The 41,551-nt window shown below is 69.0% G+C and carries 44 protein-coding genes, 1 tRNA gene and 1 pseudogene; 19 read left to right on the top strand and 27 right to left on the bottom strand.

The annotated features are described in order from the left end of the window. The 5 genes from MKK84_RS25465 to MKK84_RS25445 form a co-directional block, all read right to left on the bottom strand. A partial coding sequence (locus tag MKK84_RS25465; protein WP_243924818.1) for an MCP four helix bundle domain-containing protein occupies positions 1–672 on the bottom strand: 672 nt, incomplete at its 3' end. A 95-nt stretch (positions 673–767) separates the two neighbouring features. Further along, on the bottom strand, positions 768–1,772 hold the full coding sequence (locus MKK84_RS25460; protein WP_243924817.1) for a magnesium transporter CorA family protein: 1,005 nt from the start codon (positions 1,770–1,772) through the stop codon (positions 768–770). A 268-nt stretch (positions 1,773–2,040) separates the two neighbouring features. Next, positions 2,041–2,313 (bottom strand): hypothetical protein, encoded by a 273-nt coding sequence (locus tag MKK84_RS25455; RefSeq protein ID WP_243924816.1) that lies wholly within the window; start codon positions 2,311–2,313, stop codon positions 2,041–2,043. Between the two features lie 53 nt (positions 2,314–2,366). Beyond that, positions 2,367–3,614, bottom strand: a complete 1,248-nt coding sequence (locus MKK84_RS25450) for a class I SAM-dependent RNA methyltransferase (RefSeq protein ID WP_243924815.1) — start codon at positions 3,612–3,614, stop codon at positions 2,367–2,369. Continuing rightward, a complete protein-coding gene (locus MKK84_RS25445; protein ID WP_243924814.1) occupies positions 3,611–4,375 on the bottom strand; it encodes a TlyA family RNA methyltransferase in 765 nt (254 codons plus the stop codon). Before MKK84_RS25445 ends, MKK84_RS25450 begins: the two co-directional genes overlap by 4 nt. Before the next feature lie 108 nt (positions 4,376–4,483). Here MKK84_RS25445 and MKK84_RS25440 point away from each other — a divergent pair, with 108 nt between their 5' ends. After that, positions 4,484–5,023, top strand: a complete 540-nt coding sequence (locus tag MKK84_RS25440) for a superoxide dismutase family protein (protein ID WP_243924813.1) — start codon at positions 4,484–4,486, stop codon at positions 5,021–5,023. Between the two features lie 67 nt (positions 5,024–5,090). On the opposite strand, the gene MKK84_RS25435 is transcribed toward MKK84_RS25440, so the two are convergent. The 6 genes from MKK84_RS25435 to MKK84_RS25410 form a co-directional block, all read right to left on the bottom strand. Further along, on the bottom strand, positions 5,091–5,543 hold the full coding sequence (locus tag MKK84_RS25435; protein WP_243924812.1) for an acyl-CoA thioesterase: 453 nt from the start codon (positions 5,541–5,543) through the stop codon (positions 5,091–5,093). 26 nt (positions 5,544–5,569) lie between these two features. After that, positions 5,570–5,707, bottom strand: coding sequence for a hypothetical protein (locus tag MKK84_RS25430; RefSeq protein WP_243924811.1), 138 nt, complete (start codon positions 5,705–5,707; stop codon positions 5,570–5,572). Positions 5,708–5,852: 145 nt separating this feature from the next. Continuing rightward, positions 5,853–6,119, bottom strand: coding sequence for a hypothetical protein (locus tag MKK84_RS25425; RefSeq protein WP_243924822.1), 267 nt, complete (start codon positions 6,117–6,119; stop codon positions 5,853–5,855). A gap of 177 nt (positions 6,120–6,296) precedes the next feature. Next, the gene (locus MKK84_RS25420) at positions 6,297–6,482 is read right to left on the bottom strand and encodes a YegP family protein (RefSeq protein ID WP_243924810.1); all 186 of its coding nucleotides are present in this window, start codon (positions 6,480–6,482) and stop codon (positions 6,297–6,299) included. A 135-nt stretch (positions 6,483–6,617) separates the two neighbouring features. Next, the gene (locus MKK84_RS25415; RefSeq protein WP_243924809.1) at positions 6,618–7,091 is read right to left on the bottom strand and encodes an SRPBCC family protein; all 474 of its coding nucleotides are present in this window, start codon (positions 7,089–7,091) and stop codon (positions 6,618–6,620) included. 277 nt (positions 7,092–7,368) lie between these two features. Further along, positions 7,369–8,898 (bottom strand): DEAD/DEAH box helicase, encoded by a 1,530-nt coding sequence (locus tag MKK84_RS25410; protein WP_243924808.1) that lies wholly within the window; start codon positions 8,896–8,898, stop codon positions 7,369–7,371. 488 nt (positions 8,899–9,386) lie between these two features. Between MKK84_RS25410 and MKK84_RS25405 the strand changes: the two genes are divergently transcribed. Continuing rightward, positions 9,387–9,932 carry a ComEA family DNA-binding protein gene (locus MKK84_RS25405; protein ID WP_243924807.1) on the top strand — a complete coding sequence of 182 codons (546 nt, stop codon included), beginning with the start codon at positions 9,387–9,389 and terminating at the stop codon, positions 9,930–9,932. A 98-nt stretch (positions 9,933–10,030) separates the two neighbouring features. Next, a complete protein-coding gene (locus MKK84_RS25400; protein WP_243924806.1) occupies positions 10,031–10,303 on the top strand; it encodes a hypothetical protein in 273 nt (90 codons plus the stop codon). Between the two features lie 255 nt (positions 10,304–10,558). Here MKK84_RS25400 and MKK84_RS25395 read toward each other — a convergent pair. After that, positions 10,559–10,643: transfer RNA gene (locus tag MKK84_RS25395), tRNA-Leu, on the bottom strand. Positions 10,644–10,766: 123 nt separating this feature from the next. Then, the gene (locus MKK84_RS25390; protein ID WP_243924821.1) at positions 10,767–11,072 is read right to left on the bottom strand and encodes a FliM/FliN family flagellar motor switch protein; all 306 of its coding nucleotides are present in this window, start codon (positions 11,070–11,072) and stop codon (positions 10,767–10,769) included. Between the two features lie 89 nt (positions 11,073–11,161). On the opposite strand from MKK84_RS25390, the gene lipB reads away from it, so the two are divergent. Beyond that, complete coding sequence (gene lipB / locus MKK84_RS25385; protein WP_409566545.1) at positions 11,162–11,905, top strand: lipoyl(octanoyl) transferase LipB; 744 nt, start codon at positions 11,162–11,164, stop codon at positions 11,903–11,905. Between the two features lie 155 nt (positions 11,906–12,060). Here the strand turns inward: lipB and MKK84_RS25380 are convergent, their stop codons facing one another. Continuing rightward, complete coding sequence (locus tag MKK84_RS25380) at positions 12,061–14,217, bottom strand: carbohydrate porin (protein WP_243924804.1); 2,157 nt, start codon at positions 14,215–14,217, stop codon at positions 12,061–12,063. 366 nt (positions 14,218–14,583) lie between these two features. Between MKK84_RS25380 and MKK84_RS25375 the strand changes: the two genes are divergently transcribed. Genes MKK84_RS25375 through MKK84_RS25360 form a run of 4 tightly spaced genes read left to right on the top strand, consistent with a single transcriptional unit; the run spans position 14,584 to position 17,809 of the window. Then, positions 14,584–15,147 carry an iron transporter gene (locus MKK84_RS25375; protein ID WP_243924803.1) on the top strand — a complete coding sequence of 188 codons (564 nt, stop codon included), beginning with the start codon at positions 14,584–14,586 and terminating at the stop codon, positions 15,145–15,147. Between the two features lie 16 nt (positions 15,148–15,163). Continuing rightward, complete coding sequence (locus tag MKK84_RS25370; protein WP_243924802.1) at positions 15,164–15,505, top strand: cupredoxin domain-containing protein; 342 nt, start codon at positions 15,164–15,166, stop codon at positions 15,503–15,505. Beyond that, on the top strand, positions 15,502–16,935 hold the full coding sequence (locus MKK84_RS25365) for a 4Fe-4S binding protein (protein WP_243924801.1): 1,434 nt from the start codon (positions 15,502–15,504) through the stop codon (positions 16,933–16,935). The genes MKK84_RS25370 and MKK84_RS25365 overlap by 4 nt, the downstream gene beginning before the upstream one ends. A 49-nt stretch (positions 16,936–16,984) precedes the next feature. Next, on the top strand, positions 16,985–17,809 hold the full coding sequence (locus MKK84_RS25360) for an FTR1 family protein (protein WP_243924800.1): 825 nt from the start codon (positions 16,985–16,987) through the stop codon (positions 17,807–17,809). A 109-nt stretch (positions 17,810–17,918) separates the two neighbouring features. Here the strand turns inward: MKK84_RS25360 and MKK84_RS25355 are convergent, their stop codons facing one another. After that, the gene (locus MKK84_RS25355; protein WP_243924799.1) at positions 17,919–18,395 is read right to left on the bottom strand and encodes a hypothetical protein; all 477 of its coding nucleotides are present in this window, start codon (positions 18,393–18,395) and stop codon (positions 17,919–17,921) included. 63 nt (positions 18,396–18,458) lie between these two features. Continuing rightward, positions 18,459–19,307: a 3-mercaptopyruvate sulfurtransferase gene (gene sseA, locus MKK84_RS25350; protein WP_243924798.1), complete on the bottom strand. Its 849-nt coding sequence runs from the start codon at positions 19,305–19,307 to the stop codon at positions 18,459–18,461. 387 nt (positions 19,308–19,694) lie between these two features. On the opposite strand from sseA, the gene MKK84_RS25345 reads away from it, so the two are divergent. After that, positions 19,695–19,928 carry a GcrA family cell cycle regulator gene (locus MKK84_RS25345; protein ID WP_243924797.1) on the top strand — a complete coding sequence of 78 codons (234 nt, stop codon included), beginning with the start codon at positions 19,695–19,697 and terminating at the stop codon, positions 19,926–19,928. A 33-nt stretch (positions 19,929–19,961) separates the two neighbouring features. Here MKK84_RS25345 and MKK84_RS25340 read toward each other — a convergent pair whose 3' ends face one another. From MKK84_RS25340 to cpaB, 7 genes are all read right to left on the bottom strand, one after another. Next, entirely contained in the window at positions 19,962–20,939 is a 978-nt protein-coding gene (locus MKK84_RS25340; protein ID WP_243924796.1) for a type II secretion system F family protein, read from the bottom strand. Positions 20,940–20,985: 46 nt separating this feature from the next. Further along, the gene (locus tag MKK84_RS25335; RefSeq protein WP_243924795.1) at positions 20,986–21,978 is read right to left on the bottom strand and encodes a type II secretion system F family protein; all 993 of its coding nucleotides are present in this window, start codon (positions 21,976–21,978) and stop codon (positions 20,986–20,988) included. A gap of 3 nt (positions 21,979–21,981) precedes the next feature. Continuing rightward, positions 21,982–23,427 (bottom strand): CpaF family protein, encoded by a 1,446-nt coding sequence (locus tag MKK84_RS25330; protein WP_243924794.1) that lies wholly within the window; start codon positions 23,425–23,427, stop codon positions 21,982–21,984. Positions 23,428–23,457: 30 nt separating this feature from the next. After that, complete coding sequence (locus tag MKK84_RS25325) at positions 23,458–24,735, bottom strand: CpaE family protein (RefSeq protein WP_243924793.1); 1,278 nt, start codon at positions 24,733–24,735, stop codon at positions 23,458–23,460. Positions 24,736–24,803: 68 nt separating this feature from the next. Beyond that, a complete protein-coding gene (locus MKK84_RS25320; protein WP_243924792.1) occupies positions 24,804–25,727 on the bottom strand; it encodes a CpaD family pilus assembly protein in 924 nt (307 codons plus the stop codon). Between the two features lie 43 nt (positions 25,728–25,770). Further along, entirely contained in the window at positions 25,771–27,327 is a 1,557-nt protein-coding gene (locus MKK84_RS25315) for a type II and III secretion system protein family protein (protein ID WP_243924820.1), read from the bottom strand. Between the two features lie 5 nt (positions 27,328–27,332). Then, positions 27,333–28,145, bottom strand: a complete 813-nt coding sequence (gene cpaB / locus MKK84_RS25310; RefSeq protein ID WP_243924791.1) for a Flp pilus assembly protein CpaB — start codon at positions 28,143–28,145, stop codon at positions 27,333–27,335. A 270-nt stretch (positions 28,146–28,415) separates the two neighbouring features. On the opposite strand from cpaB, the gene MKK84_RS25305 reads away from it, so the two are divergent. Further along, positions 28,416–29,660, top strand: coding sequence for an ABC transporter substrate-binding protein (locus MKK84_RS25305; protein WP_243924790.1), 1,245 nt, complete (start codon positions 28,416–28,418; stop codon positions 29,658–29,660). Positions 29,661–29,670: 10 nt separating this feature from the next. Here MKK84_RS25305 and MKK84_RS25300 read toward each other — a convergent pair. The 4 genes and pseudogenes from MKK84_RS25300 to MKK84_RS25285 all read right to left on the bottom strand — a co-directional run bounded on the left by MKK84_RS25300 (position 29,671) and on the right by MKK84_RS25285 (position 32,444). Further along, positions 29,671–29,951 (bottom strand): annotated as a pseudogene (locus MKK84_RS25300) (type II toxin-antitoxin system YafQ family toxin). Then, entirely contained in the window at positions 29,938–30,201 is a 264-nt protein-coding gene (locus MKK84_RS25295; protein WP_243924789.1) for a type II toxin-antitoxin system RelB/DinJ family antitoxin, read from the bottom strand. The pseudogene MKK84_RS25300 and the gene MKK84_RS25295 overlap by 14 nt, the downstream one beginning before the upstream one ends. 82 nt (positions 30,202–30,283) lie before the next feature. Further along, positions 30,284–31,447 (bottom strand): iron-containing alcohol dehydrogenase, encoded by a 1,164-nt coding sequence (locus MKK84_RS25290; protein ID WP_243924788.1) that lies wholly within the window; start codon positions 31,445–31,447, stop codon positions 30,284–30,286. Between the two features lie 52 nt (positions 31,448–31,499). Then, the gene (locus MKK84_RS25285; RefSeq protein ID WP_243924787.1) at positions 31,500–32,444 is read right to left on the bottom strand and encodes a LysR family transcriptional regulator; all 945 of its coding nucleotides are present in this window, start codon (positions 32,442–32,444) and stop codon (positions 31,500–31,502) included. A gap of 112 nt (positions 32,445–32,556) precedes the next feature. Between MKK84_RS25285 and MKK84_RS25280 the strand changes: the two genes are divergently transcribed. The 9 genes from MKK84_RS25280 to MKK84_RS25240 form a co-directional block, all read left to right on the top strand. Beyond that, positions 32,557–34,053, top strand: coding sequence for a CoA-acylating methylmalonate-semialdehyde dehydrogenase (locus tag MKK84_RS25280; protein WP_243924786.1), 1,497 nt, complete (start codon positions 32,557–32,559; stop codon positions 34,051–34,053). Positions 34,054–34,235: 182 nt separating this feature from the next. Beyond that, positions 34,236–35,381, top strand: coding sequence for an isobutyryl-CoA dehydrogenase (locus MKK84_RS25275; protein ID WP_243924785.1), 1,146 nt, complete (start codon positions 34,236–34,238; stop codon positions 35,379–35,381). Continuing rightward, on the top strand, positions 35,378–36,439 hold the full coding sequence (locus tag MKK84_RS25270; RefSeq protein WP_243924784.1) for an enoyl-CoA hydratase/isomerase family protein: 1,062 nt from the start codon (positions 35,378–35,380) through the stop codon (positions 36,437–36,439). Before MKK84_RS25275 ends, MKK84_RS25270 begins: the two co-directional genes overlap by 4 nt. A gap of 180 nt (positions 36,440–36,619) precedes the next feature. Beyond that, entirely contained in the window at positions 36,620–37,513 is an 894-nt protein-coding gene (gene mmsB / locus MKK84_RS25265) for a 3-hydroxyisobutyrate dehydrogenase (protein ID WP_243924783.1), read from the top strand. Further along, positions 37,510–38,289: an enoyl-CoA hydratase gene (locus tag MKK84_RS25260; protein WP_243924782.1), complete on the top strand. Its 780-nt coding sequence runs from the start codon at positions 37,510–37,512 to the stop codon at positions 38,287–38,289. The genes mmsB and MKK84_RS25260 overlap by 4 nt, the downstream gene beginning before the upstream one ends. A gap of 14 nt (positions 38,290–38,303) precedes the next feature. After that, positions 38,304–38,741: a hypothetical protein gene (locus MKK84_RS25255; RefSeq protein WP_243924781.1), complete on the top strand. Its 438-nt coding sequence runs from the start codon at positions 38,304–38,306 to the stop codon at positions 38,739–38,741. 44 nt (positions 38,742–38,785) lie between these two features. Continuing rightward, positions 38,786–40,519, top strand: coding sequence for an AMP-binding protein (locus tag MKK84_RS25250; RefSeq protein ID WP_243924780.1), 1,734 nt, complete (start codon positions 38,786–38,788; stop codon positions 40,517–40,519). Between the two features lie 72 nt (positions 40,520–40,591). After that, positions 40,592–40,828, top strand: a complete 237-nt coding sequence (locus tag MKK84_RS25245) for a hypothetical protein (protein WP_243924779.1) — start codon at positions 40,592–40,594, stop codon at positions 40,826–40,828. Between the two features lie 187 nt (positions 40,829–41,015). Continuing rightward, positions 41,016–41,551 (top strand): transglutaminase-like cysteine peptidase (locus MKK84_RS25240; RefSeq protein WP_409566544.1); only part of this gene is annotated, 536 nt, incomplete at its 3' end.

The raw sequence follows: 41,551 nt of genomic DNA, 5'->3' as shown, positions 1-41,551 counted from the left end.
CATCGCACCGGTCATGCGCGCGATCGGCCGGGCGATTCCGAAGATCGCGAACAGCAATGCGGCGGCGGCGACCGCGAGGCCGACCACGGTGGCCACCACGGCGACGAGCTTGGCGCGGGTCGCTTCCCGGGCGGTCTCGGCGACGTTGGCCTCCGTCTGCGCGCGGGCGGAGGCGATCGCTTCCGTGAGGCTCGCCACGGCCTCGTCGTTGCGCGCCCCGGTGGCGGGATCCAGCACGAGCGCGAGGGCTCCGGGCTGGTCGCCCGCGATCATCAGCTCGACCACTTGCAGCTGGACGTTCTGGTAGGCGTTCCAGGCCGTGGTGAAGCGCTCGTAGATCGCCCGGTCGCGCGGTGCCGTGAGTCGGTCCTGGAAGGCTTGGCGCAGGCCCGAGAGCGACCCGAGCGTATCGGTGAGGGCGGTCTGGTTCTTGTCCAGGGCTGTCGCGTCGGGGGACGCCACCGCGAGCCTGTAGAGACTCAGCCGCGCGTCCCGGACGGCCGTCCCGATCGCCTCGGCCTGGTTCTGGGTCGGCAGCGCCTGCTGTGAGACCGCCGTCGCGTTCTGTTCGATCTCGGACAGGAACACGACACTGGCGACGCCCTGGCCGGCCGCGGCGAGCGCCAGCAGGGCGATCGCGCCGGAGAGAACCGTCTTGAGGGAGATACGCATGGAAATTTCCGTCTTCGCGGCGGTGCCGCGCCTTCAGGTTGCGTATTCTCCGATAAAAATCTTAATCCTTTTCCGTTTTGAGACCGGAATTATCTCTACAGCCACTTCTTCCAGCGGAAGAAAAAGTACGGAAATACCGCGGCCACGACCATCATGATCAGGGCCATCGGGTATCCGAACGACAAATCCAGTTCCGGAATGGACTTGAAATTCATGCCGTAGATCGACGCGATCAGCGTCGGCGGCATGAAGACGACCGCCATGACCGAGAACAGCTTGATGATGTTGTTCTGCTCAAGGTTGACGAGACCAAGGGTCGCGTCGAGCAAAAACTGAATTTTGTTGTTCAGGAAGGTCGCGTGCTCCTCCAGGGATTGAAGATCCCGCAGGGTCGAGCGGACATCCTCCCGCAGGTCGCGCGGGGCTTTGTTGGTTCGGTACGTCGCCGAGAGCGCGAGCAGGATGCGCTCCATCGAGACGAGGCTCTCGCGTTGCTTCGAGATCAGGTCGCCGTGCCGGCCCAGCGCGCGCAACGTGTCCTGAAGGGCGGTGTTGCGGGCGGAAGGATCGTCCTGCACCTCGAAGATCTTGCCCGAGAGGCGGTCGATCCGCTCGCCCTGCAGCTGGAGCACGTCGGCGGCCCGGTCGATCACCGCCTCGATCAGGCCCGCCAGGATGGTCTCGCCGGAAGGCGCGGAGGCGCTGCCGTTGCCCATCGTGCGGCCAGCGCGCTGCGTGTACATCCGGAACGCCTGCGGCTCCTCGTGGCGCACCGTCACGAGGCGGTTGCCCCGCAGGATGAAGGTGATGCCGGCGAGCCCCGGTTCCTCGGAATCGCTCACCTTCGAGAGCACCCGCCCGGTCATGTAGCGGGCGCCCTCCTCGACATAGAGCAGCTCGGACGGCTCGATGTCCTTCATCTCCTCGCGGGTCGGCACCTCAATGCCCGCGAAGGCCTCGACCTTCATCTCCTCCTCGCGGCTCGGCCGGATCAGATCGAGCCAGACGGTATCCTCGGGAATCGGATCCTGGAGGTCGATGATGCGGCGTTCAAGCAGCGCGGATCCGGCGCCGACGGCGGGCTGGTGGATGAAGATCACGAACAGGTCTCGGGTGCAGGACGATCACGGGACAGCGCTGGGTTTTATCCGCATCCGGCACAGCGACTCCCGGCGCAAGCTGCGCTGGGGGTGTGACGGTGTTTTCTGACGCTTCCGTGACATCGCGGTCAGGCTTGCCGCGCACCGGTCGGTCTCCGGTGCAGAGCCCCCGTCAGCCGTCCGCGGGGTGCACCTGGCGAACGGACGTGCGCCGGTGGTCAGGCGCCGCGTCATCCGCCGCCGAATCTAACCGACGCTGGCGACCGGCCTAATTGCAGCCGTCGCAGATGCTGTTGTCGATCTTGTCGGTCAGGGCGCGCTCGCGCCGTTGCTCCTGGCGGGACGGAACCTCGCCGGGGCCCATGGAGGTGCCCGGCGGCTTGGTGACGCCGTAACGATTGGTGTTCGGCGCCGTGATCGTCGAGGCGGGGCCACCGCCTGTGCCGGTCTCGTCGGGGGCGACGGTCTGTGCGGCCAGCGAGCCCGGCAGGGCGAGGCTCAGGGCGGCGAGCGCCAGCGGGCGCAGGGATCCTCTGGGCATGGAAAATCTCCAATCGCCGAGAGAACGTGAGAATCCCCTGCAGGTTGCGTCGCTCATCGCCGTTGCGCCGCGCGTCGGAACACGCCGACCATCTCGACATGCCCCGCATGGCGGAACTGGTCGACCGGCGTGACCGATTCCAGCTGGTAACCGCCGGCCACCAGCGTGGCGGCGTCGCGGGCGAAAGTGCCGGCGTCGCAGGCGATGCCGATCACCAGCGGCACTTTCGCGGCGGCGAGCTGGCGGGCCTGGGCCTCCGCGCCGGCCCGGGGCGGATCGAACACCACGGCGTCGAAGGCGCCGAGTTCGAGGGGCAGCAGCGGGCGGCGGAACAGGTCGCGCCGCTCGGTGGTGATCTGGCGCAGGCCCGTCGCGGCCCGGAAGGCTCGGTCGAGACCGGCCAGCGCCGCCGCGTCGGATTCCACGGCATGGACCGCAGCGCGCCCGGCCATCGCCAGGCTGAGCGGCCCGCAGCCCGAGAACAGATCTGCGACCTTGCGGATACGGGACCCAAGGGCCGCAAGGGTCAGCTCGACGAGGACAGCCTGTCCCGCGGCAGTCGCCTGAAGGAACCCGCCGGGCGAGGGGTAGAGGCGCGTGCCGCCGTCGGTCACCGAGACCGGTTCGGCCTCCATCAGACGTTCGCCGTGGAGCGACAGCCGGGCGAGGCCGAGTTCGCCCGCGACCCGCACCAGGGCGGCCCCGACGCCGGCGCTCACCGGTCCGTGGCCACGCAGGTCGACGTCGAGACCCTGGTCGGTGGCGGTGACGGCCACGTCGAGCGGCTTGCGGCCATGGCCGAGGGGAGCGGCGAGGCGGCGCGCCACGTCGGGCGCCGGGTGCAGCGCCGGCACCGTAATCGGGCAATGGTCGATCGGCACCAGTTCGTGGCTGCGCGCCGCCATCAGGCCCGCCTCGGCGCGACCCTCGACCGCCCGGACATGGAGCGTGAGCCTCCGCCGTCCGGTGCCGTGAGCGTCGATGGCGGGCTCGGGCGCAACGCCGAGACCGGCCTGCGAAAGGGCCTGGGCGACGAGGCCCCGCTTCCACGCGAGTTCGGCCGGCCGCGCGAGGTGCTGGGTGCGGCAACCGCCGCAGCGCATCACGTAGGGGCAGAAGGGCTCGACGCGGTCGGCCGAGGGCTGCTCGACGCCGAGCAGTTCGGCGCGGCGCCCCTCGCGCTGGATCGCGACGCGCTCGCCGGGCAGCGCATAGGAGACGAGGGTCCCGTCCTCCGCGATGCCGTCGCCGCGGGCGCCGAGATCGCGGATCGTGATGGTCTCGCTTATCGTTTCACTCACGCCAACCTCGCGCCGATCAGGAACTCGGCATTGCCGTCGCCGCCGGTCACCGGCGAGGCGATCAGGCCCAGGATCGCGGCGCCGAGCCGCTCCAATTCGCCGCGCACGGCCGCGCAGACCTCCGCGTGGATAGCGGGATCGCGCACCAGGCCGCCCCGGCCGATCCGGTCGCGGCCGGCCTCGAATTGCGGCTTGATCAGCGCGACGAGTCCCGAGCCCGGCGCCAGGAGGGCTGGTAGCACCGGTAGCACGAGGCGCAGGCCGATGAAGCTGACATCGACGCTCGCGAGGTCCGGTCGCGGCGCCAGCGCGGCGGGATCCAGGCTGCGGATATCGGTGCCCTCGCGGTTCACCACCCGGGGATCGGCCAGGAGTCGCGGATGGAGCTGTCCCCGGCCGACATCGACCGCATGGACGTAGCGCGCGCCCCGGGTGAGCAGCACATCGGTAAAGCCGCCGGTCGAAGCGCCGACATCGAGGGCGACGCGCCCCGCCGGATCGAGGCCGAACGCGTCCAGGGCCGCGGCCAGCTTGAGGCCCCCGCGCGAGGCGTAAGGGTGCTCGGGGCTAGACTCGATCCGGGCCCCGGGTTCGATCGCCTCCGAGGCACGCGCGAGCGGCCGGCCGTCGACGCGCACCAGCCCGGCGCGGATCGCGGCCTGCGCCCGGGCCCGGCTCTCGAAGTGGCCGTGCTCCACCAGGAACAGGTCGGCACGGCGCGCCGCCGTAGTGCGCTCCGGTATGGTCCGGTCTGAGGTCATCAAGGCTTCGTGCGGTCCCGGCAGATCTGCGGCATAGGTGCCCCGCTCGGCCCTGTCGCTGGCGAGCGCGCTCCCTAACTAGACCGGGCCTGACAGGAGAGCCACCGCATGATTCGTACCCTGCCGCTGCTCGCAGCGCTCGCGACCGTCGCCGCGGGCGCAGCCCACGCCCAGGAACCGCCGAAGGAGGCCGCCAAGGCCGCCGAGACCTTCTCGGCGCCGATCAAGAACGCCAAGGGCGACACGATCGGTTCTCTGGCGATCCGCGACGGTGCCAATGCCCTGGTGCTGCGCGTCGCCCTTCAGGCCGGCGCCCTGTCGCCCGGCTGGCACGGCCTGCACTTCCACGCGGTCGGCGATTGCTCCGATCCGAAGTTCATGAACTCCAAGGCGCATGTGAACCACGACCAGAGCAAGCACGGCCTGCTGAACCCGGACGGGCCGGACGAGGGCGACCTGCCGAACCTCTACGTGGCGCAGGACGGCTCGGCCAACGCCGAGGTCTGGAGCGAGACGCCGCTCAACGGCGAGGGCGGCCTGAAGGACGGAGACGGCTCGGCGCTGATCATCCACGCCAACGAGGACGACCACACCACCCAGCCGATCGGCGGCGCCGGCGACCGGGTCGCCTGCGCGGTGATCAAGTAGCCGTCTACATCCTGAGCGGGTCGCAGGTTTTCATCGCAAAGCCGGCGGCCACTGTTGCGAAACCCGCTCAGGTAGCTGCGTGGGGCGAGGGGACTTCCGGCGGGATCGGCCGGGGTCGGCCCGCCTCGTCGACAGCCACGAAGGTGAGGGTGGCCTGCGTCACCCGCTCGCGGACCTGGGTGCAGAAGCGCCGCGCCCAGGCCTCGACCTCGATCTTCATCGAGGTCCGGCCGACATGGGAAACCCGGGTGTAGACGCACAGCACGTCGCCGACCCGGACCGGCCGGATGAAGGTCATGGCATCGAGCGCCACGGTCACGACCCGGCCCTGCGCCCGGTCGACCCCCGCGATACCGCCGGCCTGATCCATCTGCGACAGGACCCAGCCGCCGAAGATGTCGCCGTTGGCGTTGGTGTCGGCCGGCATGGCGATGGTGCGGACTGTCAGGTCGCCCTTCGGCAGATCGATCTCCGGAGGCGGCGCCACGCTCGCGGCCGATGAGATCCCGACGTGCTCCATGCCGACCACCCGTCCGTCGCGCGCCGTCAGGAGAGAAGGCCGGCGAGCTTGAGCCCCGCCGCCAGCAGGATGGCGGCCGCGCTCAGGATGCATTCGAGTGGGATCGATTGCCAGAGGTCCGGTGACGCCGCGGCAGGCTCGGCGCTTTGTGCAACATCGTTCATCGGGCATCCTCCCGGGCGGCCGATCTGTCGTCGACGATCCCGTCTTCGGCATCATACCGCATGGTAACTTCATGCGCAGCCCGACTCACGGCATGAAAAACCCGGCGGCTCGGGGAGCCGCCGGGTCGGTCAGGCCGGAATCAGCTTAGTAGTAGAACCGGCGGCGGTAGTAGGGGCGGCGATAGAAGGGCCGCGGGCCGTAGAACCGGCGACGGTAGTAGGGGCGGCGGTAGAAGGGCCGCGGACCGTAGAAGCGACGACGATAGTAGTACTGGGCCTTCTCGGCCACCGCCGGCGCGGCATTGGCCGGCAGGGCGAGCCCCGGGCCGATCGGCGCGGCGGACGCGCCCTCCGGCGCTGCGGCCGCGAAGCCCAGCACCAGCAGGGCCGCGAGCAGGAATTTCCTCAGCACGGTCTCGACTCCCATTGTGTGATTGCGTCTCCGACGACGAACCGCACGGGAAGCGAGAACCCACCGCCCGGTCCGAAACGCTGCAACGCGTGGGCGAGGTGAAGCGTTGCAGCGTAACCACTGCTGAGTTTTCGACAGGGTTGATCCCGGGTTGAGAAAGGCCTGGGACGCGCGGCGTCAGGCGATCTTCGTGGTCATGTCCTCGATGCGCGCCTCGGCGCTTTGCCGCACGAGGGCGATGCCGTGCTCGCAATCCTCGCGACGGACGTAGCCCTCACCGGACTCGGCAATCACCTCGCCGTTGCGCGCCCGCAGGCGCCAGCGCCACTCGCCCTTCACATCCCGATAGAGTTCGAACCGCATGGTGCAGGCTCCCTGACAATCCGCCCGCTGAAATGGGTTGCCGCGTCAGGAAGGGAAGGCGCCCACCCGAGGGCGGGCGCCGGACGTCACACGCGGGAGAACGGCGCCGTTCTCCCGCATTAGCTCGGAGCCTGCTTACTTCGCCTTGGTGGCGATGCCCTTCAGGCCGGCCTCGTAGACGCCGGCGATGGCCTCCTTGGCCTTGTCGTCCGGAGCGCCCTTGGCCTTGAACGTGCCCGTCCACGTCACCTTGGAGCCGCTGCCGGCCTTCGCCACCATGATGGTCGAGTGGTAGTCGGTCACGGGCAGCGGGCCTTCCAGGATCGTGTAGGTGTAGTCCATCTTCTTGTCGCTGCGGGACTCTTCCTCCTCGACGATCGTCCCGCCGCCCTTCAGACTGAGCGTCCGGACATCCTTGCCGCCCTTCTTGGACAGGGCGCATTTCTCGATCACCGGATGCCAATCGCCGATCCCGCAGAAGCCGCCGATCGTCTTCCACACCGCCTCGGGCGCAGCGGCGACATCGACCGACTTCGTGACTTCCAGGGCAAGAGCCGGCGACAGCGACGCCACGACGAGGGCGGCGGCCGGGACAAGAATCCTTAGCATGAGGCGTTTTCTCCGATGATTGGATTGCTGGCTCTAGGGCCGGCTCGCTCAGTTAGCGCGCGTTCGTGCGGCTACGAGATCGACGTCTGACGGCTCACGAAGGTGTGAGCACGCGAAAAACCGCCCGGGACGGATCCGTCCCGGGCGGCTGTGCTGTCTCACCGCGTGCCATGCCCGATTGCGTTGCGATCAGGCACGGCTCCAACGCTCTGGTGTAGAGCGCTCTCCGCTGAGCCAATATCCAGTTCGGCGGAAAGCGTTCGAAGTCGTGGCCTGTTTAGGAGCGGGGCGCCCGCTCCAGCCAGCCGATGTTGCGGCCCTCGCTACCGCCGCCGCCGCCGCTGCGCGGCCGGGCATCGGCCCGCTGGGGCCGGCTATCGCGGCTCGGACGGCTCTGGTTCGGGCGCTGCTCGCCCTGCGGCCGGGCCTCGCGGCCCTGCGGAGCCTGGCCACGGCCCTCCTGCGGCCGGCCCTCTTGAGGCCGTCCCTGCCGGGGTGCGGCACCCTGACCGCCGAAGCCGCGTCCGCCTTCGGGGCGCCCCTGCTGAGGACGACCCTGCTGCTGCCGGGGCCGCTGCTGGCCCGGGCGGCCACCACCCGGACGCTGCTGCTGCCGCTCGGGCCGGCGCTCTTCCTCGCGGGCGATCTCGGCCGCTTCCTGGCGGGACGGCGGAGTGAAGCCCTCGGGGAAGCCCGCCACCGGCACCTTCTGGCGCGTGATCCGCTCGATGTCGCGCAGGTAGGCCTTCTCCTCGTCGTTGCAGAACGAGATGGCGAGCCCGTCCGCGCCGGCGCGGGCGGTCCGCCCGATCCGGTGAACGTAGCTCTCCGGCACGTTCGGCAGATCGAAGTTGATGACGTGGCTCACGCCCTCGACATCGATACCGCGGGCCGCGATGTCGGTGGCCACCAGCACCCGGCAATCGCCGTCGCGGAAGGCCTGGAGCGCCCGCTCGCGCTGGGGCTGGCTCTTGTTGCCGTGGATCGCGGCGGCCGCGATGCCGACCTTGTCGAGGCCGCGCACGACGCGGTCCGCCCCGTGCTTGGTGCGGGTGAAAACGAGGACGCGCTCGATCGCCGGATCGCGCAGGATGTGGCCCAGCAGCGCCTGCTTGGCGCCGGTGTGGACGAAGATCACCTGCTGATCGACCCGTTCGGCCGTGGTGGCGACCGGCGTCACCGCGACCTGGACCGGATCGGTGAGGTACTGGCTCGCCAGCCCCGCGATGTTCTTCGGCATGGTGGCCGAGAAGAACAGGCTCTGGCGCTTCTGCGGCAGCATCTTCACGATGCGCTTGAGGGCGTGGATGAAGCCGAGATCGAGCATCTGGTCGGCCTCGTCGAGGACGAGGATCTCGACACCCTCCAGCGTCAGCGAGCGGCGCTCGATCAGGTCGATCAGGCGGCCCGGCGTGGCGACGAGGATGTCGACGCCCGGCGCCAGCGCGCGCTCCTGGCGGCTGATGGTGACGCCGCCGAACACCACCGTGTTGGTGAACGACAGGTGCCGGCCGTAATCGGAGAACGATTCGGCGATCTGGTTGGCGAGCTCGCGGGTCGGCGAGAGCACCAGCACCCGGCAGCCGCGGCGCGGGGCCCGGCGATCCGAGAGCGCGAGGCGGTGCAGGATCGGCAGCGCGAAGGCCGCGGTCTTGCCGGTGCCGGTCTGGGCGATGCCGCAGAGGTCGCGGCCCGTCATGGCCGGCGGGATCGCCTGGGCCTGGATCGGGGTCGGCACGACGTAGCCGGCTTCGCTGAGCGCCCGCAGCACGGGCTGGGCGAGGCCAAAATCGGTGAATTGGGTCAAGGATGTATCCGATGCAGCAGGTCCGGCCGGGCGCCGCGCGTTTCGCGCGAGAAATGCCGTGTTGAGGCCGGTCCGTTGGCAGGGGGCAGCCCGCGTGATGGGGCGGCCCGGGTGCATGCACGTTATGAAGAGGGGGGCCGGATCACGCCGCGATGGCGCAGGATCCGTCACGCAACCCCCTCAAGCGGGCCATGGCGGCCGCTGACGCTGCAACGCCGATATGCAGGTGTGCGGCTGCGAAGTCAACGTCGTGCGGCCTGAGCCGCCGCATGGCACCGCCCCCTCCTGTGCAAGGCTCGACAGGTCGCCGTCTTGCGCAATCCGGCCCCGGGGACAGCGTTGGCTCGCCGGAGGACGGTTCAACGCGGCTCCATCGAACCTTGAATTGCCCCGCGCGATCCGTGAGGAAGCGCGGATGGTATCGCGGGCCCGGGGATAAGCATCGGGCCAGCCGAAGAGGGGGACGAATGATCCGATCTGTTCTGTCCGTGAGCGCCGGTCTGGCGGTGATCGCAATCGTCTTGGCAGCCCTGTGGATCGGGTATGGCCCACGCCCTCAGGGCGGGCCGGACAAGCGGACCTCCACGGTGATTCCCCTGTCGCAACAGCAGCGAACCACCCTGGACGCCAAGGGGCAGTCCATCCGGACCATCGTGCCGGGATCGTCGGCCGGTCCCGGGATGGCGGCGACGGCGCCCCCGGCATCATCCCCGTCCGCTGCTGCTCCGGCGAACCCGTCGCCCGGTCCCTCGGCCGATCTCGGCTCTCCCCCGCGGCAATCCGACGGTGCGTCCACAACAGGTTTGCGAACGGAGCCGGCCCCGGGAGAGGCTCAGGCCCCCTCCGTATCGCCGGGTGGGAGCGTCGATCTCAACACGGCGTCGGTGGAGCAATTGAATGCGCTCGGGGCCGGTATGATCGGCCGGAGGATCATCGAGTTCCGTCCCTACGCCTCCCCCGATGAGCTCCTGACGCGCCGGGTCCTGAAACGCGCCGATTACGACACGATCAAAAACGCGATCACCGCCCGATAGCCCGCGAACGGACTGACGAAGTGAACAGGCGTCCATTGCGGACGTTGGTGCACGGATCACGCACAAGACGTGATCGTGGAACGCTCGAGGAGTCTGCCATGCGAAAGACCGCACTGATCGCGGCTGTTGGCCTGTTGTCGATGGGGACCGCCAGTTTCGCCGCCGAAAATGCCGGTGGTGCTGGCACGCCCGGAACAACGCCCCGCATGCAGGGCTCGCCCAATGCCGCGGGCTTCGGCAAGGCGGAGACCACAGGGACAGCCGGCGCCACCACGCCGGACACCACCGCCACCCAGGACGGCAAGATGAAGGGCCCGCCGAACGCGTCGGGGTTCCAGCACGGCACGACCGGCCAGCCATCGGGCCGCTGAGCGTCTGCGGGCGGGGGTCGATTGTCGGCTGCCGCCTCGCAGCGCCGCACTTTCCCACGGCATGACGCCGTGGGTGGGCATCGAACGTCGGGATCGGACTGAATATCACCTGCGGACCGCCGACCGGTCCCGGTAGCCAGGGCCAGTCTGGTCGACTGCAAATCTGTTGGTGATCGTGCGGGACCGCTCCTGGGGCTCTGGTCGCCCCGGTCACGTCGTTCTGCACCAATCCTGTCTCTTCAAGAGAGAGAAGAATGGTGCGGCCAAGAGGACTCGAACCTCCACCCCTCGCGGGACTAGCACCTCAAGCTAGCGCGTCTACCAATTCCGCCATGGCCGCATCGGACGCGACGATCCGTGTCCGCTCGCTCGACAAAAGCGGCCCGCGGGAAATCCCGGAGGCCGATCTGGTGCCGGCGGCGCAGCGGATAACAGATCGATCCGCCGCCGACAAGCGCTTCGCTCACGCGGACTCGTACCCGCTGTCCAGAAACGAGGCCGCACCGTCACCGATGCTGGCGCCCGGCTCCACGATCGAGGCCGCCTTGCGGATCAACTCCGTCACCTCGACGGAGATGCGGTCACCGGTCACCACGATCTGCCCGCGGGCGACCGGATGGTCGTTGGCCAGGATCTCGACCATGTCGCTGTCGCTGGCGTCCAGCTCGATCACGGCGCCGCGGCCCATGCGCAGCAGCATGTGCAGCGGCATGCGGGTGCGGCCGAGCACCACCGTCAGATCGACCTTCAGCGTCTCGAAGACCGCCACTGCCCGCCATCCCGTCTCGCGGCCAAGACCTTGCAATCGCCGGCCGCGGATGTTGAAGGCTTCGACCATCGACGCAGGATGGTGAACCATTGGTAAACGCGCCCCGCCTCATGGTGAGTCCCCATGCCTTCCCGAAGCGGCCCGGCTCCGATCCGGTCGCGGGGCCGGTGACGTGGCGGGTGAGCGACGCGCCCGTGGCGTACGAGGCCGCCGTGGCCTGGATGGAGGCGCGGGTCGAGGCGATCGCCCGCGGTACGGCACCCGAATGTGTCTGGCTGCTGGAGCATCCGCCGCTCTACACGGCCGGAACGTCGGCCCGGCCGGAGGATCTGGTGACGCCCGACCGGTTCCCGGTCCACGCCACGGGGCGGGGCGGGCAGTACACCTATCACGGCCCCGGCCAGCGCGTGGCCTACGTGATGCTCGATCTCGACCGCCGCAGCCGCGATCTGCGCGCCTACGTGGCGAGCCTGGAGGCGTGGCTGATCGAGACGCTCGCGGCTTTCAACGTCCGTGCCGAGCGCCGGGAGGACCGGGTCGGCGTCTGGGTGCGCCGCCCCGAGAAGGGGCCGGAGGTCGAGGACAAGATCGCGGCGATCGGCATCCGGGTGCGCCGCTGGGTGAGTTTTCACGGGATCAGCCTGAACGTCGAGCCGGACCTCGCGCATTTCGACGGGATCGTGCCCTGCGGGGTGCGCCTGCATGGCGTGACGAGCCTCGTCGATCTCGGTCTGCCGGTGAGCATGGCCGAGGTGGACATGCAGCTCCGGGCGGCGTTCGAGGATATTTTTGGGGTGACGGCGATGGAGTCCGTAAACGCCGGCGATCCGTGAGCGCGTTCTGGCCGAGGCAAGCCTCAGGCGTCTGCGCGTCGGATCGCAGGGCGCTGCCCTGCACCCGCGAAAGGTCTCGACCTTTCGAAACCATGACGTTCGCAACACCCGCGCGGACGTTCGCCCAACACCATCCGAACAGGCGTCGTGCGCTGTCAGAAATCCGCGTGCAGCCGCGAGGCGAAGAAGTGGGCCGGGCCGCGGTCGCGGTTGTAGCCGGGATTGTCGATGAACTGGTAGTCGAAGGTCAGGGTCACGAACTTGGTCAGGTTCAGGGCGTAATAGGTCTCCAGAGCCCGCTCGGTGCCGTAGTTGAGCCGGCCGTCGCCGATCAGCAGCCCGTAGAAGCCGCCCGCGAAGGCCGCCCGGTGGGAGGGCGAGAGCCCGTTCATCGCCGCGCCGATCCCGACGGTGTCGTCCGGCCGGTCCCAGGCCTTGCCCTTCAGCGACAGGCCACCGGAGAAGCTCTGGTCGACATCGGTGAACGAGATGTTCTCCGTGCGGCCGTCGTTCAGGCTGGCGCGGGCGAACAGGCCGAGTTCCGGCGTCAGCGCCTGTTCCAGGTTGACGTAGCCGCCGGTCTTGCGCCAGGGGCGCCGGGTTGCCCCCGCCGCGTCGTTGATGTCGTCGAACGCGCCGAGTTGCGTCAGCGTCACCACCTCCCGGTTGTTGGCCGAGTTGCCGACATTCGAGAAGAACCCGAGGCGCAGCTTGCCCGGCTGGTCCAGCCCCGGCAGGACGTAGCGCTGCTCGAACTCGGCGTTGAGCCCCGCCCGGCGGAACACCCGCGGATCGAGCACGTCGCTCGACGGCTCCTTGGGCACCTGCGTGTAGGCGGCGCGGATCGCAAATTCCGGCCGGTTGTACTCGGCATAGACACCCTGCGTGAAGCCGGGGAGGTTCGCCGGGAAGTCCCAGGCCGAGGAGCCCCAGATCGACCAGTTGAAGAAGTCCACCCGCGGATCGTGCGCGTAGATGTTGCCGTCGAAGAAGTCGCCCAGCGCGAACTTGCCGGCGATCAGCGTGATCCGCTCGGCATCGTAGCGGGTGGCAACCTGGTTCGGCCCGTCCGGCACCTCTACGGTCTCACCGCCGAGGTTGATCGTCTGCTTCACGTAGTAGCGGTTCGAGCGCAGCTTCGGGAACGGGGCGCCGGCCTTCTGCGCCTCGCCGTTGACGAAGCCGGCCACGCCCAGCGTCCGCGACAGGCCGAACCCCTGGCTGAACTCGGGATTGTAATAGACTTCCGTGGTGTCGGTGAGCTTGAGCCCGAGGAAGATCGTGGCCGTGGTGGTCTGCCGGGTCTGATTCGGGATCTGGCTCTGCGCGCCCTCATACGGCGAGCGGAAGTTCGGCACGCCCTGCGCAATCAGCGTCGTCTGCCCGTGCAAGGAAAAGCGGCCGGTATCGCCATTGTCGGGATCGTGCGGTGCCGTCTCGTCCGGATCCGGCGGGACCCGCAGCCCGTCCGGGAACCACATCAGGCGGGCGAACATCTGGTGCGAAGTGAAGCTGGCCCGGGTCGAGACCGGTCCGCCCAGATCGCCGGGGACTGTGCCCAAGCCGAAGCGCCGGCTACCGCCGAGATCGACGTAGCGATAGTCGATCCCCAGGGCGAGGTGGTCGGTGATGGCGTATTGCACGCCCGCTCCGAGCGTGAACCCGACATAGCCGAGTTCGCGCCGCGCCGTATTCTGGCTGCCCGTATCGAGATCCGGATAGGTCGCGAGGAAGCGCGCGTTCGCGCCGGCGAGGCCGAAGGACCCGTAGACGAGATAGCGCTCGAAGCTGTAGCCGAGCCGCGCCCGCAGGGTGCCGTAGAGTTCGGTCTTGGCGCGCACGATGTTGAACGCGGGGTCCACATCCGCGTAGCCGAAGCCCGCGAGGGTCGAGGGGACCGGCCGCTTCAGGTTCGCCGCGTCGATATTGGCCTCGACGCCGTATACCCAGGGGCCCGCCTGCCAGTTCCAGCCGCCGAACAGCCCGCCCACCGCCGTGGTGGCGTTGCGCCCCTGGTCGCTGCGGCCCGTCGAGTCGCCGCTCTTGAAGGCCGGGACCGGCCGCCCCCCGATCGTCGTCGGGCCGAACGTGTAGGCCCCGTAGGAGCCGCCGGCACTGCCCTCCAGTCCGACATAGCCGCCCGACCAGTCGGTGTAGGCGGATACCTCCCCAGCCGGACGCTGCGCCCCGAGGTCGGCCGCGCCGGCAGGCGCGATGACTGCAGGCGTCAGCAGGAGAACGGCCGCCTGGGTCAGCGCCGAGATTCGAGCACGGAATTTCGCTTGAGCCAGGGGCGCGGGACGGATTCTCATGCGACTCACAGCAACAATATAGCTTTTGCTAAAACCCGCTTCGCTTCCGCGCAAGCCGTGGCGGGCCGGGGCGTCGCACGCGGTGTCGCAGGTGCGGCATCGCTGCATCCGCTCCTCGGCCATGGTTTCGGCCTTTAGCGTGGCAGTTGCATGACGTTCCCGAGATCGCTGCACCGGTCAAGATCCGGTCGGCAACAGGCGGGAGAAAAGTCTTGGTTGCGACAGATTACAATCGGACAAGTGGGCGACTGAGACAGGGAAATACAGCGCCAGCATCCCAATAGGCTTTCAGATTAGAATTGTTATTATTTGATAGTGGGGTGATGCCTGTTTGAAGTTCTGGCGCGAGGGTCTATGTGCAAAACCATGCGTGCCTCAACCGCCCCGACGATTCTCCGCGGCCTCGCCATGGTCGCCGCCCTCGCGATCGCGGGATCGGCCGCGGCCAAGGAGGTGCCGATCGGCCCGCATGTGACCCGCAACGGCCTGGAAGTCGCTGCCGTCTATTTGCAGCCGATCGAGATGGAGCCTGCCGGGATGATGCGCGCGGCCGCGCAATCGGACCTCCATCTCGAGACCGACATTCGCGCCGCCAAGGACAACCGCAACGGCTTCGCCGAAGGCGACTGGGTGCCGGCCCTCGACGTGCATTTCGAGGCGGTAAAGCTCGACGGCGACAAGCCGACCGACCAGAAGGTGTCGGGGATGCTGATGCCGATGGTCGCCAATGACGGGCCGCATTACGGCGACAACGTCAAGCTGTTCGGCCCCGGCCGCTATCGCCTGAAGGTCACCGTCGCGCCCCCCGGCAAGGACAGCCATTTCGGCCGCCACGTCGACAAGGAGACGGGGGTCGGCCCGTGGTTCGAGCCGTTCGACGTCGTGCAGGACTTCACCTTCGCCGGCGTCGGCAAGAAGGGCGCCTATTAAGTTTCCGGAGGTGTTCGTGTCCCGCCCGCTGCGCGCTGCCGCACTCGTTGCCCTGCTCCTCGCTGCTTCCGCGGCCGCGTCCGTGCGCGCGGACGACATGCCGGTGATCAAGGTGGAGATGCGCGACGGCGTGATCCTCCCGGCGGTGATCGAGGTGCCGGCCAACACCCGCTTCAAGCTGGAGATCTCGAATACCGGCCAGTCGCCCGTCGAGTTCGAGAGCGCGGAGCTCAAGCGCGAGAAGGCGCTGGCGGCGGGTTCGACCTCGGCGATCGTGTTCCGCACCCTCGATCCGGGCACCTATCAGGTGTTCGACGATTTCCATCCCGACGCCAAGGCGACCCTGGTCGCCAAATGAGCGCGTCGACGACAGCGCCTGCGGCCCTGTCCGCCGTCTCTCGTCCCGCACGCCGCGCCTGGATCGACGCACGGCTCGCGCAACTCGGCGACGGCATGCGCCGCTACGGCTGGGTGCTCCGGGCCGTGCAGTGGCTGATCATCGCCGTCTACGCGGTGCTGGTGATCGTGCCCGCCCTGTTGCCGCTGCCCGACAACGCCGCCCATATCTGGACCAACCTGACGCTGGCCGCGCAGTTCGCCTTCTGGGGGATCTGGTGGCCGTTCGTGCTGCTCAGCATGGTGCTGGTCGGTCGGGCGTGGTGCGGGGTGCTCTGCCCTGAGGGGGCGCTGAGCGAGTTCGCCAGCCGTTGGAGCCGCGGCTATGCCGTGCCGCGCTGGATCACGTGGCAGGGCTGGCCGTTCCTGGCGTTTGCCGGCACCACGGTCTACGGCCAGATGACCAGCGTGTACGGCTATCCGAAGCCGGTCCTGGCGGTGCTCGGCGGCTCGACCCTGGCGGCGATCGTCATCGGGCTGCTCTACGGGCGCAACAAGCGGGTCTGGTGCCGCTATCTGTGCCCGGTCAACGGCGTGTTCGCGGTGCTGTCGAAGCTCGCCCCGATCAGCTTCCAGGTCGACCGCGCCGCCTGGGCGGCCTCGCCCAAGCCCGCCCGGGGTGCCGAGGCGTTCAACTGCGCGCCGCTCGTGCCGGTGAAGACGATGCGCGGCTCCGGGGCCTGCCACATGTGCGGGCGATGCAGCAATCATCGCGGGGCGGTGCGCCTCGCCCTGCGCTCGCCCAATCATGAGATCGTGCACGTCGCCGGCACCGAGCCGGATTTCAACCAGACCGTGCTGATCCTGTTCGGCATGCTGGCCCTGGCGGTGGGGGCGTTCCAGTGGTCGGCGAGCCCCTGGTACGTCGAGGCCAAGCAATGGGCCGCCACCTGGCTCATCGAGCGTGGGGTGACGTGGCCGCTGGAGATGTCGGCGCCCTGGTTCGTGCTGACCAACTACCCCGACCGCAGCGACGTCATGACACTTCTCGATGGCGGGCTGCTGCTGGCCTATATCGGCGCGGCGACGGTGATCCTCGGGCTTGTCCTGTCGGGGATCGTCGCGCTGGCGACCATCTCCCTCGGGGGCTGGTCGCTCCGGCGCTTTCACCACCTGACGCAGACGCTCATCCCGGTGGCGGGCTGCGGGGTCTTCCTGGGGCTCTCGGCGCTTACCGTCACGTTCCTGCGGGGCGACGGCATCGTGATCCCCTACGTGTCGGAGATCCGCGCCGGGATGCTCGGCGGGGCGAGCCTGTGGAGCGTCTGGCTCGCCTGGCGGGTCGCCGGCCTCGACGCCCACGGTCTCCGACGGGCTGCGGCCACCACCTGCATCCTCGGTGCGGCCATCCTGTCGGTGGTCAACTGGGTGCTGATGTTCTGGATCTGGTAGCGCGGTCCGCGCGCCCTCTCGCAACACCTCGCAACCTCTGGAGACCGCCATGATCGGCGCCTTCGTCATCGCCTTCCGCGAAGTCATCGAGGCGGGCCTCATCATCTCGATCGTGCTGGCGGCGACCCGCGGCATCCCCGGCCGGATGCGCTGGGTGCTGCTGGGCATCGCGGGCGGATTGGCCGGGGCCGGCCTCGTAGCCCTGTTCGCGGAAAAGATCTCCGACGCGTTCGAGGGCAGCGGGCAGGACATCCTGAACGCCGCGGTGCTGATCGTCGCGGTGCTGCTGCTGGTCTGGCACAACACCTGGATGAGCAAGCACGGCAAGGAACTGGCGGGCGAATTGCGCGCGGCCGGTGCGGCGGTGCGCTCGGGCGAGCGCGAGGCCGCTGCCCTCTCCATCGTGATCGGCGCCGCGATCCTGCGCGAGGGTGCCGAACTGGTGCTGTTCCTCTATGGCCTCGTGGCCTCGGGCACCTCGGGGGCGGATATCCAGTTCGGCGCCGTGGCCGGCATCGGGGCGGGGGCGCTGCTCTCGGCGGTGACGTATTTCGGGCTCGCGTCGATCCCCAGCCGCTATGTGTTCTCGGTGACCAGCGTGCTGATCATCTTCCTGGCCGCGGGGCTTGCCGCGCAGGCTGCCCAGTTCCTGGCCAATGCCGGCGTGGTGGATGTCCTCGGCCACACCCTCTGGAACAGCTCGGGCGTGATCGCGGAGACGTCCTGGCCGGGCCGCATCCTGCACGCCCTCGTGGGCTACACCGATCGGCCGACTGTGCTGCAGGGGCTGGTCTACGTGGCGACCATCGCGGTCATGGTTGGGCTGATGCAATGGAGCGCCGCCGACAAGCGCCGCGCCATGCGGCCTGCCTGAATGCGGGTCGGCCCGGAGGCCGACCCGCGCCCGGATCTCGCACGCCCGGATCTCGCACGCCCGGACAGCCCCGCCGCTTCCGGCGGAGAAGTCCGGTTTTTCCGGTTCGTCAGGCCGGCACGGCCCATTTCGCGACGTCGGCCGGCTTCTGCTTGTAGATCGTCCCGGCGAAATCGACGTGCAACTCCGTGGCAACGTCGTCGCCGCGGTGGGCCAGAAGCTCGAAGTGCTTCGGCTTCTTGCGCGGAGCCCCCGTGACCGACCAGCCATCGGCCGCCGCCGCCGCGAGGGCCGTGGCGGGATCGGCCGGCACGTCCGGCCGTGCCGCACCCGGCGGGTGGTTGGGCTTCTTGTGCTGGATCAGCACCGGCTCCCGGCCCTCGGCGGCAATCCGCGTGACCTTGATCTCCGAGGGGCGGCGCTCCCCCTCCAAGGTGACGCGCAGACCGGTCGCGAGCGGGAACGCGTCAGCGCCCTTGGGACCGAGATCGGCCAAGTGCGTGGCGCCGTCCGCTTCGAAGGTGAAGCGGTGTGCAAAGACGTGCTGGATGGTGCCCGACAGGGCGGTGGTGTCGTGATGCGGCATGATCTTCTCCGTAGAGCGCCCAGCCGAGGCGCTTTCGATATATCGGATTGGATCGGCCGTCCGTCAAGGAGCCCCGGTCGCCACCGCCCGGTTCGTGTCTGCGCCCCATTCCGACCACGAGCCGTCGTAGAGGCCGCGAGCGGGCCGGCCCATCGTTTCCAGGGCCAGCGCGATGATCGCCGCGGTCACCCCGGAGCCGCAGGTGGTCACGATCGGCCGGTCCGGATCGACGCCATTCTCCGCGAAGACGGCAGTCAGTTCCTCCGGGCTCTTCATCCGGCCGTCGCGCTGGAGCGCCGCATAGTGCAGGTTGCAGGCGCCCGGCATGTGACCGGGACGGACCCCGGGGCGCGGCTCCGGCTCCTCGCCGCGGAACCGGGTGCCCGAGCGGGCATCGACCACCTGAGCCGCGCCGCTCGCCAGGGCGCGGGCGACGTCGTCCGCATCCGCCACCGCGCCGTGATCGAGCCGGGCCGTGAAGTGCCGGCGTTCGCGCGGGTGCGGCTCGCCCTCCTCGGTGGGGTAGCCCGCCGCCACCCAGGCCGGGAGCCCGCCATCGAGCACGAGGGCATCGCGCACCCCGAAGGCCTTGAGCATCCACCAGACCCGCGGCGCCGAGAACAGGCCCATCCCGTCGTAGACCACGATCTGCTGGCCGTCGCCGACGCCGAGCGCCCGCATCCGTGCGGCGAAGACCTCCGGGCGGGGCAGCATGTGGGGCAGGCTCGACTCGGTGTCGCTCATCGCGTCGAGGTCGAAGCGCCGGGCGCCGGGGATATGGGCCTCGCGGAACCCGGCCTCGGGATCTCGGCCTGCGGCCGGAAGATACCAGGAGGCATCGAGGATCACGAGGTCGGGGGCGGTGAGGCGGTCGTGCAGCCAATCGGGTGACACGAGGGGCGCTTGGGCCATGGGCAAGTCCGGCTCTGGTCGCGGGAACCCGAACCAAACCACAGGTCGGTCCGGCTTGCACACCCGGACGGGATGCGATTGCGAGCGTTCAGGACGTTTCGTCAGCCCGGCGAATGTCAATCGAACAGGCGATATGCCCGCCAGCTACGCATCCGGCACCGTGCTCCGATGCAGTGCGTGCACGTTGGTCTTGTTTTAAATTGCCTTAACCCCAGTTACGACAACACGATGACGCCGATCGCGCCGGTCGGCATCGGGCGAGTCGATTCGGACGCCATCCCCACGGATGCGCCCGGGGTCGCTGCCCGAGGGAGAGGCGTCCGACCCTTCCAGCTGCCGGGGCCCCTGGTCCCATCGAGCAGGATCATCATTGAGCCGATCGACACCATGAATCAACTCGTTCGCATGTCCCAGATCGGCGACGCCGAGACCGTCAAGGAGCCGTCGGCCGATCTGCGCGTGCCCTTCGCGCAGTCCGGGGCCTTCGTGTGCAAGTACATCATCGGCGAGCCGAACGACCGGGCGGTCTGCTGCGGCGCACCGGTGTCTGACGGCAAGAGCTGGTGTGCCTATCACCGCCGGATCGTGTTCGAGCCGACCCGTCCGGGCCGTATCCGCTAAACTCTGCTCTGAGCGGGGCGTCGCCCCCGCGCGTCACTGGGTCCGCATGATCTGGATGACGGCGGGGGTGATGATGACGACGAACAGCACCGGCAGGAAGAACAGGATCATCGGCACCGTAAGCTTGGGCGGCAGCCCGGCCGCCTTCTTCTCGGCTTCGGTCATCCGGTTGTCGCGGCTCTCCTGGGCGAGCACCCGCAGCGCCTGCCCGATCGGTGTGCCGTAGCGCTCGGCCTGGATCAGGGCGGTCGCCACGGCCTTCACGGGATCGAGGCCGGTGCGCAGAACCAAGTTCTCGTAGGCCTGACGCCGGTCCGGCAGGAACGACATCTCCGCGGTCATCAGCGCGAGTTCCTCGGCCAGCACCACCGACGAGGTGGCGATCTCGGTGCTCACCCGCCGGAAGGCATGCTCGATCGCCATGCCGGATTCCACACAGATCAGGGTGAGGTCGAGGGCATCCGGCCAAGCCTTGCGGATCTCGGTCTGGCGCTTCTTGGCGGCGTTGACGAGGAACAGTTCCGGCGCCTTGATGCCGGCATAGGCGGCGCCGATCACCAGTCCCAGCCGGACAAGGTACGAGGCGTCGATCGCCTCCAGCACGAACAGGTAGAACAGCGCGCCGATCACCGTGGCAACCGGCACGACGAGGCGGAAGAACAGGAACGCGGTCTCCGCCCCCTGGCCGCGATAGCCCGCCTGCATCAGCATGCGTTTGGCCGTGTCGGTGGCGAGCCAGCGTTGCAGTTGATACCGCTCGACGATCGACTTCATGTAGGCCTTGGGCTCGACGCGCAGCGTGCCCCGCATCGAGACCTGTGCGCCCTTGGCGCGCTCGCGCCGCCGGATCTTCTCGCGCTCGTCGCCCACGAGCTTCATCCGCTTCTCGAGCTTGTCGGTCTCGAAGAATGGCTGCGCCACCGCGAAGGCGGTCGCCGCCGCCGCGATGGCAGTCAGGAGCGTCCCCATGAACCGGGGATCGAATAGCTTCGCGGCGATGTCGTCGATCATGGGATCGGATCCGGGAAAAGCGCGCGGCAGGCGTGAGGGTCCGCCATCAGAACTCGAAGGCGATCATCTTCTTGATGGTGAAGACGCCGATCGACATCCAGATCGCGGCCCCCACCAGCGCGATCTTGCCGATATCGGTCGTCCAGAGCAGCGAGATGTAGTCGGGGCTCGTCAGGGAGGTGATACCCCCCACCCCGAAGGGCAGGCAGGCGATGATCGAGGCCGAGGCCTTGGCCTCCATGCTCATCGCCTGGATCTTGCCGCGCATCTTGGCCCGGTCGCGCAGCACCGTGGAGAGGTTGTTCAGCGCCTCCGACAGGTTGCCGCCCGATTGCTGCTGGATGTTGATCACGATCACGAAGAAGTTGACCTCCGGCGTCGGCACCCGCTCGAACATGCGCATCACGGCGTCGCCGAGGGACAGGCCGAGTGCCTGGGTCTCAACGACGGTCCTGAACTCGCTGCGGACCGGCTCCTCGGCTTCGCGGGAGACCATGCGGAAGCAATCCCCGACCGGGATGCCGGTGCGGATGCCGCGCACAACCACGTCGACGGCGTTGGGCAATTCCTTGTTGAACTTGGCGATGCGCTTGAGCCGCAGGCGGCGCAGCAGCCAGGCCGGCAGGCCGAAGCCCCCGGCGAAGGCTGCACCGACCCCCGCAATGGGGCTTTCGGTCAGCACGAAGAGCAGCAGCCCGCAGATACCGGCGCTGATGGCCGACAGCATGTAGAAGGTCTGCTTGGTCCAATCGAGGCCGGCGCGGGCGAGCTTCAGCTCCACGCTGGCCTTGGAGGCACCCTTGGCCTTGGCCTCGATTTCGCTCAGCGTCTTGGCGACCTGCTCGCGTCGGTTGACCGCCACGCCCCGCAACGCCGCCCCGGTCGGCGAGACGCCGAGCGCTTTCAGGCGCTTATTCGCCCGGCGCTCGCCGTCGAACAGGGGCAGGATCGCCACGTAGGCGACCGCCGCCGCGGCGATGCCGATGAGGCCCGCGACGATCGGAAGGTTCGAAGAGCCGATGGCGGCAAGATTCGGCATGCCTCAACTCCGATCAACAACCTCGGCGGCGTCCAGCGCCTCGCCGAGCCGACGCTCCAGGCCGTAGTAGCGGGCGCGCTCCCAGAATTTCGGCCGGCCGATCCCGGTGGAGCGATGGCGTCCGACCAGCCGGCCGTTCGCGTCCTCGCCGACGATGTCGTAGAGGAAGACGTCCTGGGTGGTGATGACGTCGCCCTCCATGCCGAGCACCTCGGTGATGTGGGTGATCCGCCGGGAGCCGTCGCGCAGGCGCATGGCCTGGATCACCACGTCGATCGAGCCGCAGATCATCTCGCGCAGCGTCTTCGAGGGCAGGGTGAAACCGCCCATCGAGATCATCGACTCGATACGCGACAGGCACTCGCGCGGGCTGTTGGCGTGGAGCGTGCCCATCGAGCCGTCGTGGCCGGTGTTCATCGCCTGGAGCAGGTCGAAGGCCTCGGGTCCGCGCACCTCGCCGACGATGATGCGTTCGGGCCGCATGCGCAGGCAGTTCTTGACGAGATCGCGCATGGTGACCGAGCCCTGGCCCTCCATGTTCGGGGGGCGCGTCTCCAGGCGGACCACGTGGGGCTGCTGAAGCTGGAGCTCCGCCGCGTCCTCGCAGGTGATCACCCGCTCGTCGTGCTCGATGAAGGCGGTCAGGCAGTTGAGCAGCGTGGTCTTGCCCGAGCCGGTGCCGCCCGAGATCACCACGTTACAGCGTGACTGGCCGATGATCTTCAGGACCTCGGCGCCCTCGGGCGAGATCGCCCCGAAGCGCACGAGCTGCTCCAGGGTGAGCTTGTCCTTCTTGAACTTACGGATGGTCAGTGCCGGGCCGTCGATGGCGAGCGGCGGCGCGATCACGTTGACGCGGGACCCGTCCGGCAGGCGGGCGTCGCAGATCGGCGAGGCGTCGTCGACCCGCCGGCCGACCTGGCTGACGATCCGCTGGCAGATGTTCATCAGCTGCTGGTTGTCGCGGAACCGGACGCTGGTCAGCTGGATCTTGCCGTTGACCTCGATGAAGGTCCGGTTGGCGCCGTTGACCATGATGTCGGCGATGTCATCGCGGGCGAGCAGCGGCTCCAGCGGCCCGTAGCCCAGTACGTCGTTGCAGATGTCGTCGAGCAGTTCCTCCTGCTCGGCGATCGACAGGACGATGTTCTTGAGCCCGATGATCTCCGTGACGATGTCGCGGATCTCCTCGCGCGCGGTCTCGGCGTCGAGCCGCGAGAGCTGCGTGAGGTCGATTGCCTCGATCAGGGCGCCGAAGATCAGGCTCTTGGTGCGATAGTAATCCTCAGAGCGTGTGGTCTCGACGACCATGGGGGTGGACGGCTCGGACCGCTTGGGCGCTGGCGCGGCGTCCCGCTGCGGTGCCGCCGGTGAGGGAGCCGGCGACCGCGGCGCGGGCGCGGGTGCGGGGACGGCCGGTGCGCCGCCGATCTGGCGTCTACCGAACATGGGCCATTCCCGGAGCGCAATCCCGCCGCATCACGAGGCCTTTCCGCCGACGAGCTTGGCGCCTGGGAACTTGCCGCCGGCGAATTTCGCGAGGAGCGGCTCGAACAGGCTGGTGCGCCCGGGGCGGCGGCTCTCCGAGCGCCCGAGCGTCAGGGCGGCGAGGTCGTTGAAGAGCTCCGCAACCTTCGAGCCGGCCTGGATTTCGGCGATCATCTGGCCGTTGTTGGCGGCCGTGCCGAACAGGGCCGGCTCAAAGGGAATCGTCAGCGCGACGGGAGACTCGAGGGTCTTGGCGAATTCGGGCGTGCCGATCTCGGGGCGCTTGGGCACGCCGACACCGTTGAGCAGGACCCGCGGCGGGGCGTCGTTGGGGCGCCCGTGCTTGAGCGCGCCGAGGAGGTTCTTGGCGTTGCGCAGACTGGCAAGGTCGGGCCCGGCGACGATCAGGATCTCGTCGGCCGCCGTGAGGACGCGCTTCGTCCATGCGTTCCACTGGTGCGGCACGTCGAGCACCACGCAGGGCACGCTCGCCCGCAGGTACTCGATCAGGGCGTCGAAGGCCGGCTCCGACAGGTCGATCGTGCGGTCGAGGCTCGCGGGCGCCGAGAGCAGGCTTAACATGTCGCTGCACTTCGACAGCAGCCGCTCGACCAGGGCGGAATCCAGGCGCTCGGGGGCGAACACCGCCTCGGCGATGCCCTGGGGCGGGTCCTGATTGAAGTTCAGCGAGGCCGTGCCGTAGGCGATGTCGAGATCGGCGATCACCGTCTGGACGCCCTGGCTGCGGGCCACCGACCACGCGAAATTGTGCGCCACCGTGGAGGCGCCGATCCCGCCCTTAACCCCGTAGACCGCCACCGTGCGGCCCACCGGCTTGACGCCCGGGGCCGTGAACAGGTCGGAGATCGCCGCGATCAGGGTCAGCGGATCCAACGGCGCCATCAGGTAGTCGGACACCCCGCGCTGGATCAGCTGACGGTACAGGGTGACGTCGTTGAGATGGCCAATCACCAGGACGCGGGTGCCCTCGTCGCAGACCTCCGCCAGGGCGTCGAGGCATTCGATCGGCTTGGAGCGCGGCCCCTGCGTCTCGATCACGATGACGTTGGGCGTCGGCGCGTGCCGGTAGGCCTCGATAGCCGCGGCACCGCCGCCCATCCGCACCTTGACCTGCGCCTTCTGCATGCGCCGGTCGAGGGCCGCCCCTTCGATCATCGCGGCGGTCTCGCTGGTGTCGCAGAACGCCTGGATGGTGATCCGGGGCACCGGGGCGATCGTGCGCTCGGCTGTCTCGGACAGGTCTGCCATGACGGCACTTTCAGGTTCGCGTTCGGGGTGCGGCGTCGAGGTTAGATGAGGCGGGCGTGTCAGCCAGCCTATTGGGCGACCTGAGATTTTACGTCGGTCTGCCCATCTTGCCGCCATGTGGTTGATGGATCCTTGCCGTCGCGCAACTGGCCAATGTCCCGGACCCGCTTGACCGTGTCGATGCGGCCCTCGGGTCGTCCGCGGACGAGGTCGACGGGGTCCGCCACCTGGGCGGCCACGGTCGATTGCGTGGCACAGCCGAGGTTCCACATCGGCCGGTTGCTGTAATCGAGCGCGAAGTTGCTGGTCCCGGTATCGTTGGGCCAGAGTCCGCAGGCATCCGAGACCTTGGCCTGCATCCGCTGGAAGCTCAGGCGGATCGGCGCGGCGAGGCTCGGAGCCGCCACGGCGTATCCGGTGACGGCGATCTCGCGGGGGCCGACCCGGTCCTGTGCGGCGAGCCGGGTGAGGACAGCCGCGGTGCGCTCGGCGGAGGCGGCCTGGGCCGGCGGCCCGCCGCGCGGGACCTCCATCAACAGGGTCCCGCGCCCGTAGCGGCGGTATTCCAGCATGAAGGCGTCGACATCGGCGGTCTGGCGGGGATCGAGATGACCGACCCCTGTCGGGAACACGTCGAGGCTGCGGGTGCCGTCGGTCAGGACGATCGGGTGCCGGGCGCGGTAATCCGAGACCTCGATCGCCCCTGTGGTGGCGACCGGTTGGCTGTTGCAGCCGGCCGCGAGGGCACCGAGCGCGCAGGCGGCGAGCAGGGGGGCGATGCTTGCGGGCGCGACGCGCCCCCTCTCCCGTGCGGGAGAGGGTTGGGGCGAGGGACGAGAAGCTTCAGGACAGAGCACGGCGTCGACGCGCGTCGAGAGTGTACCCCTTCCGGGCAGTTCTCGACCCTCACCCTGTCCCTCTCCCGTACGGGAGAGGGGACCCACGCCTCCTCCGGCGAACACGGCATCGCTCTGTCGTGGATCGTGGGTCATGGTTGCGATCCTGCGCTCTGACCTTGGATCGGCGTCATCGTTCTCACTCGACGATGAAGCCGACGCGGCCGCGATAGGTCTGTCCGACCGGAGCCGCCCCGGTGGGGGCGACCTTGCCGTACAGGCGGTTGATCTGGCCGAGCAGCACCGCTTGGCCGTCGGTGGAGTCGACGAAGTTGTCGTCGGGCCGGCTGACCTGCTTCGGCTCCATCGGCCGCGCGATGTAGGGGGTGACCATGATCATCAGCTCGGTCTCCATGCGCTGGTAGTCCCGGGAGCGGAACAGGGCGCCGAGGATCGGCAGGTTGATCAGGCCGGGCAGGCCGGAGATCGCCTGCTTGTTCACCTGCTGGATCAGGCCGGCCGTCATCATCACGCCGCCGGAGGGCAATTCGACCGTGGTCTCCGAGCGGCGGACCCGCGTGCCCGGGATGGCGGTCGTGATGCCGTCGTTGGTGTAGTTGAAGCTGGTCTGGGGATCGATCTCGGTCACGTCGGTGGCGACGCGAATCGAGATGCGATTGTCGGCCAGCACAACCGGCGTGAAGCTCAGGGCGACGCCGTAGGGCTTGAAGGTGATGCCGGGAGCGGAGCAGATGCCGCCGACGCAGCTCGAGGCCGCCGAGGGCACCGGGAACTCGCCGCCGGCCAGGAATTTTGCGGCCTCGCCGGAGATCGCCGTCAGCGTCGGTTCCGCGAGCACCCGGGAGACCCCGGCCTGCTCGAAGGCTTTCAGCGTCGCCTGGAGCGAGAAGCCCCCGGCCCGCACAGATGCCTGCAGTTGGTTGCCGGTCGGCGTCGTTCCGCCGGTGATCGGGAAGGGCAGGTTGTTGACCAGGGCGGGAGAGTTGAGGGCGTCACCGAGCGGGTTCAGCGCCGACCAGTTGCCGGTCACGTTGATGCCGAACTGCTTCAGGACGTTGCGCGACACCTCGACCACGGTGACGCGCAACATCACCTGATCCTTGTTGCGGATCGAGAGGTTGTTGATCACCGCCCCGCGCGCGCCGGCCGCGACGCCGCCGCTCGACCCGCCGGAGGCGCCGCCCGCGCTGCCCAACCCCACGAAGGCGTTGGAGATGTCGATCGCCTGCTGGGCGTCCGCCGATGAATTGACCGAGCCCGACAGCAGCACCGAGGCCCCGGAGGAGCGCACGTCGAACCGTCCGCCCGGAATGCTCTGGGCGAGCAACTCGCGGAGGGTCCCGAGATTGAGGTCGCGGGCCACCGTCACGTCGAGGGCGGCGATCTGGCGGCCCTCGGCATCCATGATGAAGATTGAGGTCGCGCCGTCGGCCATGCCGATCACGAAGACCTTGCGGGTCGAGCGGACCACGGCGTTGGCCACCGCCGGATTGGCCACGAAGACCTCTTTGGCGTCCCGCGGCAGGTCCACGATCACGGAGCGGCCGGCGGTCAGCTCGACGCGGCGGGTGGAGGCGGCCTCCGCGGCGCCGACCGTGAGGACCGGCGCCGGGCCGTGGATCGGTCGCTCCTGCGCCGAAGCCGGGTTGGCCAGGGCGGCGAGGAGGGCGAGGGTGCAGGCCGAGCGGTAGGCTCGACGGCGCGCCGGGCGGGCGAGGGGCAGCGGAGCGATCATGGCGGTCACGGCGTCTGCTGCCGCGCGACTCCGAAGCGCACCACGGTCAGTGCGGGATCGGTTTGCGCCTGGAGCGTGTCGGAAGGGGCGGTGGGATCGGTCGGCTGGCCGGCATCGGCGAGGCTGCGCAGGGACAGCGACAGGGCCCCGTCCTTCCCGGCGAGCGTCAGGCTCTCGGCCTGGGCTGGGGTGACGGCCAGCGTCGCGGTCTCGCCGGTGACGACGTTGGTGCCGTTCTTCTCTTGGATCAGCTGGCCGATCGCCAGGACGCGGATGTCGGTCAGGATCGTCTGCGAGATCTGGACATCGCGGTTCTCGCCGTTCGTCTTGGTGATCTTGTGGAAGGTGCGGATCACGTCGACGCGGTCATTGGGCAGGATGAAACCGCCGGCCGAATTGGTGCCGCGGCTGTCGGTCGTGATCGCGACCGCGCGCTGACCCGGCGGCAGGATCGCCGCCATGAAGCCGCTCTCCGGGCGCACCAGCTTCTGTGCGCGGATCGGCTCCCCCGCCAGGAAGCCCGAGCGGGCCGAGGCGCCGGTCGTCTCCTCCAGGCCCTTGGGATTGCTCTTGCGGGTGACGAAGCCGGCATTGACGGCATTGTCCGGCCAGGGCTGCCAGCGCAGATCCGTCGGGCGCAGCACCTGACCCATCGGCATGTCGGTGGCGGCCACCAGCACGTCGGTCATGGGCACCGGCGGCGCTTCGACTTTCATCGGCGTCGGAGGCGGCGTCGGATCGCCGCCACTCATCAGGAACGCCGCTCCGCTGCCCGCCGCGAGGGCGATGCCGAGGACGGCAAGACGGGCAGGTTTCATCGCAGGGCCACGAGCCGGAGACGGCCGAATTGCCGTTCACGACCTGAATCTGCACGGGGAATCGTGTAATTATGGTTAAGGTTTAATAACTCGGCCGCCAGAACGGTTCGGAAACGGACATTGCCCTGGTCGCGTCGCGGCCCGGCATCACAACCGGCGCAATCCTTCAGCCTCCGGCCGAGCTGGGCTGTGGAGTCTCACACCGGCGTGATCTATTTTGCATGCGGAACCGCCTCAGAATGCGGGCGCCCGGGTGAATCGGGGGGAGACATGATCAGGACATTGGGCGGCGCGGTGCTGGCGGCGGCGCTGGCAGGGACGGCCCTCGGGGCGTTGACCGGCGCGGCGGCTGCTCAGGGCGGCGCGGACGCATTCTCGGGCAACGCGGTGCGCATCGGCGTCCTCAACGACCAGTCCGGCCTGTACGCCCAGTATGGTGGCCAGGGCTCGGTCGAGGCGGCCCGCATGGCGGTGGAGGACATGGGCGGCAAGATCGGCAGCGTGCCGATCGAGATCCTCACGGCCGACCACCAGAACAAGCCCGACATCGCCTCGGCGATCGCCCGGCAATGGTACGACCGCGACGGCGTCGACGCGATCATGGAGCTGACCACCTCCTCGGTGGCTCTGGCGGTCCAGGGCCTGTCCAAGGACAAGAAGAAGATCACGATCACCACCGGGGCGGCGACCAGCGATCTTACCGGCAAGGCCTGCACGCCCTACGGCTACCATTGGGCCTTCGACACCCGGGCGCTGGCGGTGGGCACCGGCGGTGCGCTGACCCGCGCGGGCGGCAACACGTGGTTCTTCCTCACGGCCGATTACGCCTTCGGCTCGGCGCTGGAGGCCGACACCAGCAAGGTGGTGATCGCCAACGGCGGCAAGGTGGTGGGCAGCGTCCGCCACCCGCTCTCGAACCAGGATTTCTCCTCGTTCCTGCTCCAGGCGCAGGGCTCGAAGGCCAAGGTGATCGGGCTGGCCAATGCCGGGCTCGACACCTCGAACGCGATCAAGCAGGCGGCCGAGTACGGCATCGTCGAGGGCGGCCAGAAGCTCGCGGCGCTGCTGTTCACCCTGTCGGAGGTGCACGGCCTCGGCCTCAAGGTGGCCCAGGGCCTGACGCTCACCGAGGGCTGGTACTGGGATGCCAACGACGAGACCCGCGCCTTCGGCCAGCGCTACATGAAGCGCACCGGCCGGATGCCCAACATGATCCAGGCCGGCACCTACTCGGCGGTCCTGTCCTACCTGAAGGCCGTGAAGGCCGCGGGCACCGACGAGACCGACGCCGTCAACGCCAAGCTCAAGGCGCTGCCGGTGGACGATGTCTTCGCCCATGGCGGCACCGTGCAGCCCGACGGCCTGATGGTGCACGACATGTACCTGTTCGAGGTCAAGAAGCCCGCCGAGTCGAAGAGCGAGTGGGACCTCTACAAGCTGATCTCGACCATCCCCGGCAAGGAGGCCTTCGCCTCGCCGGCCGAGAGCGGCTGCCCGCTGACGGCGGCGAAGTAGAACCGGGGGCCTATCCGAAGACTTCGCTGTGCGAGCCTAACCGGGCCAGGCGCAGCGTGTCCGCATCGGGCTTCCGGTAGATCAGCACGCGGTCCGGCTTTACGTGGCAATCACGATAGCCGGACCAATCACCGCTCAGGGCGTGATCCCGGTAACGCGCATCCAGTGGCGCGTCCTCGGCGAGCGCGCGCAGGAGAGGGATCAGATCGGCATTGAGAGTGGCAGCATGCCGGCCCCTCGACTCGCGTTTGAAGTCCCGCTTGAACTGCGTGGCCGTTCAATCGTCCGCATTCAGGTCTGCCATCAGGGCATCCACGTCTGCGAAGCGTTTGCCCTTCCCCGCTTCGAGTTCCGCGAGGGCTGCGCCCTTCGTCGCGTTCGGTACCTTCACGGCGAAGGGTAAGCGTTGCTCATCCGCGATCTGGACCATCAGAAGCCTGATCGCGTCGGAGATCGAGAGGCCCATCGCATCGAGGGCCTTCGCTGCACGGTCCTTCGTGGCGGTATCGATGCGCGCACGGACCACTGTGTCGGCCGCCATGGCTTTCAACTCCTGTTGTAGCCCAAATGTAGCTACAACAGGAGGAGATTGCCAATGCCCACCCCTGACTCGCTCGCGAGTTCTACGCTGCCCAGACCCGCCGATACAGCGCCACGATCTCCTCGGCGCTGGGCTCGACCGGGTTGTTGGCTGGTGATCCGGAGGCGAGCGCCTGGGCCGCCATGGTGGGCAGCAGCGCCTCCCAGCGCGCCGGATCGATCCCGTATTCCTGCGGGCCGGGCACGTCGAGATCGTCGTTGAGCGCCTCCAGTTCGGCCACCAGGGCTGCGGTGGCGGACCGATCGTCGGTCTCCGGCTTGGCGACCCCGACGGCCCGGGCGCAGGCCGCGTAGCGGTCGATGGCGGCCGGGGCGGAGAAGGACGTGACAGCCGGCAGCAGCATCGCGTTCGAGAGTCCGTGCGCCACGTGGAAATGCGCGCCGATCGGCCGGCTCATCCCGTGGACCAGCGCGACGGAGGAGTTCGAGAAGGCGATGCCGGCCTGCGTCGCGCCCAGCATCATCGCCTCGCGGGCCGCCCGGTCGCCGGGATCGGTCCAGACCCGGCGCAGGTTCGGCGCAATGAGCCGCATGGCCTGGAGCGCCAAACCGTCCGCGAACAGGTTCGACTTGCGTGACACGTAGGCCTCGATGGCGTGGGTCAGCGCGTCGATGCCGGTATCGGCGGTGAGCCGCTTGGGCTTGGTCAGCGTCAATTCGTAATCGACCAGAGCCGCGACCGGCAGGTACGCGAGCCCGATGCAGAGCATCTTCTCGTCGGAGGTCTCGTCGGTCACGATGGTGAAGCGCGTCGCCTCGGAACCGGTGCCCGCAGTGGTGGGGATCGCCACGATCGGTAGGCCGGGCTCGTCCTGCTGGCGGGGCGCCTTGTAGTCGCGCATGTGGCCGCCGTGGCGGGCGAGCACCGCTACCGCCTTCGCGGTGTCCATCGGGCTGCCGCCGCCGAAGCCGACCACGCAGTCGAAATCGCCCTCTTTGAGCGCGGCCAGCGCCGCCTCCACGGAGGCGACGGTCGGGTCGGGCACCGTGTCGGCGAACACGGTCGCGCGCGTGCCCGCACCGGACAGCCGTTCGAGCAGCCCCTCCACCCGACCGCTGCCGGCGAGGTAGGGGTCGGTCACCACGAAGGGGCGCGATAGGCCCAGCTGGGCCAGCACCTCCGGCAGGAGCCGCGAGGCTCCGGCGCCGATGCGCATCAGCCGGGGCAGGGCGATCGAGGCGACCATCGTTTGATCCTCCGACCCGGCGCCTATCCTGATCGGCCGGGTTCACGCGATCTTAGGGTGCTGCCCGATCCTGCGAAACCACCGCTGCTGACACCGCCGGCCCGGCGAACAGGGCGCCGGCTGCCTCCACCTCGGCGGCGATGAAGCCCGCAACGGCCCGGATATGGGCGGCTTTCCGGTGATCCTCGTGGATGTGCATGTGGAACGCGCGCGTCAGCGAGACCTGTTCGGGCAGGACCGGCACCAGCCCGGGATGGGCCGCCGCGATGAAGGCCGGCAGGACGCACAGACCCGCCCCGGCGAGCGTCGCGTAGACCTGCGCCAGGAGGTTGGTGGAGCGCAGGCGGGCGCTGACCGGGGGCCCCAGGGCGCCCAGATAGTTCAGCTCACGCGTGAACAGCATGTCCTCGATGTAGCCGACGAAGGGATGTCCGGAGAGATCCGCGATCCCGACGATCGGCGCCGCAGCGCCGAGGTAGGCTTCCGCCCCGTAGACGAACAGCCGGTAATCGGTGAGCCGGCGCGCCACCACACGGGCCTGCTGCGGTCCGGACAGGCTGATCACGATGTCGGCCTCCCGCTTGGACAGGCTGAAGATCCGGGCGGTCGCCATGATCTCCACCTCCAGCCCGGGATGACGGGCGGTGAGCCTGTGCATCCGGGGCGCGAGGAACACGCTGCCGAATCCGTCCGGCGCGCCGATCCGCACCGTGCCCGACACCGCGTGGGCCCCCTCGGTGGCGGCACTGGCCGAGAGGAACGCGCTCTCCATGGCCTCGGCGACCCCGAGCAGGTTCGCCCCGTCCTCGGTGAGCGCGTAGCCGAGGTTGCTGCGGTGGAACAGACGGGCGCCGAGGCCTTCTTCCAGGGTTCGAATCCGGCGCCCGACCGTGGTGTGCTCGGTGCCGGTGCGCGCCCCGGCGGCGCTGAGCGTCCCGGTCCGCGCCACGGCGAGGAAGAACCGGAGATCGTCCCAGTTGGGCCCCGCCCTGGCCATGGCCGCACTCCCGCTGTGCATCGATGCACGACGGCTGTAAGCGCATCCGGCTTTATCGCTCAAGGGATCCTGTTAGGCTCTGGCCAAACCAAATCACCACAGGGAGGCGCGCATGCGCACGATCGGGCATTTCATCGGCGGCCGGAGCGTCGGCGGCGAGAGCGGGCGGTTCGCGGACGTGTTCCACCCCTCGACCGGCGAGGTCCAGGCCAAGGTCGCGCTGGCCAGCAAGGCCGAGATGCGCGCGGCAATCGAAAATGCTGCCGCGGCGCAGCCGGCCTGGGCGGCCACCAACCCGCAGAAGCGCGCCCGGGTGATGATGCGCTTCCTCGAACTCATCCGCGGCGAGAACGATGCACTCGCCGAGCTGCTGGCCTCCGAGCACGGCAAGACGGTGCCGGACGCCAAGGGCGACATCCAGCGCGGCGTCGAGGTGGTGGAGTTCGCCTGCGGCATCCCACACCTGCTCAAGGGCGAGTACACCGAAGGGGCTGGCCCCGGCATCGACGTCTATTCGCTGCGCCAGCCGCTGGGCGTCGTCGCCGGCATCACGCCGTTCAACTTCCCGGCCATGATCCCGCTGTGGAAATGCGCCCCGGCTATCGCGTGCGGCAACGCCTTCATCCTGAAGCCGTCCGAGCGCGACCCGAGCGTGCCGCTGCGCATCGCCGAGATCTTCCTGGAGGCGGGCCTGCCGCCCGGCATCCTCAACGTCGTCAACGGCGACAAGGAAGCCGTCGATGCGATCCTCGACGACGAGGACATCAAGGCGGTGGGCTTCGTCGGCTCCTCGCAGATCGCCGAGTACATCTACGTGCGCTCCGCCCAGACGGGGAAGCGCGCCCAGTGCTTCGGCGGCGCCAAGAACCACATGATCATCATGCCGGACGCCGATATGGGCCAAGCGGTCGATGCGCTGATCGGGGCAGGCTACGGCTCGGCCGGCGAGCGCTGCATGGCGATCTCGGTGGCGGTACCGGTGGGCGAGGCCACCGCCGACCGGCTGATGGAGAAGCTGATCCCGCGGGTCGAGTCGCTCAAGATCGGCCCCTCGCATGACGGCTCGGCCGATTACGGCCCGCTGGTCACGGCGGACGCGGTGAAGAAGGTCGCGGGCTACATCGACCAGGGCGTCGCCGAGGGCGCCAAGCTCGTGGTCGACGGTCGCGGCTTCAAGCTCCAGGGCTACGAGAACGGCTTCTACATGGGCGGCTCGCTGTTCGACCGCGTGACGCCCGATATGACGATCTACCAGGAGGAGATTTTTGGCCCCGTGCTCTCGGTGGTGCGGGCCAAGGATTACGAGGAGGCTTTGGCGCTGCCCTCGACCCACCAGTACGGCAACGGCGTCGCGATCTTCACCCAGGACGGCGACGCGGCGCGCGACTTCACCGCGCGGGTCAATGTCGGCATGGTCGGCGTGAACGTGCCGATCCCGGTTCCGATCGCCTACCACACCTTCGGCGGCTGGAAGCGCTCGGGCTTCGGCGACTTGAACCAGCACGGGCCGGACTCGATCCGCTTCTACACCAAGACCAAGACCGTCACGCAGCGCTGGCCGAGCGGCATCAAGAGCGGCGCGGAGTTCTCCATCCCAACGATGCGCTAGCGCCGCATTCTCTCCCCCTTGCGGGGAGGGGCTGTGTTCTCTCCTCCCCCTTGCGGGGAGGAGCCGGAGGTGGGGGTGGTGCAGGATCGAGCGCTGCGGTGCCTTCTGCACCACCCCCACCCCTAACCCCTCCCTGCAAGCGGGAGGGGAACGTGCCCGCTTGAACCTTCGGAGCCATGCCGATGAGTTTCGGGCTCGATGAGGATCGAACCGCGATCCGCGAGATGGCCCTCGGCTTCGCGGCCGAGCACATCGCCCCCCATGCCCTCGACTGGGACCGTGACAAGACCTTCCCCGTCGAGACCCTGCGGGCGGCGGCCGCGCTGGGCATGGCCGGCATCTACGTCCGCGAGGATGTCGGCGGCTCCGGCCTGTCGCGTCTCGACGCGACCCTGATCTTCGAGGCGCTGAGCACCGGCTGCCCGACCGTGGCGGCGTTCCTGTCGATCCACAACATGTGCGCCTGGATGATCGACGCCTACGGCGACGACGACCAGCGGCAGCGGTGGCTTCCATCGCTCATGGGCATGGAGCGGATCGCCAGCTACTGCCTCACCGAGCCGGGCTCGGGCTCAGACGCGGCGGCGCTCCGCACCCGCGCCGAGCGGGACGGCGACCATTATGTCCTCACCGGCGAGAAGCAGTTCATCTCGGGCGCCGGCGTCAGCGACCTCTACGTCTGCATGGTCCGCACCGGCGAGGCCGGCCCGCGGGGCATCTCGGCCGTGGTGGTGGAGAAGGGCACGCCCGGCCTGTCGTTCGGGGCCGAGGAGCGCAAGATGGGGTGGAACGCCCAGCCGACCCGCGCCGTGCGTTTCGACGGCTGCCGCGTGCCGGTGGGGAGCCGCCTCGGCGCGGAGGGCCAGGGCTTCCGTATCGCCATGAGCGGTCTCGACGGCGGCCGGCTCAACATCGCCGCCTGCTCGCTCGGCGGCGCGCAGGCCGCCCTCGACAAGGCGCTCGCCTATATGGGCGACCGGCGCGCCTTCGGGGCGAAGCTGACCGATTTCCAGGCGTTGCAGTTCCGGCTCGCCGATATGGCGACCAGCCTCGAAGTCTCGCGCACCTTCCTGCGCCACGCGGCCTCGGCACTCGACGCCAAGGATCCGGCGGCCACGCAGCTCTGCGCCATGGCCAAGCGCCACGTCACCGACGCAGCCTTCGAGATCGCCAACCAAGCGCTGCAGCTGCATGGCGGCTACGGCTACCTCGCCGAGTATGGCGTGGAAAAGATCGTCCGCGACCTGCGTGTGCATCAGATCCTCGAAGGGACGAACGAGATCATGCGGGTGATCATCGCCCGCGCGATGACCGGGGGCCACCGATGAGCGACATGATCGTCGAGCGCGTCGGCGCCCTGGGGCGCCTGCGGCTCAACCGGCCGAAGGCGCTGAACGCCCTGACCCACGGCATGGTGGGCGAGATCGACCGGGCGCTCGACCAGTTCTCGGCGGATCCGGGCCTCGCCGCGGTGCTGCTCACCGGCGAGGGCGAGCGCGGCCTCTGCGCCGGCGGCGATCTGCGCACCCTGTACGACAGCGCAGATTTGGTCGCGGCCGAAACATTCTGGCGGGACGAGTACCGGTTGGATGCACGCATAGCCGGTTACGAAAAACCGTTCGTGGCGGTGATGGACGGCATCACCATGGGCGGCGGCGTCGGGCTCGCCGGCCATGCCGCCCACCGGATCGTCACCGAGCGCTCCCGCGTCGCCATGCCGGAGACCGGCATCGGCTACTTTCCGGATGTGGGCGGCACGTGGCTGCTGCCGCGGGCACCGGGCGAGACCGGCACCTATCTCGGCCTCACCGGCGAGCCGATGGGTGCCGCCGACGCGATCTTTTGCAACTTCGCCGACGCCATGGTGCCCTCTTCGGCGCTCCCCGACCTGATCGACGCCCTCTCGGCGCTCCCGCCGGATGCCGGGGATGCGGGCGTGCGGGACGTCATCGCGCGCCTCGCGCAGGATCCCGGGCCGGCACCGCTCGCGGCGCATCGCGCCGTGATCGACCGGTGCTTCGCGTTCGACATGGTCGACGAGATCCTGGCGGCCCTCGACGCCGACGGCTCGGATTTCGCGGCCGCGACGCGCAAGACCCTTCTGACCAAGGCGCCGACGAGCCTCATCCTCACGCTCTGCCTGCTGCGCCTCGGGCGCGGCGCGCCGAACCTGGAGGCCTGCCTGGAGCGCGAGTTCCACGCCTCGCTGGCCGTCCTGGCGGAGGGCGATCTCCGCGAGGGCATCCGCGCCGCGGTGATCGACAAGGACAAGAGCCCGCGCTGGAATCCCGCGACCCTCGACGGCGTCGATCCAGCGCGGATCGCCCACTGGCTGGAGAAGCGGGCGGAGCCGGTTTTTTCGGAATCACGCACGGGGCCGGTGTGATGAAGCCTCGCCTTCTCCCACCCACGCCCTCATCCTGAGGCGCCGGAGCGAAGCGGAGGCCTCGAAGGAGGGCTCCAGGGATCACGGCGACGTCTGGAGGGCTCCTTCGAGGCTCGCTGCGCTCGCACCTCAGGATGAGGACGCGGGTGGAAGAAACGGACGACAACAAGGGAGGACGGGATGGCGCAGACCATCGGGTTCATCGGTCTCGGCAACATGGGCGGCCCCATGGCGGCCAACCTCGTGAAAGCCGGTCACACGGTGCGCGGGTTCGATCTGGTCCCGGCCTCTTTGGAGACCGCCCGCGCCGCAGGAATCACCGTGACAGGATCGGCGCTGGAGGCGGCCGAGGGTGCGGACACCGTCATCACCATGCTGCCCGCCGGGCGGCACGTGGTCGAGGTCTGGACCCAGCTCGCCGAGGCCGTGCCTGCAGGCACGCTGCTGATCGATTCCTCCACCGTCGATGTCGAGAGCGCCCGCCGGGCCCATGCGCTGGCCGAGGCGCGGGGCTGCCCGTCCATCGATGCGCCGGTCTCCGGCGGGACCGGCGGCGCAAAGGCCGGCACGCTGACCTTCATGGCCGGGGGCGCCGAGGCCGCCTTCGCCAAAGCCGAGCCGCTGCTCAAGACGATGGGCAAGAACGTGTTCCATTGCGGCGCGGCCGGGGCCGGGCAGGCGGCCAAGATCTGCAACAACATGATCCTCGGCATCTCGATGATCGGCGTCAGCGAGGCCTTCGCCCTGGGCGAGAAGCTCGGCCTGTCGCACCAGGCACTCTACGACGTGGCCTCGGTCTCCTCGGGCCAGTGCTGGTCGCTGACCACCTACTGCCCGGTGCCGGGTCCGGTGCCGACCTCGCCGGCCAATAACGACTACAAGCCGGGCTTCGCCGCAGCGCTGATGCTCAAGGATCTCCGCTTGGCTCAAGCGGCGGCGCTCGCCGCGGGGGCTGCGACGCCGCTCGGCGCCGAGGCCGCGCAGGTCTACAGTCTGTTCGCGGGCGGCGGCCACGGGGGTGAGGACTTTTCCGCGATCATCCGTATGCTCCGCGGGCAGGGAGGCGAGTCGTGAGCGAGACCTACGAGACGATCCTGACGGAGACGCGCGGGCGCGTCCTGCTGATCACCCTCAACCGGCCGAAGGCGCTCAACGCCATCAACGCGCAGCTCACCCGCGAGGTGATCCAGGCGGCGACCGCGGCGGATGCCGATCCGGGGATCGGCTGCATCGTGCTGACCGGCTCCGCGAAGGCCTTCGCGGCCGGCGCCGACATCAAGGAGATGCAGCACGCCACCTACGCGGAGATGTACGCGGGCGACCGGTTCGGCGACTGGGACCGCTTCGTCGCCGTGCGCAAGCCGATCATCGCCGCGGTGGCGGGCTACGCGCTGGGCGGGGGCTGCGAGCTCGCCATGATGTGCGACATCATCCTGGCGGCCGACAATGCGCAGTTCGGCCAGCCCGAGATCAAGCTCGGCGTGATGCCGGGGATCGGCGGCAGCCAGCGGCTGACGCGCTTCGTCGGCAAGGCGAAGGCGATGGAGATGTGCCTCACCGGCCGGATGATGGACGCCGCCGAGGCCGAGCGCTCAGGGCTCGTCTCCCGGGTGATCGCAGCCGACCAGCTCCTCGACGAGGCGATGAAGGCGGCCGAGACCATCGCGTCGATGTCGCTGCCGATCGCCATGATGACCAAGGAGGCGGTCAACCGCTCCTACGAGACCACGCTGACGGAGGGCATCCGCTTCGAGCGGCGGGTATTCCATGCCATGTTCGCCACCAAGGATCAGAAGGAGGGCATGGCCGCCTTCGTGGAGAAGCGGCCGCCCCGGTTCGAGAACACCTGAACGGGGAGAAGGCCATGGATGTCCTGGACCACGATTCGGAACTCCGGTTCGAGATGGCCTTCCCCCGCGCGATCGTCGCCCAGAAGGCGCGCGGGCGCGAAGAGACCATCAACGAGCACTTGGTGAAGCTGCTGGCCTTCGACGTCGCGCCGGAGACGCGGGCGGTCTGGCGGAAGGAGCTGGCCCGCCATTTTCGGTTCCTGGCGGCCCTACGGGTCAAGCCGGGTGCGAGCCTGATCCCGGCCCGGGATTGGTGGACGTGGCTCTATGCCGACCCGTTCGAACACAATGAAGCCGGCTATACGGCTGGTCTGATTGCCCTGAACGCCGACGATTTCACCCGCAACGGCCGCAGCGTCGGGGCGATCGCCGGGCAAATCGGCGAGTTCCACACCGGCATGGTCCAGCGCCTCGCGCGCGGCGAGGCCGGCGAGGATCTGATCCCGGCCTGAAGAAGCCGGGGCAGGAGAGACAACGACAAGGAGGGGGAACGACCATGCCGAGCTTCCAGGAGGCCCGCGATCTTCTGCTGGCCCACCGCACCGATTACGCCGCCGCCATCTCGGCCTTCGCGTGGCCGGAGCCGGTTCCGTTCAACTGGGCGCTCGACTGGTTCGACGCGGTCCTCGCAGGCCCCGAGAGCCGCGACCGTGCCGGTTTGCGGATCGTCGAAGCCGGCAGCGGCGCCGAGCAGAGCCTGACCTTCGGCGAGCTTACCCGGCGCTCCAACCAAGTCGCCAATCACCTGCGCCAGCGTGGCCTGAAGCGCGGCGACCACCTGCTCCTGCTCCTCGGCAACGTTCCGGCCCTCTGGGAGACCATGCTGGCGGCGATGAAGCTCGGCGCCGTGGTCATCCCTGCGACCACCCTGCTGACCGCCGACGAACTCGCCGACCGCCTCGCCCGCGGCCGCCCCCGGGCGATCGTCGCTGGGCCGGAGCAGATCGCGCGCTTCGCCGGTCTCGACACGGGGGATGCGATCCGCATCGTCACCGGCCCCGCGACGGAGGGCTGGGGCGCGTATGACGACGCGTTCGGGTCGCCCGACACCTTCGCGCCGGACGCGCCGACCGGGGCCGAGGATCCGCTGCTCCTCTACTTCACCTCCGGCACCACCGCGAAGCCGAAGCTCGTGCGCCACAGCCACCGCTCCTACCCGGTCGGGGCGCTCTCGACCATGTACTGGCTCGGGCTCCAGCCCGGCGACATCCACTGCAACGTCTCCTCGCCGGGCTGGGCCAAGCACGCGTGGTCGTCGTTCTTCGCCCCCTGGAACGCGGGCGCGACGATCCTGGTGATCAACCAAGCACCGTTCAACGCCGCCGCGCTGCTGACGCAGCTGGAGCGCACCGGCGCGACCACGCTGTGCGCGCCACCGACGGTCTGGCGGATGATCATCCAGGAGGATCTGACCGGGAAGCGACTTGCCCTACGCGAGGTCTGCGCGGCCGGCGAGCCGCTGAATCCCGAGGTGATCGAGCGCGTGAAGACCGCTTGGGGCCTCACGATCCGCGACGGCTACGGCCAGACCGAGACCACAGCGCTGATGGCCAACTCACCCGGCCAGCCGGTGGTGCCCGGGGCGCTGGGCCGTCCCCTTCCGGGCTATCGGGTGCGCGTGCTCGACGCCGATGGCCAGCCGGCCTCCGAGGGCGAGGTCTGCCTGGAACTGGGGGCGCATCGCCCCGCGGGCCTGATGCAGGGCTATGACGACGGCCAGGGCCACCTGTCGGGGGCGGAGGGCGACCTCTACCGCACCGGCGACGTGGCCTTCGTGGACGGAGAGGGCTGCTTCACCTTCGTCGGCCGGGCCGACGACGTGTTCAAATCCTCCGGCTACCGGATCAGCCCGTTCGAGCTGGAAAGCGTGTTGATCGAGCACCCGGCGGTGGCGGAAGCCGCGGTGGTCCCGGTGCCGGATCCGATGCGCCACACGATCCCGAAGGCCTACGTGTCGCTGGTGGCCGGCGCCTCCGCCGGTCCAGAGACGGCCCTCGACATCTTCCGCTTCACCAACGCGCGGCTCGCGACCTTCAAGCGCCTGCGCGGGCTGGAATTCGTCACGGAGCTTCCCAAGACCATCTCGGGCAAGATCCGCCGGGTGCAGCTGCGCCGCCTGGAGCATGCGGGCATCACCGAGGATCCGCATCGGGGCCGGGCCTACACGCAGACGGATTTTCCCGAGCTGAAGGGCGAGGCGGAGCGCAAGCTCGACCAGACAGCGGGGTGAGGCGGCAACCCTTGCCGTCGCGTCTCGCGGCGCTCAGGTTATGAGTATCGGAACGCTTGAGAATCAGGGCCGATGGCCGAGACCTCTACGCCGGACTCTCTCGATCTTGCTGAGCAGATCACACGGGTTTTCCGTGCGATGGACGAGTCACAAAAATTCGTCGCCGAGCAGAAGACGCTGATGGCCGAAGCTGCGAAGCTTGAGCGGGAGCGGGCGCTCGCCCCGTGGAAGGTCGCCCTGGCCGGGATGACGGCGGGTGCTGCCTTCTTCGGAGCCGGCGTCGCCTTCGTGAAGCTCCTCGGCCCCTGAACGAACCCTCAAGGTTTCCGCTTCCCGAAGCCGATCCTGCGGATTTGCCGAGCTTCCCAAGCCACCCGTCGACGCTGTCTCGCATGACCTCGGGTGCATCGGCGAATCGATAAAATTGCGCGCATCGCTTTCAGCGCCGCGGAGGCTCTGCGGCGCAATTCTGGCCTCGACAACGGGGACGGGTTCGATGGGCGCGGGGCTTTTCAGGATGGTTCGGGGAGCGCTGGCCGGTGCTGCGGCGCTGCTCGGTCTCGCCGCCACGGCCGAGGCCCAGACCCTCGCCAGCCTGCCCACGGAGGTCGGCGCCACGACCCTGGGCGATGCGAAGCCGATCGCGGCCTGGGTGACGTTCTGCCAGGGCTACGCGAACGAGTGCGCGGTCGATCGGACCGAGCCGGCGCGTATCAGCCTGACGCCCGCCACCTGGGCGACGATCGTGTCGGTCAACCGGCGGGTCAACAAGGCGATCGAGCCGATGACCGATCAGGATCACCTGCACGTGGCCGACCGCTGGGACCTGGCCGAGGACGGCATCGGCGACTGCGAGGACTTCCAGCTGCTCAAGCGCCACCTCCTGGCCGAGGCCGGGCTGCCGCGCCGGGCGATGCGCATGACCGTGGTGATCGACGAGAAGGGCGAGGGCCACGCCGTGCTGACCCTGATCACCGACCGGGGCGATCTGGTGCTCGACAACAAGACCAACGCGATCCTGCCCTGGCACAA

Origin of the sequence: Methylobacterium sp. E-065, from assembly GCF_022829605.1 — a bacterium.
GTDB lineage: Bacteria > Pseudomonadota > Alphaproteobacteria > Rhizobiales > Beijerinckiaceae > Methylobacterium.
Note: the sequence above shows the minus strand (reverse complement) of the source record. Positions and strands in the feature narration are given on the sequence as shown.

What these genes read in the sequence shown, in the direction of transcription:
- MKK84_RS25360 (WP_243924800.1), top strand. Translation starts at nt 16,985, where the DNA reads ATGATCGGCGCCTTCGTCATCGCCTTCCGCGAAGTCATCGAGGCGGGC.
- MKK84_RS25270 (WP_243924784.1), top strand. Translation starts at nt 35,378, where the DNA reads ATGAGCGACATGATCGTCGAGCGCGTCGGCGCCCTGGGGCGCCTGCGG.
- MKK84_RS25280 (WP_243924786.1), top strand. Translation starts at nt 32,557, where the DNA reads ATGCGCACGATCGGGCATTTCATCGGCGGCCGGAGCGTCGGCGGCGAG.
- cpaB (WP_243924791.1), bottom strand. Translation starts at nt 28,145, where the DNA reads ATGAAACCTGCCCGTCTTGCCGTCCTCGGCATCGCCCTCGCGGCGGGC.
- MKK84_RS25245 (WP_243924779.1), top strand. Translation starts at nt 40,592, where the DNA reads ATGGCCGAGACCTCTACGCCGGACTCTCTCGATCTTGCTGAGCAGATC.
- MKK84_RS25315 (WP_243924820.1), bottom strand. Translation starts at nt 27,327, where the DNA reads ATGATCGCTCCGCTGCCCCTCGCCCGCCCGGCGCGCCGTCGAGCCTAC.
- MKK84_RS25305 (WP_243924790.1), top strand. Translation starts at nt 28,416, where the DNA reads ATGATCAGGACATTGGGCGGCGCGGTGCTGGCGGCGGCGCTGGCAGGG.
- MKK84_RS25355 (WP_243924799.1), bottom strand. Translation starts at nt 18,395, where the DNA reads ATGCCGCATCACGACACCACCGCCCTGTCGGGCACCATCCAGCACGTC.
- MKK84_RS25285 (WP_243924787.1), bottom strand. Translation starts at nt 32,444, where the DNA reads ATGGCCAGGGCGGGGCCCAACTGGGACGATCTCCGGTTCTTCCTCGCC.
- MKK84_RS25340 (WP_243924796.1), bottom strand. Translation starts at nt 20,939, where the DNA reads ATGATCGACGACATCGCCGCGAAGCTATTCGATCCCCGGTTCATGGGG.
- MKK84_RS25400 (WP_243924806.1), top strand. Translation starts at nt 10,031, where the DNA reads ATGCGAAAGACCGCACTGATCGCGGCTGTTGGCCTGTTGTCGATGGGG.
- MKK84_RS25445 (WP_243924814.1), bottom strand. Translation starts at nt 4,375, where the DNA reads ATGACCTCAGACCGGACCATACCGGAGCGCACTACGGCGGCGCGCCGT.
- MKK84_RS25295 (WP_243924789.1), bottom strand. Translation starts at nt 30,201, where the DNA reads ATGGCGGCCGACACAGTGGTCCGTGCGCGCATCGATACCGCCACGAAG.
- MKK84_RS25345 (WP_243924797.1), top strand. Translation starts at nt 19,695, where the DNA reads ATGAATCAACTCGTTCGCATGTCCCAGATCGGCGACGCCGAGACCGTC.
- MKK84_RS25330 (WP_243924794.1), bottom strand. Translation starts at nt 23,427, where the DNA reads ATGTTCGGTAGACGCCAGATCGGCGGCGCACCGGCCGTCCCCGCACCC.
- MKK84_RS25380 (WP_243924804.1), bottom strand. Translation starts at nt 14,217, where the DNA reads ATGAGAATCCGTCCCGCGCCCCTGGCTCAAGCGAAATTCCGTGCTCGA.
- MKK84_RS25275 (WP_243924785.1), top strand. Translation starts at nt 34,236, where the DNA reads ATGAGTTTCGGGCTCGATGAGGATCGAACCGCGATCCGCGAGATGGCC.
- MKK84_RS25255 (WP_243924781.1), top strand. Translation starts at nt 38,304, where the DNA reads ATGGATGTCCTGGACCACGATTCGGAACTCCGGTTCGAGATGGCCTTC.
- MKK84_RS25440 (WP_243924813.1), top strand. Translation starts at nt 4,484, where the DNA reads ATGATTCGTACCCTGCCGCTGCTCGCAGCGCTCGCGACCGTCGCCGCG.
- MKK84_RS25435 (WP_243924812.1), bottom strand. Translation starts at nt 5,543, where the DNA reads ATGGAGCACGTCGGGATCTCATCGGCCGCGAGCGTGGCGCCGCCTCCG.
- MKK84_RS25325 (WP_243924793.1), bottom strand. Translation starts at nt 24,735, where the DNA reads ATGGCAGACCTGTCCGAGACAGCCGAGCGCACGATCGCCCCGGTGCCC.
- MKK84_RS25375 (WP_243924803.1), top strand. Translation starts at nt 14,584, where the DNA reads ATGCGTGCCTCAACCGCCCCGACGATTCTCCGCGGCCTCGCCATGGTC.
- MKK84_RS25415 (WP_243924809.1), bottom strand. Translation starts at nt 7,091, where the DNA reads ATGCTAAGGATTCTTGTCCCGGCCGCCGCCCTCGTCGTGGCGTCGCTG.
- MKK84_RS25320 (WP_243924792.1), bottom strand. Translation starts at nt 25,727, where the DNA reads ATGACCCACGATCCACGACAGAGCGATGCCGTGTTCGCCGGAGGAGGC.
- mmsB (WP_243924783.1), top strand. Translation starts at nt 36,620, where the DNA reads ATGGCGCAGACCATCGGGTTCATCGGTCTCGGCAACATGGGCGGCCCC.
- MKK84_RS25455 (WP_243924816.1), bottom strand. Translation starts at nt 2,313, where the DNA reads ATGCCCAGAGGATCCCTGCGCCCGCTGGCGCTCGCCGCCCTGAGCCTC.
- MKK84_RS25430 (WP_243924811.1), bottom strand. Translation starts at nt 5,707, where the DNA reads ATGAACGATGTTGCACAAAGCGCCGAGCCTGCCGCGGCGTCACCGGAC.
- MKK84_RS25335 (WP_243924795.1), bottom strand. Translation starts at nt 21,978, where the DNA reads ATGCCGAATCTTGCCGCCATCGGCTCTTCGAACCTTCCGATCGTCGCG.
- MKK84_RS25290 (WP_243924788.1), bottom strand. Translation starts at nt 31,447, where the DNA reads ATGGTCGCCTCGATCGCCCTGCCCCGGCTGATGCGCATCGGCGCCGGA.
- sseA (WP_243924798.1), bottom strand. Translation starts at nt 19,307, where the DNA reads ATGGCCCAAGCGCCCCTCGTGTCACCCGATTGGCTGCACGACCGCCTC.
- MKK84_RS25250 (WP_243924780.1), top strand. Translation starts at nt 38,786, where the DNA reads ATGCCGAGCTTCCAGGAGGCCCGCGATCTTCTGCTGGCCCACCGCACC.
- MKK84_RS25420 (WP_243924810.1), bottom strand. Translation starts at nt 6,482, where the DNA reads ATGCGGTTCGAACTCTATCGGGATGTGAAGGGCGAGTGGCGCTGGCGC.
- MKK84_RS25365 (WP_243924801.1), top strand. Translation starts at nt 15,502, where the DNA reads ATGAGCGCGTCGACGACAGCGCCTGCGGCCCTGTCCGCCGTCTCTCGT.